Origin of the sequence: Micromonospora echinofusca, assembly GCF_017614955.1 — a bacterium.
Lineage (GTDB): Bacteria > Actinomycetota > Actinomycetes > Mycobacteriales > Micromonosporaceae > Micromonospora > Micromonospora echinofusca_A.
Genome location: NZ_WVUH01000012.1, coordinates 1 through 41,941 on the forward strand (window position 1 = coordinate 1; position 41,941 = coordinate 41,941).

The following is a 41,941-nucleotide window of genomic DNA, read 5'->3' on the forward strand; positions in this document are numbered from 1 at the left end:
GGGGCAGCCGGTGGACGGCCGGCTCCGGGGCGGCCGGCTACGGGCGGCCGGCGCGCAACGCGGTGACCAGGTCGGTGACCAGGTCGGCGGGGTCCTCGATGCCCAGGGACAGCCGGATGAGGTTGTCGGTGACCCCCAGCCGCAGCCGGACCTCCCGGGGTACCGGCCGGTGGGTCATCAGGGCGGGACACTCGATCAGCGACCGGACCCCGCCGAGGCTGACCGCGCTGGCGAAGAGGCCGACCCGGCTCATCAGCTTCTCCGGGTCGTGCAGGTACTCGAAGCTGACCAGCGACCCGGGCCGGGTCATCTGCCGGCGGGCCACCTCGTGGCCGGGGTGCCCGGGCAGCCCGGGGTAGTGGATCCGGCCGACGGTCGGCTCGGCGCGCAGCGCGGCGACCACCGCCTCGGCGTTGTCCACCTGGCGGGCGACCCGCAGCGACATCGTCTTCAGCCCCCGGTGCACCAGGAAGCAGTCCAGCGGGCCGGCCATGTTGCCGGCCGTGGTCCGGTACGCCAGGAAGCTGTCGTGCAGCGCCGGGTCGTGGTAGACCAGCGCGCCGCCGAGGACGTCGAGGTGCCCGGCGACGGACTTGGTGGTGCTGTAGAGGCTGACGTCGGCGCCGAGCGCCAGCGGCTGCTGGAGCACCGGGCCGGCGAGGGTGTTGTCCACCACCACCAGCGCGCCGCGCCGGTGCGCCCGCCGGCACACGTCGGCCAGGTCGACCACCTTCAGCAGCGGGTTGCTCGGCGACTCCACCCACACCATGGCGACGTCGTCACCGTCGTCGCCGAGCACCTGCTCGACCACGGCCGGGTCGGACAGGTCGGCGTAGTCGACCCGGATGTCGTACCGGGTGAGCATCGCGAAGAGGGTGTGCGTGCCGCCGTAGACGTCGTCCGAGCTGAGCAGCCGCTGGCCGGGCCGCAGCACCGACACGGCGGTCATCGCGGCGGCCTGCCCGGAGGCGTACACGGTGGCGAACGGGGCGTCCTCGACGGCGGCCAGGGCCCGCTCCAGGTCCTCCCGGGTGGGGTTCTCCCCCCGGCCGTAGAAGTACCGGGGCGGGTCCTGCATGTCCCGTTCGTAGGTCACCGCCAGGTGCAGCGGGGGGACGACGTCCCCGGTGCCGGGTTCGGGGTCCTGGCCGATCCGCACCAGTCGGGTGTCGAACCTCATGCCGGCCCGCCCTCGGCCACCGCCCGCAGACAGAGGCTGACCGAGGGGAGGCTGATGGTGCCGTCGGCGGTGACGAACCGTTCGGCCTCGGCGCGTACCGCGGCCCAGATCTGCGGGTCGTCGACCGATCCGCAGCGGTCGGTCAGCACCTGGCGCATCCGGGGCGGCAGCACGTCCCGGGTGAAGCTGACGAACTCGTCGACCGAGTCGAGCACGAAGGGCACCACGCACTCCTCCACCGCGACCTCGACGAACCCGGCCGCGCGCAGCTCCTCGGCGACCTGCGCCGGATCGGCCATCGAGAACGGTCCGGGCCCGCCGGGCGGCGGCGGGTCCAGGGCCAGCTGCCGGGAGATCACCGCGAAGCCGAGACTGATCATGGGTACCGACGGCGGTGGCCCCCAGACCGCGGCGGCCAGTACGCCACCCGGGCGCAGCAGTCCGGTGATCCGCCGCAGGGTGGCGATCCGGTCGGCGGCGAACATCAGCGCCCACCGGCTCAGCACCACGTCGAAGGCGCCCAGGGGCAGGGTCGCCGTCTCCACGTCCCCGACGGCGAAGTGCAGGTTGTGCCGGTCGGCGGCGGCGCGCTGGGCGGCGGCGATCATCTCCGGGGCCGGGTCGATGGCGAGCACACTGCCGCCCGATCCGACCGCTCCGGCGGCGGTCCGGGCCGGCTCACCGACCCCGGTGCCGACGTCGAGCACCCGGTGGCCGGCGGAGACGCCGCCCAGCTCGATGAGCCGCCGGGTGACCACCCCGGCGCCCCGCTCGAACTGGGGCGCCCAGCGCTGCCACGGGCCGGCTACCGAGTTCCAGATCGTACGCTGCTCGCCGCGGATCGCGGCGACGTCGATCGAGGCCGAGGACATCGCACTACACCTCGTATTCTCTCGCAGGTCACAGGAACCGGGTGTTCGGTTGCTCCGTGGTCCAGAAGCCGGGCCGCACGGTACGCAGGGCGTCGCAGACGCGCTCCAGGTCGCGTTCGGTGTTGTAGACCGCGAACGAGACCCGGACGGTGCCCACCAGGTCGAGGCTGTCCAGGAAGGTGCTGGAGCAGTGCACCCCGCAGCGGACGGCGATGTTGTGCCGGTCCAGGTGACCACCGACGTCGTAGGGGTGCAGCCCGTCGATGGCGAACGACACGATGCCACTGGGGTCGCGGGCCGGGTCGCCGACGACGCGCAGCCCGTCGATGCCGTCGAACGCGTCCACCGCCGCCCGGACCAGGCTCTCGTCGTGCGCCCGGACCGCGTCCCAGCCCAGGTCGGTCAGGTACCGCAGCGCCGCGGCCAGGCCGAGCCCGCCCGCCACGTCCGGGGTACCGGCCTCCAGTCGGGCCGGGACCGGCACGTAGGTCACCGGCTCGGCGAACGAGACCCCCTTCACCGTGCCGCCACCGACCTGGTAGGGCGCCACCTCGACGAGCAGGTCCCGGCGACCGTAGAGCACCCCGGTGCCCATCGGGCCGTACACCTTGTGCCCGGAGAAGCAGTAGAAGTCGGCGTCCAGGTCCCGCACGTCGACCCGGCGGTGGGCGACGGCCTGCGCGCCGTCGACGACGGTGACCACCCCGTGCCGGTGCGCGGCGGCGATCATCTCGCGTACCGGGTTCACCGTGCCGAGCACGTTGGAGACGTGCGCGAACGCCGCGATCCGGACCCGGGGGCCGAGGGCCGCGGTGAAGTCGGCCAGCCGGACCCGGCCGTCGACGGCGACCGGCACCACCACCAGTTCCGCCCCGGCCTCCTCGGCCAGCCGGCGCCAGGGCAGCAGGTTGCTGTTGTGTTCCATGCCGGTGATGACCACCTGGTCGCCCGGTCCGACCAGCCGCCGTCCCACGGTGGCGGCGAGCAGGTTCGTCGCGTCGGTGGTACCCCGGGTGAAGACGATCTCGTCCGGTCCGGCCGCGCCGAGGAACTCCTGGGCCGCCACCCGGGCCTGCTCGAACGCCTCGGTGGAGGCGAGCCCGAGCCGGTGGTAGCCGCGACCGACGTTGCTGTTGATCGTGGTGTAGTAACCGGTGATCGCGTCCAGTACCGCCTGGGGCTTCTGGGTGGTGGCCGCGTTGTCCAGGTAGACCAGTCCGGTGTCCTCCGGCTCGGCCGCCAGGAGCGGGAAGTCGTCCCGGACCGATGTGGTCAGGTGGCGCGGACGGAGTTCGCTGTGCCGCATCTGAGTCATTCCCGCTCCCGGATCTGGAATGCATCGCTGAATCGGTCGATATAGGTGCGCACGAACGGGAACACCTTCTGTTCGGCGTACGGTCGGTCCGGCGGCGGCAGGTAGCCGGGATCGCCGGGCTGCCGCAGCCGACCGTCCGGGCCACGCAGGTGCGGCCCGAAGAAGAACCAGCAGAACTGGCCGAGGTGCTCCGTGAACAGCACGGGGTGCACCTCGTCGGAGTACATGTGCAGATGGCAGTAGGTGGCCTTGAATTCGCCGCGTGGGCCGAAACTGTTGTGGAACATGACGTGGCCGAAGATGTCGTGCACCACCCGGAACAGGTCGTTGTGGGTCAGCTCGACACCGTCCAGCACGACCCCCGACGGCTCCCGCAACGGGTGGAAACCGGCCTCGGCACCGGGTCGGGGTCCGTGTCCGTTGCGGGTCAGGTACAGCCGTAGCCGCCGGGTCCGGCGCACCTCACGGACCAGTTCGGCCGAGTCGCGGTACGGCTGCCCGGGCCCCCGCCAGGGGACGACCTCGACGCCGGCGTCACACAGCGCCTGGTACTGCGCCCGGTTCTCCTGCTTCAGCCGGTCGTAGCGGGCCCGCAGCGTGTCGTCGTACGCCAGCAGGGGTGCCTGGTGGAAGTAGTCCGCCACCTCACGGCAGTAGTCCTCGTCGAGGTGGACCGCCAGTCCGTCCAGTCGTACCAGGGGCACGTCGCGTCGTCGAGGCGACGGTTGCCGGTCGACGTACTCCTGCGCCACACGGAGCAGGTCCGGCTCGGCCGACATGTCCTCCCTCACCACCTCTCCATGCCGCGCGAGCGTCGTGGCAGCGGCGGGCCGGCCCGCCGTCTCGACGACGCACACGACGCGTCCCGGTACGCGGCCGGCCGTCGGACCACCGGCCCGGCGGGTGCCGGCGGTGGCGCACACCGTCGACGGCCACTCTGGCAAGTTATGCCGGCGATGATCCGCCGGCCAGACTTCCGTTAGCCCGAGGAAAGAGGTCCGTCAACGCCACGACGGGGCGCCCCGGGGCGCGTCGGATTGCTGTCACATCGGCCGACCCGGTGATTGACAACAGCCGTTGACACCGTCGGCGGTGGACGGGCTGCCGGCCGGGATCAGGTTGTCATGCCGCGTGGTGGAACATGCCACCCGGCGCGGTCCACCACCTGCACCAAACGGGCATTTCCGCAGGTCGGGCCAGGTATGCCGAGGTCAGCTCAGGAACGTCACAACCATGACATTGATTACCCCATGGTAACAAAGAGCATTCTTCAGTTTGCTATAGCATCGCTGGCCAGGCATCGATTAACCTTCAGCTTGATCTGCACGTCAGGGTCGTCGATGCGGCGCCAGGGGGACACATGCAGCGTCACGGATCGCGTGATCATCCATCGTCAATGGAAGACCATCCGATGTGGGGGGCACTGCCCTGGCTCCACCGGTGCTACGACCGGATCGCGAGCGTGCCCAGCCGGGGGGACCGCGGGGCGGGGCGCGGCGAGCGGACCAACCTCTCCTGGTCCCGTGCCAAGGACCTGGCCGCCGCGATGCTGGACTACGCCAGGTGGAGCGGGGACGAGGACCGGCTCGACTGCGCCATCGCGCTGCTGCGGTACGCGCGGTCGATCGCGCCCTCCGCCGGCCCACCCCGCCGGATCATCGCCACCCAGCTCGGCCTGGCCCTCTACGTCCGCTTCCAGCGCCGGGGGTCACGCAACGACCTCGACGCCGCGGTCGCCGAGCTGTGCCGGGGGCGTGGCCCGCTCGACGATTCCGAAGTGACCGGCAGTGAGGTCCCGACGTCGGAGGTCCGGCTGTTGACCGAGGCGCTGCGCCACCAGGTCCAGGCCGACGAGCACCCGCTCGACCGGGAGCTGGCGACCACTCCGGTGCAGCACACCGCAGCGTGACCGTCGACGCGCGGGCCACCGGCCACCCGGCCCGACCGGCGCAGCCCCGACGGTCGACCCGAGCAGCGCGGACCGGGCAGTCGCCGCCGCGACGGGTACCGGTCCACCGCCCCGGCCGGCCCCCGTGGCCGGCATGGTCCGGCGCGACCCGCCGGACCCCGGGCAGGACACCGGACTCCACCGGCCGCCAACCCGCGCGACGGCCACGGATTCCACGCGCCGGCCCGGAATCGGTAAAAAATGTTGACGAAAGCATGTCAGTGCTTTGTCATACGGGTCATCCTTTTGGGAGACATTCGGCTACTATCGACAACTAGCGGTTTGACAGCCCCGCCTCGCCAACCACTGAGGTCTTTCACCAGGACTGGCATCCTCATGAAGACAGGCTCCGCAGCTTCCGACGCAGGCGCCACGCCGACCCAGTCGTTCGGAACACGCCTGCGCCTTCTACGCCTCGACCGCGGCCTGCGTCAGCGCGATCTGGCCGGTGACAAGATCTCCGTCAGTTACATCTCGTTCCTCGAATCCGACCGCCGGGCTCCCACCGAGCGGGTCATCCGGCAGCTCTCCGAGCGGTTGGGCTGCCGCCCGGAGGAACTGTGGTCCCCGGCGGACTCCCCCGCACCCGAGTCACCCATCCCCGCCGCCGTGGATCTCCGACTCGCCTGGGTCGCCCTGATGGTGGGCCGGTTCGGTGAGGCGGAGAAGACCTTCGAGCGGGTCCGGATCGAGCACGACACCGACAGCGACGAGGTCCGCGAGGCCGAGCTGGGCCTCGCGCACGTCGCCGAGGCGACCGGCCGGGTGAACGAGGCGGTGGCGGGCTTCGAGGCGTACCTCGCCACGGTGGAGCACGGCGACGGCCCGCACCGGCTCGCCGCCACCATGGGCCTGTCCCGTGGACTGGCCCACCTGGACGACACCGAGCGGGCGATCCGGTTCAGCACCGAGGCGTTGGACTACATCCGCCAGATCGGACTGGACATGTCCGACGTGGGTGTCGAGATCCGGGCGATCATCGCCAGCATCCACTGCGACCGGGGCGAACACGTCCTGGCCCGGCAGGCGATCGCCGAGGCGCTGGACATCGCGCCGCAGATCGCCGACCAGCACCGGCTGGCCGACATCTACTGGCAGGCCGGGGCGACCGCGGTCGCCGAGGGCGATCCCGGCCGGGCGTTGGAACTGCTCAACCGGGGTGCCCAACTCGGCGACGGCCGCGACTACCACCGGACCATGGGCATGCTGCGGGCCCTCTACGGTGGTCTGCTGCTGCGCCAGCCACCGACCGACCCGGCGCTGGCCCACGAGATGCTCACCCAGGCCCTGATCGACCTACGCGCCAGCGGCAGCCTGCTGGAGACCGCGCGGTGCCGCAACGACCTGATCTGCGCGCTGCTGATGCTCGGCCGGCCGGCGGAGGCCGACGAGACGGCACAGCGGTTCCTCGCCGACCCCGCCACGCCGACCCCGGAGCGGATCGCCACGCTGATCCTGCGGGCCACCGCCCAGTCCACCCTGGGCGACCTGGACGGCGCTCTGGTCAGCGGTGAGGAGGCCCGCACGGCACTGGAGGACCTGGTGCCCTCGCCCCAGGTGTCGCGGCTCTGGTCCCAGCTCGCCGAGGCGATGACCCAGGCCGGTGACACCCAGGGGGCGATCCTGGCCTACCGCCGCGCCGTGCAGGGCCTCGGCGTGCCACCCGGCCCGGCGATGATGCCCGGTGGGGACGGTTCCCGCCCGCTCTGACCGGGCCGGCCCGACCGGCCCCACGCAGCGCCGGTACCCGGACCGTCCGCGTCAGGCCACCGCCGGTGCCGGCTCCCGGTCGGTCAGGCGCAGGAAGACCTCGTCGAGGGTGGGCCGGCGCAACGCCACGTCCTCGATCACCACCCCGGCCGCGTCGAGTTCCCGGACCACCAGGGGGAGCGTGAAACCGTCGGCCGAGGTGGTGACCCGGACGGTCCGCTCATCGCTGTCGATCACCGGTTCCGCCCCGGTCAGGGCGGCGAGGACGGCTGCCGCGCCGGCCAGCGCGTCCCGCCGGCTGACCACCACCTCGACCCGGGTACCGATGCTGGCCTTGAGGGCGTCCGGGGTGCCCGAGGCGATCGCCCGGCCGTGGTCCACCACCACCACGTGGTCGGCCAGGTGGTCGGCCTCCTCCAGGTACTGGGTGGTCAACAGCACCGTGGTACCCGCCGACACCAGGTCGACGACGTGACCCCACATCTGCTGCCGGCTACGCGGGTCCAGTCCCACGGTGGGCTCGTCGAGGAAGAGTACCGGCGGCGCGACGATCAGACTCGCCAGCAGGTCCAGCCGGCGGCGCATCCCGCCCGAGTACGTGCCCACCAGCTTGTCGGCGGCGGCCAGCAGGTCGAACCGGGCCAGCAGTTCGTCGGCCCGACGGCGGGCGGCCCGGTCACCGAGATGGTGCAACCGGGCGAACATCCACAGGTTCTCCCGACCGGTCAGCCCCTCGTCCACGGCGGCGTGCTGACCCGCCAGGCCGATGTTGCGGCGTACCTGCTCCGGCTGGTCGACCACGTCGAAGCCGGCCACCCGGACCCGACCGGTGTCCGGGGCGGTGAGGGTGGACAGGACCCGGACCGCGGTGGTCTTGCCCGCCCCGTTGGGCCCCAGGACCGCGCACACCGTACCGGCCTGGACGGTCAGGTCCAGCCCGCGCAGCGCGTGGGTCCGGCCGTAGTGCTTGTGCAGGTCGCTGACCTCCACCGCAGCCCCACCGTCGGGGGCGGGTCCGACTGCGCTCATCGCTCCTCCACGGTCGGGTTCGGCGGCACCGGTACCGGCGCCAACGGCGGACGACCGGGCCGGGCAAACCGGTCGGCGTGAACCGACCATGACCCGGTCCCGGTCGTCGGAGCTGGTCCGTCCATCAGGCGGACGTCGCTCATCCGATCTTCGGCGGCGGCGATCCCCAGGTGACGACGACCATGACGAGGGTGATGACGATGGTGGCCGCCAGGGCGACCTTGCGTACCCGGTCACGGGTACGTGCGGAGAGTTTGGCGTGGTCCAGGGAATACTGTCCGGCGCCGGCCAGCAGGAGCACCAGGCCACCGGCGAGGACCGCCAGCTCCCACTCGAAGCCACCGGGCATGAAGAAGCCGACGCTGAGCTTCAGCGAGGTCGACGTCGCCATGGTGATGACCACCAGCGACGCGCCGATCGCGGTGAAGAAGCCGAGCAGCATCGCCAGACCGGCCCCGATCTCCGCGAACGCGAGCAGCCAGGCCATGAACTGGGCCCCACCACCGAAGCCCTTGTCACCGAGGTAGGTGGCCATCTTGGCGGTGTCCCAGCCGGTCCAGGCACCGGAGAGGTTCTGGATGCCGTGCAGCAGGAACGTGCTGCCGATGGCGAGCCGTACGGCGAGCAGGCCGGCGCCCACCCACGGGTCCTGCGCGACGGCATCCCGTGCCGTCACCGACGACGAACTGGCACTGTCTCTGTTGACATCGCCGCCCCAGTGCCCGGGACGGACCGCATCGGTACTCATGATTCCCAAATTACTGAGGGAATGGCCAGCCTAGGGGAATTCTGTCGGTGCGGGGAAAGCGTCGTTCGGAGGACCCGGAAATTGTCCCGACGGGTGGTTGAAAAGCGCCCGCCGCCGACCGGAACCGGGGCTCCGGTCGGCGGCGGGCAGGTGTGTCCGGGGTGGGTGTGTGCGGGACACACCGGTCGGTCAGGAGCCGGCCGCTGCGGACCGGACCTCCGCGTCGACGTCGGTGAGGCCGTACTCGGCGGCGAGGTCGGCCACGGTGATCGTCCGGCCGGCGTGCCGGGACACCTGCGGGTCCTCCAGCAGCGCCCGTACCGCCCGGCCGGGGAACTCGATCGAGTCGCTGCCCGGGGGCGTCCCGCCACCGAAGGCCGCCATGATCGCCTCGGTGCGGGTGAAACCCGGGGACACCGCCAGCGCGGTCACCCCGTGCGGGCGCAGGTCGTGGGCGGCGTCGTGGGCGAGCCGGCTGACGCTGGTCATGGCCAGGTCGTAGAAGAGGTGGTTGGCGATCACCTCGGCGCCGGGCTGCGCCAGACCGGTGAAGACCAGCAGACCCCTACGCTCGATGAGCAGCGGTGCCGCATGCCAGGCCGCCACCAGGTGCCCCCGGACGCCGTTGTCGAACATGTTGCGCCAGTGCTCCAACGGCAACGTCCAGAACGGGCCGCCCCGGAACGGCAGCGCGTTGCCGTTGAAGGCGTTGGCCACCAGCAGGTCGAGCCCGCCGTGCTCGGCCCGGACCCGTTCGAACAGCGCGGCCACCGCCGCGTCGTCGGTGTGGTCGAGGGGTACCGGGATGCCCCGGCCGCCCCGCTCGTCGACCTGCTCGGCGGTGTCCTCGACCGTGCCCGGCAGCTCGGAGTAGCGCCGGTCACGACTCTCCCGGTCGGTCAGGTAGACGGTCGCGCCGGCCTCGGCCAGGACCAGGGCTATCCCCCGGCCCACGCCCCGGGCGGCACCGGTCACCACGGCGACGGTGGTCATCGTTGACTCCTTCCCGCGTCGCCGCCAGGACGCGACGACGCGTTGCAGATCTGTCGAGAATTGACAATAGAAAGAACAGCACAATGGTCGGGGAAACCGGTGACGACCGGCTGTCGACGGCCGGTGCGGACCGGCCGGGCCGCCCCGGGTCGGACGGTCCGCCCCGGATCAGGCAGCGCGCTCCGGGGTGGCCGGGGCCGCATCGGGGGCGGCACCCCGGGTACGGCGCAGCAGCAGCGCACAGAGGACCGCGACGACCACCGCGATCACCGCGCTGGTCACGGCGGCCGCCTGCACCGCCTGGGCGAACGCGTCCCGGGCGGCGGCGGCCAGCTCGGCCCCGAGACCGCCGGGCAGCTGCTCCGCCGCCGCCAGCGCACCACCGAGGGTCCGGCGGGCCGACTCCCCCACCTCGACCGGCAGTCCGCTCACCGTCGTGCCCGACATCAGGTCCCGGTAGACGGCCACCCCGACGGTGCCGAGCAGCGCGATGCCCAACGCGCCACCGAACTCGGTGCCGGCCTCGGAGACCGACGACGCGGCACCGGCCCGCTCCTCGGGTGCTTCGGAGACGATCAGGTCGGTGGCCACGATGTACACCGGCGCCACCCCGAGGAAGAACACCACCGAACCGGCCACCAGCACCGGCAGCCCCGAGCCGGCGCCGACCTGGGCGAGCAGCAGGAACCCGACGGCGGCCACCGCCATGCCGGCCGCCATCACGTACCCCGGCCGGACGAGGCGGACCAGCGCGGGGGCGACCATCGCGCCGACCACGAAGCCGAGCGACGAGGGCACCGTCCAGAGTCCGGCCCGCAGCGGGGAGAGCCCGAGCACCAGTTGGAGGTACTGGGAGATGAGCAGCAGGGACCCGAACGCGACGAAGAAGGCGACGGTGTTGGCGAGCAGCGCGACGCTGAACCCGGGGATGCGGAACAGCCGCAGGTCGATCAGCGGCTCGGCGATCCGACGCTGCCGGCGGACGAACAGCACACCCACCACCAGGCCGACGGCCACCGCCAGGACGGGCAGCCATCCGGGTCCCTCACTGGCGAACCGCTTGATGCCGTAGATCATGGCGAGGACCGCCACCACGGAGAGCAGGGCGCCCGGCAGGTCGAACCGGCCGGCCTGCGGGTTGCGGTACTCCGGGACCAGCACCGGGGCCAGGGTCAGCACCAGCAGCATGACCGGCACCGCGACCAGGAACACCGACCCCCACCAGAAGTGCTGGAGCAGCACCCCGCCCAGCAGCGGCCCGAGCACCCCGCCGAGGGAGAAACTGACCGTCCAGATGCCGATGGCGGTGGTCCGCTGGGCCGGGTCCTGGAACATGTTGCGGATCAACGAGAGCGTCGACGGCATCAGCGTCGCGCCGGCCACCCCGAGCACCGCCCGGCTGGCGATCAGCGCCTCCGCGCTGGTGGCGAAGGCGGCGACCAGGGAGGCGGCACCGAAGGCGGCGGCGCCGGTCAGCAGCAGCCGGCGTCGGCCGATCCGGTCACCGAGGGTACCCATGGTGAGCAGCGCACCGGCGATCAGGAAGCCGTAGATGTCGACGATCCAGAGCAGTTGCGCGCCGCTGGGGCGCAGGTCCGCGCTGAGCTGCGGTACCGCCAGGTTGAGCACGGTCAGGTCCATGGACACCAGCAGGCACGGCAGGGCCAGTACCGCCAGTCCGGTCCACTCCCGACGGCCCGCTCTGGGCGTGGCGGTGGTCGTCGTCTCCATCACCGTCTCCCTGTCTGCTGATCAGCCGTTGATTCCCCGGACAGCACCGGACGGGGCTTCCCCGCCCTGTCGGACACCACCGGCGGCGGCCGGCGTGCTGCGACAAGATGTAGGAGCCTGGTCGCCCTCAGTCGTGGAAGCGTACTGGGCAGAGCGGGAAAAAGGAGTGGAATGACGCGCGGGGACGGCAGAAAATCGCCGTCCCCGCGCGTCACCGTCCGGCCTCAGCCGCCGGTCGGGGTGAAGCTGACCGGCAGCTCGACCAGACTGCGGAACATCGAACTGCGCTGGTAGGAGATGTCAGAGTCGGCGATCTCCAGCCGCACGTTCTCCATCCGGACCAGCCGGTCCAGGGCGGTACGCAGCTCCAGCCGGGCCAGGATCGCGCCCAGGCAGAACCGCATGCCGGCGCCGAAGGACATCACCTGGGTACCGGTGCGGGTGATGTCGAAGCGGTCCGGGTCGTCGAACTTCGCCGGGTCCCGGTTGGCCGCGCCCATCAGGGCGACCACGAAGTCACCCTTGCGCAGCAGCTTCCCGCCCAGCTCGACGTCCACCATGAGGCGGCGGCTGTTGGACTGCACGGCGGAGTCGTAGCGCAGGCCCTCCTCGACGCAGCCGGACACCAGGCTCGGGTCCCGCTTGAGCAGGTCGAGCTGGTCGGGGTTGCGGATCAGCGCCAGCATCGTGTTGGTGATCTGGTTGGTCACCGTGTCGTGGCCGGCGAAGACCACCGAGATGATGGTGCTGACCATCTCGTTCATGGTGACCGGCGGTTCGCCCTTGGCCAGGCTCTCCTCGCGGGCGTCGAGCATCACGCTGATCAGGTCCGGCCCCCGGTGGCTGCCCCGGCTCTCGATGAGGCCCTGGAGGTAGTCGGCGAACGCCCCCATCGCGATGTTGCCCTTGCGGATCTCCTCGTCGTTGGGGATCAGGTCCAGCGTGGGCCCGATGTCGAGCGACCAGGTGCGGACCCCCTCGTAGCCCTCCCGGGGGATGCCGAGCAGCTCGCAGACGAAGGTCAGCGCGAGCGGGGCGGCGAACTCGTTGACCATCTCCATCTCGCCCCGGCGGAACAGCGGGGCGAGCAGTTCGTCGACCACCTCGTCGATCTTCGGCTGGAGCGCCTTCATCCGCTTCGGGGCGAAGACCGGGGTGATCAGACCACGCAGCCGGGCGTGCTTCGGGTCGTCCTCGAAGAACATGGTGTCGCGCATGATCTGCTTGAGCGCGCCCGGACCGATCATCTCCTCCCACCAGTCCCGCACGCTCGCGCAGCCGAACTTGTGGTCGCTCATCACCAGCCGCACGTCCGCGTAGCGGGTGACGTACCAGGTGTCCTCCGCGCCGAGGTGGACCGGGTCGTTCCGCAGCAGCCAGTGGTAGTAGGGGTAGGGGTCCAGCTGGAAACCGGGTTCGAGCGGGTCCAGGCCGGTACGGGGAATCGGGCTCTCCGTGAGCTGGATCGTCATCGTCACCCTCCCGGTGCGTCGCGCCGCCCGCCAGCCCTCACTATCGAAATATATAGCTGTACGGGTGAGCCCAGTACAGGAGCAAACCCGTGCCGGGTCAAGCCTTTCTGGCGGAACGCCGACAGGTTGCCGGGACGGGGGCGGCAAAGAGTGTCACCCACGGGAAAGAAACATATAGCCATCCGCCAGTGATCCTCTATCGTCCTGCCGAAGCGACCGACTACGGAAAGGGGCCACCGTGTCCGACGCCACCCGCGTCACGCTGCCCACGACGCACCGTTCCCCGTACCCCGAACTGGCCCGCCTGCTCGACGCGGTGATCGACGACGCGGTCGGCGAGCAACGGGTGGTCGGCACCGCGGTGCTCGTCGCCCACCGGGGCGAGGTGGTCTACTCCCGCCACGCCGGCTGGGCCGACCGCGAGGCCGGCGTACCGGTCGCCCCGGGGCACGTCTTCCGGTTGGCGAGCATGACCAAACCGGTCGTCTCGGCCGCCGCGCTGGCCCTGGTCGACCGGGGTGCGCTGACCCTGGACACCCCGGTGCACGAGGTACTGCCGTACTTCCGTCCCCGGCTCGCCGACGGTAGCGAGCCGACGATCACGCTGCGCCAGTTGCTGGCCCACACCTCCGGGCTCTCCTACGGCTTCCTGTCCCCCGACAACGAGCCCTACCGCAGCGCGGGGGTGTCCGACGGCGGTGACGCCAGCGGCATCACCCTGACGGAGAACCTGCGCCGGCTGGCCGGTGTACCGCTGATGTTCGCCCCGGACAGCGAGTGGGGGTACTCCCTGGGCACGGACGTGGCCGGGGCGATGGTCGAGGCGGTCACCGGCGAGCCGCTCGCCGACGCGGTGGCCCGGCTGGTCACCGGCCCGCTGGGGATGACCGACACGGCGTTCGTCGCCACCGATCCGGCCCGGCTGACCGCCGCCTACGCCGACCCGGACCGGCCCGGTCGCCCGGCCCGCCGGATGGCCGCCACCGACCAGGTGCCGATGCCGTTCGGCGGTCCGATCCACTACGCCCCGGCCCGGGCCACCGACCCGACCGCGTTCCCGTCCGGCGGGATGGGCATGGTCGGTACCGCCCCCGACTACCTGGCGTTCCTGGAGGCGGTACGCACCGGCGGGGCACCGGTCCTCTCCCCCGCCTCGGCCGAGGCGATCAGCACCGACGCGGTCCCCGGGCACACCGTGCACGTCGGCCCCGGGATGGGCTTCGGGCTGGGCTTCGCGGTGGTCCGCGACCAGCAGGACGCCGGTTCCGTCCGGCCGACCGGCAGCTACGGCTGGGGTGGGGTGTACGGCACCAACGCCTTCGTCGACCCGCACGCCGACCTGAGCGTCGTCGCGTTGACCAACACCGCGCTGGAGGGACTGTTCGGCGCGTACGTCACCGAGGTCGAGACCGCGGTCTACCGGGGGCTGGACGGCTGACCGCGACCCGCTGCCGGTCGCGCCGACAGCGGAGCGACCGGGGTCACGCCGGGGCGGTCGCGGGTACGGCACAGGCCGCCGCGATCGCCTCGGCGAAGCCGACGGGGTTGTCGTCCATCATCGAGTGCCCCGCGTCGGGTACGGCGAAGGTCGGGATGCCGTGCGCGGTGAAGCCGCCGACGTCCACCCGTGACCGGGCCCCGACGATCAGCGCCCGGGGCAGGTCGAGGGCGTAGAGCTGCTCGCGCAGGCCCGGTTCGCGGACCGTACGCAGGGACCGGGCGCTGCGGTGCAGGGCGTACGGGGCGGCGTTGCGTACCGCCGCAGCGAAGGTACCGGCGGTGGCCCCCTCGGTCAGCGACATCTGCTCCAGCATCTCCACCAGGGCCCGGTGTCCCCGGTCGACGAACTCGTCCTCGGTCAGGTCGGCCACGTACGGGCTGAGCACCCCCCGCCCGGTGGGGTTGATCGCCGGTTCGGCGACCACCAGCCGGCCGACCAGGTCCGGTCGGCGTACCGCCAGCACGATGGCCACCGCGCCGCCCATGCTGCTGGCCACCACGGTGCAGCCGCTCAGGCGCAGGTGGTCGAGCAGGTACGCGACGGTCTCCGCGTGTTCCTCCACGGTGTACCCGAACCGGACCGGGCGGTCGCTGAACCCGGCGCCGAGCAGGTCCACCACGATCCACCGACGGTCGCGCAGCCCCGGTTGCGCGGCGGTCTCCGGGAAGTCCGCCGACCCGGCCGAGGCCAGGCCCGGCAGATACACCCCGACCGGTGCTGTGCCGCCGGCCGGGTCGGCCGCCCCCGGTCCGTCGGTGGTCACCCGGGCCGCCCCCGGTCCGCCCGTGGGGACGGTGGTCACCGTCGGCTGCCCGGGCAGGTCGTGGTAGCGCAGCCAGGCCTGGTGGGCCGGTAGCAGCAGGGAGCGCATGCGGTCGTCCTCTCGGATGCTCGGCGGGGGGTCACACGCCCGGGTGCCCGGCGGACGTCTCCCGGTCCTGCGGGAGGTCCGCCGGGCACCCGACGAGGTCCGGGGCGGTACGGGCGGTCAGCCGCGCTCGGCCTCCACCGCCCAGGCCGGCAGGGCGACCCGGCCCCGCTCGTCGGTGACCACGTCGATCTTCTCCTGCCGGAAGAACTCCCCGGCGTACTCGTTGACCAGGTAGCTGTCCCGGCGCAGGCCGGTGATGGTCCAGCCGGCGGCGCCGAGTTCGTCGCGGATGATCTGCTCGGTGATCCGGTAGACCCCGGGCAGGTCGGTGGGGAGCTGGTCGGAGAAGCAGGCCAGGGTCAGCTTCGCGCCGGGCCGGGATACCCGGTGCAGCGCGGTGAGGTAGCGCGCCCGGTGGTCGGCGTCGAGCACGTCGTACAGGGCGCTGTCGAGCACCGAGTCGAACCGGCCGTCGTACCCGGCGAGGCTGGTCGCGTCGGCGACCGCGAACTCGACCGTCGCCCCCTGGGCGGCGGCCCGCTTGGCGGCCCACTCCACGGCGGTCGGCGCGCCGTCGACACCGGTCACCTGGTAGCCCCGCTCGGCCAGGTAGATGGCGTTGTCACCGAGGCCGCACCCGGCGTCGAGCACCGCACCGGAGAACCGGCCGGCCTGCTCGGCCGCCACCACGATGGGCTGGGCGGCGCTGATGTCCCACGGCACCGCGCCGAAGGTCATGCCCTCCACCGGGGACGACCCGGTGTAGAAGGCCTCGAATCCCGCCAGATAGTCCTCCGACGGTGGGGTAGCGGTCATGACGATCTCCTTGCTGACCGGTTGGCGTCGATGCGAGCGTTTGTACCGCAGGTCAGGGCGGCAAATCGGACACCTGACAGGGAGCCGTCGAACTTTCCCCGACGGCTCCCGGCGCCGGTCAGTTGTACGGCATGGTCGGGAACCAGCCGTACCCGAAGATGGCCGGTACCCGCAGGTCCCAGTAGACGACGGTGAACACCCCGAGGGCGATGGTCAGCGATCCGGTGACCACGGCGGTGCGGCTCGGGCTCTCCGCCAACCAGTGCATTACCCGACCCCGGCTGACCAGCACGACCAGGGCGAAGAGCACGGTGACGATCACGACGTTGCCCAGGGACTGGAGCACGAAGGCACCGGCGCCGTAGAGCGGGTTGCCGGTGTCGGCGGCCCAGTGGAACAGCTTGTTGAACAGCGGGTACGGCCGGCCGATGAGGAACCCGCCGATCAGCGCGCCCAACGTCACGACCCGGGCGACCGGGCGGTGGGCGAAGACGTCCGGCAGGACACCCAGCGCCGCCAGACCGAGGTAGATCAGGGCCAGGCCGATCAGCCCGAAGACCACCGAGGACTGGATGATCCGCACCGGCATGCCGTCGACCGTCCCGGTGGACAGCTGCGGCAGCCGGTCGCCCAGCAGGACCCCGACGAAGCCGTACGCCGCGGAGACCACCACCATGCCGAGGGTCAGCCAGCCCACCGGGCGCAGCAGCATCCGCAGCGGGTCCGGCCGCCGGCCCGCCTGACCGGCCTGGCTCATCGGGCCGACCGAGGCGACCATCGCGATGTTGCAGGCGGTGAAGGTACCGGCCAGCCCGGAGACGAACGCGAAGACCAGCCCGGCGCCGGTACCGGCGATCGCGGTGCCCTTCGCGTCGTGGCCGAGCAGGGCGTTGGCCACGTTGTCGCCGATCACCGAGTCGACGAAGTGGTACGACCACAGGATCGCCAGGGCTGTCCCGGCGAGCACACTGAACAGCACCACCCGGCCGGTACGGGGTGGCCGCTCCGGCTCGACGGAGATCGGCGGGCTCGCGTTGCGCATCGTGCTCATGTCGCACCTACCCTGTCGCGTCGAAATGGCATCGGAGCAGGTCAGCGTCGACTACCTACCGCCGCTGACCCGTCGACAGCGAGTGTGGCAGCATGATCCGGTCGGGAATTATCGCGAATTGCGGTTGCGTCCGGGCTGTTCGTCCCCCGGACGGGCGCCGTACCCGGACGCCGAACGGCTGAGGCGCCGCCGTCGGTGGCAGGGAAGGATGAAAGAATGAATGTCCTCTTCCTCGGCGGCCCGTGGCACAACCAGCGCCACGAGGTGACCCCCGCCCGCCTGGCTTCGGCACTGCGTTCCCTGCCCACCCACTTCACCGTCCCGGTGGCCGCGGAGCACGCGAGGACCACCGACCCGGCCGCGCCCGCGCACAGCCACGTCACCTACACCCGCCGGTACGCGCGGTCGAACGGCGAGCGCCTGCCGGTCTACGTCGCCCCCGGCTACCAGGGGCCACCCCGGGCCTGACCCCGGACCGGGTCGGCCGGGGCGGTACGGACCGCTGCCCGACCGGGGGCGGGAGAGCGGCACGAAACCGTCTCCCGCCCCCGGTCGGGCGCACCGTTCAGTGGCCCCGGCTGATCCACTCGTCGAGGTGCGGGGCCTCCCGGCCGATGGTGGTGCTGTCCCCGTGGCCGGTGTGCACGGTCGTCTCCGGGGGCAGGGTGAGCAGCCGCTCCCGGATCGAGCCGATGATGGTGCCGAAGTCGCTGTACGAGCGACCGGTGGCGCCCGGACCACCGGCGAAGAGCGTGTCACCGGTGAACACCGCGCCCAGCCCGGGGGCGTGGAAGGAACAGGCACCGGGACTGTGCCCCGGCGTGTGCAGCACCGTCAGGGCGGTACCGGCGACCTCGATCCGCTGGCCGTCGGCCAACTCGCCCGCCGGTGGGGTGTCCGGGTGGACCATGTCCCACAGCACCCGGTCGGCGGGGTGCAGCAGCACCGGGGCGCCGGTCGCGGCGGCGAGCTGCGGGGCGACGCGGACGTGGTCGTCGTGGGCGTGGGTGGCGAGGATCGCGGTGACCCGCCGTCCACCCACGGTACGCAGGATCGCGTCCACGTCGTGCGGGGCGTCGACCACCACGCACTCCACGTCGTCGCCGACCACCCAGACGTTGTTGTCCACGTCGAAGGTCTGCCCGTCGAGGGAGAAGGTGCCGGAGGTGACGGTGTGGTCGACCCGGGCCGGCATCAGAACACCACCACCGAGCGGAGCACGTCCCCGTGGTGCATCCTGGTGAACGCCTCCTCGACCTGGTCCAGGGCGATCTCCTCGCTGACGAAGGCGTCCAGGTCGAGCCGCCCCTGGAGGTACAGCTCGGTCAGCAGGGGGAAGTCCCGGCTGGGCAGGCAGTCGCCGTACCAGCTCGACTTCAGGGCCCCGCCGCGCCCGAAGACGTCCAGCAGCGGCAGGTCGACGGTCATCTGCGGGGTCGGTACGCCGACCAGCACGACCGTACCGGCCAGGTCGCGGGCGTAGAACGCCTGCTTCCAGGTCTCCGGTCGACCGACCGCGTCGATCACCACGTCGGCGCCGAACCCGCCGGTGGCCGCCCGGATCGCCTCGACCGGGTCCTCGGCGGAGGCGTTCACGGTGTGCGTGGCGCCGAACTTCCGGGCCCAGTCGAGTTTGCGGGCGTCGGTGTCCACCGCGATGATCGTCGTCGCGCCGGCCAGGGCCGCGCCGGCCACCGCCGCGTCGCCGACCCCGCCGCAGCCGATCACCGCCACCGAGTCGCCCCGGGTGACCTGACCGGTGTTCATCGCCGCGCCGAGCCCGGCCATCACGCCGCAGCCGAGCAGGCCGACGGCGGCCGGCCGGGCCGCCGGGTTGACCTTGGTGCACTGTCCGGCGTGGACCAGGGTCTTCTCGGCGAACGCGCCGATACCCAGGGCCGGTGAGAGCACCGTACCGTCGGTGAGGGTCATCTTCTGGGCGGCGTTGTGGGTGGCGAAGCAGTACCAGGGCCGACCCCGCCGGCAGGCCCGGCAGGTGCCGCAGACCGCCCGCCAGTTGAGGACCACGAAGTCGCCGGGTGCGACGTCGGTGACGCCGTCGCCGACCTGTTCCACGATGCCGGCCGCCTCGTGGCCGAGCAGGAACGGGTACTCGTCGTTGATCCCGCCCTCCCGGTAGTGCAGGTCGGTGTGGCAGACGCCGCAGGCCTGGACGCGGACCACCGCCTCCCCCGGCCCCGGATCGGGTACCACGATGGTGGTCACCTCCACCGGCGCGCCCTTGGCCCGCGACACGACTCCCCGGACTTGCTGGCTCACGGCACTCCTCCTTCTGCGCCCGTCGCCCGCACGGCTGCTGTCTCGCCGTGGCCGGTACGCCGGTCACGCATGGTCCCTGCGGCGAACCTACCTGCCACGGTCCGGTGCGGACCCACCCGACGCCGGACCCGCGCCCGACGCCCTGATCAGACAGACTGGTCCAACCAGTTGACGGGCTGATGTGTGGCCCGTCACACTGCTCGCCATGAACCTGCGTCCCGTCCCCCGCAGCTCGGTCTCCGACCACGTCTTCGGCCAGTTGCGCGACGCCATCGTCAGCGGCACGTATGCCCCCGGCGACCCGTTGCCCAGCGAACGGGAGCTGGGCGCGGTCCTCACCGTCAACCGGCACGCCGTACGCGAGGCGCTGCGCCGGCTCCAGCAGCTCGGCCTGGTCCGGGTCAGTCAGGGCGGCGCCACCCGGGTACTCGACTGGCGGGTGCACGCCGGACTCGACCTGGCCATGTCGCTCACCCAGGTCGACGAGGTGCTGCCGATCGACACCCTGGTCCGCGACGTCCTGGAGATGCGGGCCTGCATCGGCACCGACGCGGCCCGGCTCTGCGCGCTGCGGGCCGACCCGGCCACCCGGGCGGCGGTCACCGGGGCGGTCACCGGGTACGTCGGGGCGGCCCCCGACCTGGACCGGATGGACCAGGCCAACATCGCCCTGTGGCGGCAGATCGTGCAGGGCAGCGGCAACACCGCCTACCTGCTGGCCTTCAACAGCCTGGTCGGTGGCGCGCTGGCGGTCGGCCGGGTGCCGCCGCAGCGCCGTACCGCCGAACTGCTCGACACCGCCGGGCACCGCCGGTTGGCCGCGCTGATCGCCGACGGCGACGGCGACGGCGCCGCCGGGCAGGCCCACACGCTGCTCACCGCCCCCGTCACCGCCGCCACCGAACGGACCCGGACATGATCCCCGCCGTGCTCTACGCCGTCCCCGCGTTCCTGCTGCTGATCACCATCGAAGCACTCTGGTACCGGTACCGGCCGACCGACGACGAACGCGGCTACGAGGTCCGCGACACCGTCACCAGCCTCTCCATGGGCGCCGGCAGCCAGGTCGTCGGCGTGCCGTGGAAGCTGCTGACCGTGCTGGCCTACGCCGGCCTCTACACCGTCGCCCCGGTGCAGCTCTCCCCCACCAGCGTGTGGACCTGGGTGCTGCTGTTCCTCGCCGACGACCTGGCCTACTACTGGTTCCACCGGTCGCACCACGAGGTACGCCTGTTGTGGGCCGGGCACGTGGTGCACCACTCCAGCGTCTTCTTCAACCTCTCCACCGCGCTGCGGCAGAGTTGGACGCCGGTGACCTCGATACCGTTCTGGCTGCCCCTGGCCCTGCTCGGCATCCCACCCTGGATGATCTTCCTCCAGCAGTCGGTCAGCCTGCTGTACCAGTTCTTCCTGCACACCGAGCGGGTCCGTACGCTGCCCCGGCCGGTCGAGTGGTTGTTCAACACCCCGTCGCACCACCGGGTCCACCACGGCGCGAACCCCGAGTACCTCGACCGCAACTACGGCGGCATCCTGATCGTCTGGGACCGGCTCTTCGGCACCTTCGAGCCCGAACGCGCCCCGGTCCGGTACGGCCTGACCAAGAACATCGACACCTACAACCCGCTGCGGGTGGCCACCCACGAGTACCTCTCGATCTGGGCGGACGTCCGCGCCACGGACCGGTGGCGACACCGCCTCGGCTACCTGCTGGGCCGTCCGGGTTGGCAGCCGGTCCGATGACCGTGCTGGTGCTGTTCGCGGTGGTCGCCGCGGTCGAACTGGTCGGCGTCGGCTTCGACCTCACGCTGGTGCAGTGGCTGGCCAAGCCGCTGCTGGCACCACTGCTGCTGCTCTGGTGGTGGCAACGCCGACGTCGGATGGATCCGGTCGCGGTGGGGTTGGTCTTCGCCACCGCCGGGGACGTGGCGCTGCTGATCGACTCGCCGGTGGCGTTCCTGGTGGGGATGGGCTTCTTCCTCGGTACGCAGCTCAGCTTCCTCACCGCGTTCCTGCGGCGTCGGCGTCCCCCGCTGCCGGTGTTCGTCGGGTACCTGGCGCTGTGGGCGCTGCTCAACGTGCTGCTGTGGAGCCGGCTCGGGCCGCTGCGGCTACCCATCCTCGGCTACAGCCTCGCCCTGACCGCGATGGCCGCCGCAGCGGTCGGCATCGGTCGTCGGGTCGCCGTCGGCGGGGCCCTGTTCCTCGTCTCCGACCTGCTGATCGGTCTCGGCGCGGCCGGGCTGACGCTACCGGCCCAGGGGCTGCTGGTGATGTCCACCTACATCGCCGCGCTGCTGCTGATCACCACCGGCTGGGCGGCGACGACGGATGACCCGGTCCCCGGACCGGCGCACGCCCCCTCCGGGCCGGCCGGCGGAGGTCGTTAGCAGGGGCCCCTTCCTATACCGGAAACGATAGGAAGGGGCCCTTCCTTACCGGAGGAGGGTGCGCAGCGGGGCGGCCTTGGCCCGGGCCTCGGCCACCTCGGCGGCCGGGTCGCTGCCCCAGGTGATGCCGCCACCGGCCCAGACGTGCAGCCGGTCGCCGTCGGCTGCGGCGGTGCGGATGGTCAGGCCGAGGTCCAGCCGGCCCGGCCCGACCCAGCCCAGCGCTCCCATCGCCGCGCCCCGACCGACCGGTTCCAGGGCGGCGATGTGCCGTAGCGCGGACAGCTTGGGCGCTCCGGTCACCGAGCCGCCGGGGCAGACCGCGCGGAGCAGGTCGGCCAGGCCGAGCCCGTCGGCCGGGGACGCGGAGACGGTGGACTCCGCCTGCCACAGGTCACACCAGCGGCGTACCGCGTAGAGGTCGTCCACCCGCACCGAACCGGTACGCGCCACCCGGGCCAGGTCGTTGCGTTCCAGGTCGACGATCATGATGTGTTCGGCGCGTTCCTTGGTGGAGGCGAGCAGTTCGGCCCGACCGGCCGGGGTGGCCGGCCGGGTGCCCTTGATCGGTCGGGTGACCAGCCGCCCGTCGACCAGTTCGACCAGCGTCTCCGGGGAGGCGCAGCCGATGGCCCAGCCGGCACCGGCGAGGGTGCCGCCGTACCGGGCGCCGGGTAGTCCGCCGAGCCGGGCCAGCACCGGCAGCGGGTCGCCCCGGTACGGCGCGGCGGCGTGCCCGACCACGTTGACCTGGTAGATGTCGCCCCGGGCGATGGCGGTCCGGGCCGCGTCGACGGCGGCGGCGTGCTGCTGTGCGGTCCAACTCGGCTGCCACGGCCCCCGCCACCACCCGTCGGGTCCCGGAGGAGCCGACGGGTGGTGGCGGGGGCCGTGTCCGTAGACGATCACCGCCACGTCCGGTACACCGGCCGCCGGGCTCGGTGCGCCGGGCGGGGCGTCGACCAGCACCGCCCCGGCGGCGGCGGAGACGAACAGCGCGGCGCCGCAGGGGCCGTCCCCGTGCCGTCGGGGGTCGCCGGGGCGCGCCAGGTCGGTCACCGGCAGGTCGTGGGTGGACAGGAACTGCTCGATCAGCGTGGCCGGGTCACCCGGGTCGCCCAGGCGCCACTCGAACCGGTCCCGTTCCAGGAGGGAGTCGGCACAGGAGCCGGGCGCGGCGGGTACGCTCACCCGGCGTGGGAGCGCTTCCACACCGACCGGACCATGACCCATCATCCGTTCAGTCGATTTCCGGCGTACCGGTCGGGAAGCTGCTCGATGGAGCGCACTTCGGCTTGGTACTGTGCGTCACTGGTCATGTGAACCATGACACAGTGCCCCCACAGTCCGGAGAACCCGATGTGCCAGCACCTACCCACCTGCCCCTCCGCCGACGCGACCGACCGCGAGGCCGCCCGCGTCATCGCATGCTTCCCTGAGCAGGGCTGGAGCCTGCTCTGTAACGGTGTCATCGTCTTCGAGGACACCGGCGAGCTGCTACCCGACGGCAGCAGCATCGCACCGCACCGGGGCCCCGCCCGGCACGCACTCGTAGCCTGATCGTCGCTGTCAGTAGCACCTTCCCGGTGCCGAGCACAGGCTAGTACCCCACCTCGGGGCCGCCGCCCACCGGTCGGCGCGGCCCCACCTGCCGGGGCGGCACGTCCCGCCCCGGCACGGTCCGACGGCTCAGTCCTCGAACGCCTCGGGGGACGGGCAGGAGCAGACCAGGTTCCGGTCGCCGTACGCGCCGTCGACCCGACGGACCGGCGCCCAGTACTTCCCGGCCGGCGCCACGCCCGGCGGGTAGGCCGCCACCGACCGCGGGTACGGGTGCGACCAGGAGTCCGCGCTGACCATGGCCGCCGTGTGCGGCGCGTTGGACAGCGGGTTGTCCCCCGCCGGCCACTCCCCGGAGCCGACCCGGTCGATCTCGCCCCGGATCGCGATCATCGCCTCGCAGAACCGGTCCAGTTCGGCCAGGTCCTCACTCTCGGTCGGCTCCACCATCAACGTGCCGGCCACCGGGAAACTCATCGTCGGCGCGTGGAACCCGTAGTCGATCAGGCGCTTCGCCACGTCGTCCACGCTCACCCCGGTCGCCTTGGTCAACGGCCGCAGGTCGAGGATGCACTCGTGCGCCACCAGGCCCTTGTTGCCGGCGTAGAGCACCGGGTAGTGGCCCCGCAGCCGGGCCGCCACGTAGTTGGCCGCCAGCACGGCCACCCCGGTCGCCCGGGTCAGCCCCTCGGCGCCCATCATCCGCAGGTACGCCCACGGGATCGGCAGGATGCCCGCCGACCCGTACCGGGCCGCCGAGATCGCCGGCCGGTCACCCGAGGCGGCCAGCGGGTCACCCGGCAGGAACGGCGCCAGGTGGGCGCGGACCGCCACCGGCCCGACCCCGGGGCCACCACCACCGTGCGGGATGCAGAACGTCTTGTGCAGGTTCAGGTGCGACACGTCGGCACCGAACCGGCCCGGCTTGGCGAACCCGACCAGCGCGTTCAGGTTCGCCCCGTCGACGTACACCTGCCCGCCCGCGTCGTGCACCTTCGCGCAGAGCGAGGCGATCCCGGTCTCGTACACCCCGTGCGTCGACGGGTAGGTGACCATGATCGCGGCCAGCGCGTCCCGGTGCTTTTCGATCTTGGCGTCCAGGTCGACCAGGTCGACGTTGCCGTCGGCGTCACAGCCGACCACCACCACCCGCATCCCCGCCATCACCGCGCTGGCCGCGTTCGTACCGTGCGCCGACGACGGGATCAGGCAGACGTCCCGGTGCGCCTCGCCGCGACTACGGTGGTACGCCCGGATCGCCAGCAGCCCGGCCAGCTCCCCCTGCGAACCGGCGTTGGGCTGCACGCTCACCGCGTCGTACCCGGTCACCTCGGCCAGCCACCGCTCCAGGGAGGCGATCAGCTCCCGGTAACCGGCGGTCTGCCCGTCCGGGGCGAGCGGGTGGATGTGCGCGAACTCCGGCCAGCTCACCGGCTCCATCTCGGTGGTGGCGTTGAGTTTCATCGTGCACGACCCCAACGGGATCATGCCCCGGTCCAGCGCGTAGTCGGCGTCGGACAACCGGCGCAGGTAGCGCAGCATCGACGTCTCGGAGTGGTGGCTGCGGAACACCGGGTGGGTGAGGAAGTCGCCGCTGCGGGCCAGATCGGCGGGCAACGCCGGGTCGACCGCACCGGTGAACTCCGGTACGCCGAAAGCCGCCCACACCGCCGTCAGGTGCCCGGCGGTGGTGGTCTCGTCACAGGACACCCCGACCCGGTCCGCGTCCACCAGGCGCAGGTTCACCCCACGCTGCTCGGCCGCCGCGACCACCTCGACCGCCCGACCCGGCACCGTCGCGGTGACCGTGTCGAAGAACGGCACGTCGGCGACCCGCACCCCGCCGGCGCGCAGCCCGGCCGCGAGCCGCGCCGCCATCGTGTGGGTACGCCGGGCGATCGCCCGCAGGCCGTCCGGGCCGTGGTAGACCGCGTACATGCTGGCCATCACCGCGAGCAGCACCTGGGCGGTGCAGATGTTGCTGGTCGCCCGTTCCCGACGGATGTGCTGCTCCCGGGTCTGCAACGCCAACCGGTACGCCGGGTTGCCGTCGACGTCCCGGGAGACCCCCACCAGCCGGCCGGGCAGCATCCGCTCCAGACCGGAACGGACCGCCAGATAGCCGGCGTGCGGGCCGCCGAAGCCCATCGGCACCCCGAACCGCTGGGTGGTACCGGCCGCGATGTCGGCGCCGATCTCCCCCGGCGGACGCAGCAGGGTCAACGCCAGCAGGTCGGCCGCGACGGTGACCAGGGCACCGGCGGCGTGCGCCGCGTCGACCAGCGCCCCGTGGTCACGGACCGCCCCGGACGCCCCCGGGTACTGCACGTGCAGGCCGAAGAACTCCCCGGGCAGCGCCTCCCGGTCCAGGTCCACCACCCGCACCTCGATGCCGAGCGGTTCGGCCCGCCCGGTGAGCACCGCGATCGTCTGCGGCAGGGTGTCGGCGTCGACGACGTACACCGGGCTCTTGGTCTTCGACGCCCGCCGGGCCAGGGTCATCGCCTCGGCTGCGGCGGTGCCCTCGTCGAGCATCGACGCGTTGGCCGTGGCCAGCCCGGTCAGGTCGGTCACCATGGTCTGGAAGTTCAGCAGCGCCTCCAGCCGGCCCTGGCTGATCTCCGGCTGGTACGGCGTGTACGCCGTGTACCAGGCCGGGTTCTCCAGCACGTTACGCCGGATCACCGCCGGGGTGTGCGTACCGTGGTAGCCCAGACCGATCATGGAAACCGCGACGGTGTTCCGCGCGGCGAGCGCCCGCAGCTCCCGGATCGTCTCCTCCTCGCTGGCTGCGGGGGGCAGGTCGAGGGTGCCGTGCCAGCGGATCACCTCGGGAATGGCCGCGTCCATCAGCTCGTCGATCGAGCTGTAGCCGACGGTGTCCAGCATCTGCCGCTCACTGTCGGCATCCGGGCCGATGTGGCGGGCGGCGAAGTCATCAACGGTCATTGGGCGGCTCCCCGGAGCGAGGTCGACAGGTCGGCCTCCCCCTCTGTCGCCGCCCCGCGCGGGGGTGCTCCACAGTGCCCTGCCCACGCGGTCCTTCTGCCTGAGAGGTTCCGGGGAGGATTTGCCCCTTCGGCGCCGCCCGCGCCGCCGCGGACGGTCTCTCCCGCGTGGGTGATACCGGCACCCCCAACGCTACCAGCGTGCCGGATAACCGCAGCCCGGGTACCCCGACCGCCGTCGTACGGACCGTCCGTGCTCAGACCGCCACGGTGGCAGCACCGACGGCCACCGAACCGGCCGGGACGGCCCCACCGCCCGGTCCTGCCGCAGCGCCGACGGTGAGCCGTCGGGCCAGTTCGGGCAGGACCTCCCCGAGTGGCGCGTCGACGGTGAAGGCCGCGTACCCGTCACCCCGGGTGGCCCCCTGGTTGACGATCACCACCGGCACCCCGGTCTTCGCGGCCCGGAGCACGAACCGTCGCCCGGACATGACCGTCAACGACGAACCGAGCACCAGCAGCAGCCGGGCCTGCTCGACCCGGGCGAAACAGTCCGCGACCCGGGGCGCGGGCACCGTCTCGCCGAAGAAGACCACGTCGGGCTTGAGCATCCCGCCGGAGCAGATCCCGCAGTCCACCACCCGGAACCCGGCCACGTCCGCGTCGGCGAGATCCACGTCACCATCCGGGTTCACCGCCGTGGCCCGGGCGTCGAAATCCGGGTTGGCCTGCCGCAACCGCAGGTCCAACTCCTCCCGGGAGGTCAGGTTGCCGCAGGTCAGACAGACCACCCGGTCCAGCGAACCGTGCAGCTCCACCACCGAGGGACTCCCGGCGGCCTGGTGCAGGCCGTCGACGTTCTGCGTCACCACACCGTCCACCAGCCCCCGGTGCTGCAACCCGGCAACGGCCCGGTGGCCGGCGTTCGGCGTGGCCCGGGCGATCGTCCGCCAACCCAGGTGGCTACGTGCCCAGTAGCGGCGCCGGGCCAGTGGGTCGCGGGTGAAGGTCTGGTACGTCATCGGGGTGTGCCGCCGCGCGGCACCGCTGGGCCCCCGGTAGTCCGGGATGCCCGAGTCGGTGGAGAGCCCGGCGCCGCTGAGCACCACCACTCCACCGCCGGCGACCAGCCCGGTCAGGTCGTCGATCCGTTCCGTCACCCGTCAAGACTGCCTCAACGGGGCACCCGGCGCCCAGCCGTGTGCCCGACGCCCCCACCGGCGACCGACGTCAAACCGGGCCCGCCGCACGGCGCCCGTGAGCGGCGTCGAGCGCTGCCCGCGGCGGGCGTCCGTGACCGGCGTCAACCCGCCCGGCGGCGGGCCCGACGGGCGGCCAGCTCGTCCTCGACGGCGCCACCACCGATCGCCGGCACCTCGGCCGGCGCCGCCGGCTCCGCCGGCAGATGCGACAGCGAGCCCTCGATCTCCTTGAACGCGCCACCGATGGCGATGCCGAACACCCCCTGGCCGCCCTGCAACAGGTCGACCACCTCCTCCGGGGACCGGCACTCGTACACCGTGGTGCCGTCCGAGATCAGCGTGATCCCGGCCAGGTCACCCACCCCCCGCGACCGCAACGCCTCGATCGCCTTACGGATGTTCTGGAGGGACACCCCCGCGTCGAGCAGCCGCTTGACGACCTTCAGCACCACCAGGTCGCGGAACGAGTAGAGTCGCTGCGTCCCGGAACCCGACGCATCACGGACACTCGGGACGACCAGCCCGGTCCGTGCCCAGTAGTCCAACTGGCGGTAACTGATCCCGACCGCGCTGCACGCGGTGACGCCGCGATATCCGACCGTGTCGTCGTCGGTGACGGTCCCGGTGTGGCGGTGCTCCAACCTACCCGGATCAGGGTCCAACGGCTCGTTCATCCGGACAACCTCCCCGCCCGTGCGGTTACACGCCGATTGCGGCGACGTGCACCCCTCGATACCGCAACCCTAACCCCGGGGTGGGCAGCAAGCTGGGAGGAAGCCTCGCGACACGCCGCAGCACCACCCGGACATCCACCGAACGTCACGGACGGTAACCATCGTGCGGGACCTCCCACCGACGGGACGAACGGGTCAGCCGGCGAAGTCCTCCGGCCGGACCTGCTCCAGGAACTCCCGGAACTTCTCCACCTCGTCCTCCTGCTCGTCAGGAATGACGATGCCCGCCTCGGTCAGCACCTGCTCGGCACAACGGATCGGCGCACCCACCCGCAACGCCAACGCGATCGAGTCACTCGGCCGGGCGGAGATCCGCAAACCGTCGCCGATCAGCAGATCCGCGTAGAACACGTTCTCCTTCAACTCGGTGATCTCCACCGCCCGCAGCGGCGCCTCCAGCGCCGCCAGGATGTCCCGCAACAGGTCGTGGGTCAGTGGCCGTGCCGGCTTGACACCCTGCTGTTCATAGGCGATCGCCGTGGCTTCCACCGCACCGATCCAGATCGGCAGGTAGCGGTCGCCCTCGACCTCCCGCAACAGGACGATCGGCTGATTGCTCGGCAGCTCCACCCGAACCCCGACCACGCTCAGCTCGCGCACCGCCGCCTCCGTGTCGTTGTCTTCTCCGCCGCACCGCACCCTTCCCTGCACGGTACACGGGCCGCGAGACAGTCGTCCCGCACGCGTCGGCCCGCTGGCCGTACCGGAAAGGGTCTCCCCCGGAAAGCGTACGGCACACCTCCGGGGGAACGATCTCCCCGCCGGAGCCGACCGCCTCAGCGACCCAACGCCGACCGCAGACCCACCCGGATCAGCGCCGCGTGCAACTGCTGCGACAACGCGGCCAACTCCCGGCCGGTCTCCGCCGCCCGGGCCCGCGCCGCCGGGTCGTTCTGCCGGGCCAACGGGGCGATCAGCTGGGCGAAGAGCCCCACCTCCCGGTCCGCCGCCGTCCGGTAGCCCCGCAGGTGCCTCGGCTCCAACCCGTACGCCGCCAACCCGGCCACCGCCTGCGCGATGATCAACGCATCGCCGTCGTACCAGCCGGGCGGACTGGACACCAGGATGCCCAGCCGCTCCAACTCGCCCAACGTCGACTCGTTGATCCCGCTCCGCGCCACCAGCTCGGCGCGACCCAGCCGGACCTCCGCAGACTCGGCCGACGACTCGGCCGGGACCCGACCCGGCACCTCACCGCCCGGACCCACCGCCACCAACGCCGGCCGCTGCCGGCCCGGCGCACCACCGGTCGCATCGAGCTCGGCAAGCTGATCCCGGATCACCCGCAACGGAAGATAGTGGTCACGCTGCGCGGTCAACACGAACCGCAGGCGTGCCACATCCTCCCAGCTGTACTTCCGGTACCCGGCCGGCGTCCGCTGCGGTTCCACCAGCCCTTCGGCCTCCAGGAACCGCAACTTCGAGATGGTGGTGTCCGGGAACTCCACCCGCAGCTGCGCCAGTACCTCGCCGATACTCATCAGCGGCTGGGCCCGGGCGGCCACGGGCGGCGTCGCCGCCGCAGGCTCGTTCACCCCCGGCCGGCCTCCTCCTCGGGGCGCGGACCGGCGATGAAGACCACTCGGAACTTGCCGATCTGGACCTCGTCACCGTTGCTCAGCGTCGCCGCCTCGACCCGCTCCCGGTTGACATACGTACCGTTCAGGCTGCCCACGTCCCGCACCGTGAACGTCCCACCGTCACGGTGGAACTCGGCGTGCCGTCGGGACACCGTCACGTCGTCGAGGAAGATGTCACTGTCGGGGTGCCGGCCACTGGTGGTCACGTCGTGGTCGAGCAGGAACCGGGCGCCGGCGTTCGGACCCCGCCGCACCACCAGCAGTGCCATACCCGGCGGCAACGAACCGGACATCCGGCTCGGCACCACATCGGCATCCGGTCCTTCCAGTACCTCTTCGAGCGAACCGAGATTGAGCGTCGATGTGACGTCGAGCGGGGGGAACTCGTCGTCTGGCCGCGTCATTGGACCACCTCACGGATCTGTTCGGTCGGCGTCGGGTAGTGGCGGGTCTGGCCGCCGGGCGTTCTCACCCCCGGCGGCTGGCTCCCCGTGCCCTCACGGGCATTCCCGAAACGCGCGACTAATTGTTCTCGGTCGACTGGGCGAGCCTAGCCAGCGCCGAAATGGAGGGCAACCGGACGCGCGGAAAGAATCCGGCTTCCGGAATCCGCGCTCAGCTTTCGGTGAGACCCCGGTAGGCGTCCGCAGTCAGCAGGGCGTCCACCGCAGCCGGGTCGGCCGGCGTCAGCTCCAGCAGCCAACCCGCCCCGTACGGATCGGTGTTGATGCTCTCCGGGGCATCGGCAAGCTGCTCGTTGCGCGCCGTCACCGTACCGCTCAACGGCGCGTAGATCTCCGAGACGCTCTTGGTCGACTCGACCTCGCCCATCGAATCCCCGGCCGCCACCTCGGCGCCGACCTCGGGCAACTGGACGTAGACGATGTCGCCCAGGGCGTCCTGCGCGAAATGGGTGATGCCCACGCGCACGTTTCCACTGCCGTCAACCGCCACCCACTCGTGCTCGGCGGTGTATCGCAGGTCCTCAGGAATCACCAGTCGCGTCCTTCGTCATCGCACTGACCGTCCGTACGCCGATCCTCCACCGGCGCGGCCCGCACGGTCAGGAGACCGGTCGGGCGTGTTTCAACTCGGTCAGAGCGTGCACCGCCGAAACCTCAGCCGTCTCACGCTCCTCGACGATCACGTTACCGCCGTCGCCGTTGACCGACGCCACCACCCCGCCAGGTATGTTCAGCGCGGTCCGCATGGTCGCCGGATCACCGATCACGGTGATCGTGAACGGACCGGTCAGCCGACGCCCGTCGACGACGATCCCGCTCTCGTCCCGGGGCGGGTCGAGGAAGTACGTCGACGCGATGATCCGCACCGTGGCGCGGTCCCCACCGGAGATCTGCATCGCCTCGGCACCGGCACCGCGCAGCTCCTGGACCGCGTCGAGCAGGGTGGCCGCTCCCACCGCCCGGTTACCGCCGGTGAACCGCACCTCCAGTCCCGGACCGGTGGCCGGCAACGTACCGGCCAGGATGCCCATCTCGTCAGCCCGACGGGTGGCCTCCTCCAGGGCCGCCTTGCGCCCCTCGGCACCGGAGTTGAGCTGACGCTGGCTCTCCTCCAACGCACGGATGTCCTGCCGCAGCCGTTCCTCCTGCGACTCGAGGTCGGACAGGATCCGGACCAGGTCCTCCTGCCGGGTCGCGGCCAGCGTCGGATCGGTCGACGTGGTCTTCAGCTGCACCACCAACGTGAAGCCGAGCAACGCCAGCAGGACCGCGATCATCACGGTGGCCGAACTGACCCGACGCGGCGGCGGGGCCGCCGACGCCGTGCCCGACCCACCGGTCGGCGACGCCGGCTCGGGATCACCAGCCGGCTCCACTCCCCCGGTCGCCACAGCCGGACCGGCCCCGGCCACCGTCGCCGCACCGGCCGGCTCCGGCCCGACCGGACCACCCGGCCGGTCGGCATCGGGGACCGCCGGTTCCGCGTCGACCGGCGCCGGCCCCGCCGGGTGCACGACGGGATAGGCGGACAGGTCGACGGTGTCCCCCGGATCGTCCTGCGGCGGGGCCGGTACCCCGGCACCACCGGGCCCCTCGGGCGCACCCGTCGGGTCCGCCGGGTGCGGCCAGCCGGCACCCGCCTCGGTCTGCTTGTCAGTCATCGCCCGCCAACCTACGCCCGGAACAGGTGCCGACGGATCGCGGCCACGTTGCCGAAGATCCGCACACCGAGGACGACCACCACACCGGTGGAGAGCTGACCGCCCACCCCGAGCTGGTCGCCGAGGTAGACGATGAGCCCGGCCACCAGCACGTTCGAGATGAACGACACGACGAACTGCTTGTCGTCGAAGATCCGGTCCAGCTTCGCCCGTACCCCACCGAAGACCGCGTCCAGCGCGGCGACGACGGCGATCGGCAGGTACGGCTGGAGTGCGGCGGGCACCGTGGGGTCGAGGTAGACCCCGAGCACGACACCCGCGAGCAACGCGAGCACGGCGATCATCGGTTACCTCCAGAGGGACGGGTCGTGTCCGGCGTACCGGTCGGCGACGCGGCGGGGGCACTGCCACCGGGGGCGCCGCTGCCCGGGGCCGAGATGGTCGGGGGGACCACCGGCCGGGCGTAGCGTAGCTGCGGCCCGCCGGCAGCCGGCAGGGTGAGATCGTCGACGCCCCGCACCGCGAACGACAGGCCGTGCTCGGCCGAGACGTTGCGCATCAACCGGGCGGCGAGGCTGTCGTTGAACCGGTCCTCCAGCTCCTCCGGCCCGATCGCCGACACCTCGTACGGGCCGGTCACCGGGCGGTAGTCCACCAGGATCGCCCCGCCGGCGGCCCGGATGGTGGAGGTCGCGGTCAGCCGCTGGCCGTTGATCGCGACCGCCTCGGCACCGGCGCTCCACAGCCCGTTCGCGATCTTCTGGAGGTCGCTGTCGAGGACCCGGCCCAGGTTCGTACCACCCTGGCCGGTGACCGCGTCGGCCTTGGACGGGGCGTCGGCCACCCGCACCACGACGCCGTCCCCCCGGACCCGGGCCAGCCCGGTGACCGCCTCCAGATCCCGTAGCCGGGCCGCGTCGCTGCCGCTCAACGCGGCATCCCGCTGCCGGGCCACCTCGCCGCGCAGCGCGTCGGCCCGACGGGCCAACTCGCTGGTCTCGCCCTCCCGCTGCTTGATCTGCTCGACCAGGCCGGCCCGGGCCCGGCTGCGCTCCGGCTCCTCGGCGATTGTCTGCCGGTACGCGACGGCGAAGAGGAAACCGAGCACGAGCAGGGTGGCCACGGTCACCGACCGGATCGCGCCCCGCTGCCAGCCGGTCGGCCCGCCGACCCGGGCGCGCCGGGCCGCCGCCGCGGCGTAGCCGGGATCGAGTGGGTTGCGGAACAGTTCGGTGAGGAAGTCGGGGGTGTAGGTCCGCCCCGGACGCGGCCCGCCACCCGGGGCGTCGGCGGGGCGGGGCAGGCGCCCCTCCGGGCCGTCGATGGGCCCGGTCATGCCGCCGCCCGGCGCGCGGCCCGGACGAGCTGACCGGCCTGGATCACGTAGAACGCCCCGGCGACCCAGTAGAGAACCAGGCCCCACCAGGCCAGCCCCCAGCCGGTGGCCCCGGCGACCGTCGAGGCGGCCGGCACCGCCTTGGCCAGCAGCAGCAGCGGGAAGGCGGCCAGCAGGACGAAGGTGGCGGTCTTGCCCACGTAGTGCACCGGTGGTGGACCGTAGCCGTGCCGGCGGAGCACCAGCAGCGAGCCGAGCAGCAGCAACTCCCGGCCGAGCAGTGCGGCGGTGAACTGCCAGGGCACCACGTCCCGGGCGGTGAACGCGACCAGGGTGGCGAGGATGTAGAGCCGGTCGGCGAGCGGGTCGAGCAGTTCCCCGAGCCGGCTCACCTGGCGGAGGCGGCGGGCGATCCAGCCGTCGACCCAGTCGCTGGTGCCGCCGACCGCGAGCACCACGATCGCCGCGACGTCGGCCCGGGAGACCAGGAAGAGATAGAGGAAGAGGGGTACGCCCAGCAGCCGCGCGAAGCTGATCAGGTTGGGCAGGGTGAGGACCCGGTCGGCCCCGGAGGCGACGGCGGTGGCCCCGCCGGGCACGGTCTGGGTCGCCCGCGTCGACCGACGCGACACGGAACCTCCCTCCGCGTACGCGTCACGGCCCGACCGGCCCTGGGGGCCGCGGACCTGGGACAGGTCGTACGCGCTGCCGACCGGCTGTCGCCGGATCATCGTCCACTCCGGTCCCGGAGGACCGCCACCTGTACGCGACCGGTACCGCTGCCGCTGGGCTGTCGGCGGGCGGTCGCGTGGCCACTATATCCGGGCCCGGCCGGGTCCCTGCTGGTGCCGTTGCCCCGACGATCATCGGCGCCGACCGTCACCGCCCCTATGGCATCCTAGGAGGCTAGACTCTCCGGTGGGCGCCACGTCCCGCACCACCCGGCAACCGGCCGGCCGGAATCAGTCGCTGAGGACGGGCCGCCCGAAGAGCGCCGCGAAGCCGGCCGGCAGCCGGGTGAGCACGTCGTTCAGCTCACCCCCGGAGACCGCCTCCGCCACCGTGCTCAGTACCGCACCGGCGTCCCACTCGGCGGTCCGCTCGGTCGCCCCCACGCCGCTGGCCACCTGCGCCAGGAACTCCCGCACCCCGTAGCCCCGCGCGCCACCGGGACGGGCGGTCAGCCAGGCGCCGGCGGGCAACGGCAGCTGGGCGGCGAGATCCTCCGCCTCGTCGGGCCCCAGCCGCTGCGCCAGCACCCCCAGCACCTGCTGGATGACCCGCTCCGTCCCGGCCCGGTCGGGGTACTCGCCCCGTTCCCGTACCCGGGCCACGAACTCGTCGTACCGCATGGCCTGGTCCCCTCCGCTCACCCGCGCCGGCCGGCAGCCGACGGCTCCGCGCGGTTACCCCGGTCCGGGGTGAAGATGCCCCCACGGGCCGCCCGGTCAGGCGGTACGCGCGTCGGACGGGCTGTCGGCCGCGGTGGAGAGCTGGGCGGCCTGGCTGAACGCCAGCAGGGAGAGCAGCAGCTCGTGCTGGGCCCGGGCGGGCATCTGCTCCAGGACCGTCTGGACCGCCTGGTGCCGGCACCGCTTCAGCTCGGCCAGCAGGGTGCGGGCCGCGGTGGTGAGCATCAGGTGGACCTCCCGCCGGTCCCGGGGGTCGGCAACCCGGCGCAGCAACCCGGTGGCCTCCAGCCGGTCACAGAGCCGGCTGGCCGAGGAGGGGACCACGTTGAGCAGCTCGGCGAGACCGTTGACGTTGGTACCCGGTCGGGCACTGATCAGCGACAGCACCCGGAGCTGGGTGGGTGACACCGAGGACGCGTGCCGCGCGCCCGCCGTGTCGAGCACACCGATCAGCGCCTCGGCGGCGGCTTCGATCGCCGCGGCCAGATTCGGAGGTCGCTCCATCCGGTGTCCTCTGTGGTCGTTCAGTTCGTGCGCCCGCCGCCGGCACCGCCGGTCGACCGTCCACCGTCCCCGGTGGATCGGCTGGTCTCCGGGCTACCGCCCCTGCCGCCGCCACCGAACCAGTCGAGGCAGACCACCACCGCATCGTCACGCAGATCGACGCGGTCATGGTAGGCATGCAGCTCGCGTATCACCGTACCAACCGCCTCGGTGGCGGGCTGAAGGCATGCGGCCCGCATCGCCCGGGCCATGGCCCGCCGACCGTACGGCTCCCGGCCGCCCGGTTCGGCCGAGTACACCCCGTCGCTGACCACGAAGAGCCGGTCCCCCGGTTGCAGCAGCAGCTCCTGCACCTCGTACCGGGTCTCGGCGAACATGCCCAGCGGCAGCTGCTGCTCCAACCGCAGTGGCCGGACCGAGGTCCCCCGGACCAGCACGGCCCGGGGCGATCCCGCGTCGACCGCGCCGAGCCGGCCGGTGCGCACGTCCAGCTCCAGCAGCAGGGTCGCCACGTGCCGGCGGCCCCGGTACTGGGAGTAGATGGTGTCGGAGGCCAACTCGGCCTGCTCGACGAGCCCACCACCGGAGCGTCGGGCGTTGCGCATCGCGTTGACCGCCACCGAGGTCAGCAGGGACGCGCCCAGCCCGGTGCCGTCGCCGTTGAGGACGGTCACGCAGAGGTCGTCGCCGTTGATCGCCCAGTCGAAGTGGTCGCCGCCCACGGTGTACGCCGGTTCGAGCTGCCCGGCGAGCCGGTACGCCTCGTGCGCGGCGCTACGCCCGGGGAGCAGGTCCCACTGCATCTCGGCGGCCATGCTCAGCCGTTCCCGGCGACGGGTCCGCCGGTACCGGTCGGTGTCCCGGTCCGCCGCCCGCAGCGCGGTGGCCAGGTCGCCGGCGAGTTCCTGGGCCCGGCGCACCACCTCGGGGGACGGGGCGGTGGCGAAGTCGACCACCAGGACCCCGAGGCGTTCACCCCAGGCGGTCAGGGGGAGGTAGAGCAGGCAGCTATCGTCATCGCCGTGGGCCAGCACCTCCCGCTGGGCGCCGTAGCAGCGGTGGGCCGCGTCGACCGGGGTGTCGTCGTCCGGTCCCGCCGGCTGGCGTACCGGCCATAGTCCGGTGCTGCGGTAGTCGGCGAGCAGCACCTCCGCTCCCCGCGCGTCGAGCAGGACGCGTACCGTCCGGTCCGCGGCCTCCACCAGCATGTCCGGCGGGGCCTCCCGGAGCGCGCGCGCGAGCACGCCGGCGGCGTCCGACATCAGCTTCCTCCACTGCAATATTTGCTGTAGGGCAAGCATCATACGGTCGTCGGGAACGTGCCCGGCAGAGCGGTCGCCGTAACGGGAACCCCGGTCGTCGGGCCACCCGACGGGAAGGTCGCCGGACCGGGTCGGCACGCCGGCCGGCGACGGGGTGGGCGCGGCGGCGGCGCGCGGTCCGGCCCGGGTCCGCCCGGTGCCCCCACCCGGCGTGACCAGCGCCGATGGGCGGCGGGTCGGCCCGGCGTCGGCGACAGCGTACCCAGCACCGGTCGCACTGCGATACCGCCCCGCGACCCTGCGCAGCATGGTGATACTGGGCCGAACCGACGAGGCGGAGGTGCGGACGTGGACACGACGAACGCGGCGATCGTGGTCGGGGTCGACGGCTCCGAACCGGCCCTGCGGGCGGTGCGGCTGGCCGCCGCCGAGGCCGCCCGCCAGCACCGCCCCCTGCGGGTGGTGCACGCCTTCGTGTGGCCGCTGCTGCGGGTACCGGTGGGGCCGCCCCCGGGCGGCCCGCCCGGGTCCGGACTGCGGCACCAGGCCGAACGGGTGGTCGCCGAGTCGGTGGCGGCAGCCGAAGCGGCGGCCCCCGGGATCACGGTCACCAGCGAGATCGTCGACGGGGAGGCCGCCGCCGTGCTGCTCGGCCAGAGCCCACGGGCCACCCTGATCGTGATCGGTGACCGGGGGTTGGGCGGCTTCGGCTCGATGCTGCTCGGCTCGGTGGCGGTACAGGTCAGCGCGTACGCCGCCTGCCCCGTGCTGGTGGCCCGGGGGGCCGCCCGGTCGGACGGCCCGGTGGTGGTCGGGGTGGACGGCTCGCCCCGGTCCCGCGCGGCGGTGGCCTTCGCCGCCGACCAGGCCGCGTGGCGCGGCGCGGAGCTGGTGGCCCTGCACGCGTGGCGGTACCCGGCCTCCGAGGGACCCGGCGACATGCAGCCCCTGGTCTACGACGAACGTGAGGTCGACGACGAGGAGCGCCGTATCCTGGCCGAGTCGACCGCCGGGCTCGCCGAACGGTACCCGGAGGTGACCGTGACCCGACGCGTCGTCCGGGCCCGCCCGGCACGCGCCCTGGTGGAGGAGTCCCGCCGGGCGCAACTGGTCGTCGTCGGGGCGCGCGGTCTCGGCGGATTCGCCGCACTGGTCCTCGGCTCGGTCAGTCACACGGTGCTGCACCACAGCGACTGCCCGGTCGCGGTGCTCCGCCACGACAGGTGAGCCCGTCCCGGTGCTCCGCCAGGACAGGTGAGCCCGTCCCGGTGCTCCGCCACGACCTGGGCCCGCAGGCATGACCCGCACCGGGACGGGTAGACCCGGCAGGTACGCCACGACCCAACGCTGCGGGTACGCCAACCGCACCGCAGAGAGGGAGGCAGGTCATGCCAGGACCACGGCCGGGCAGTCGCGCGTACGACACCCAGCGCGCACACCTGCGGAAACTCGTCGAGAACTCCGGACGGGCCGCCGACGACGAAGCCAACGCGGTCGCCAACCGGCTGCTCCAGGAGAACTCCGAACAGCGCGGCGTGCTGCGCGGTGAACGGGGTCTCGGCCCCAAGGGGGAACGCGCGCCCGGCGAACGGCGCTGACCGGTGCGACGCGACGACCTGGTCGACGGCGCGCTGGCCGGCGCGGTGGGCAGCACCGTCCTCAACGCGCTGACCTTCGTGGACATGACGGTCCGCGCCCGGCCGGCGAGCGGTACCCCGGAGGAGACGGTCCGCCGGCTGGCCGACGCCACCCACGTGGACCTGGGGCCCGAGGACCGGGCGGCGAACCGCCGCTCGGGCCTCGGGCCGTTGCTGGGCTACCTGATCGGGGTGGGCGCGGGCGCGGTCTTCGCGGTGCTCGCCCGGGACCGGCGGGTACCGTTGCCGCTGGCCGTCGGCGCGCTCGGCGCCGGTGTGATGGTCGCCTCCAGCGGGTCGATGACGGTGCTCGGGGTGACCGATCCCCGGCGCTGGAGCCGCACCGACTGGCTGTCGGACATCGTGCCGCACCTGGCGTACGGGTACGCAGCCGCCGCCACCTGGCGACGGCTGCGTACCCGTGGTTGAGGGTGCTCAGCCGGACTCGTGCTCCTCGGCGTCCTCGGCCACCGGCTGGGCCGCCGGGCCGTACGGCGACACCTGACCCCGGGGCACCGGGCGCCCCCGCTCCGGCCGGGACGAGCGCGGGTGCCCGGACTCGCCGGGGCCCTTGCTGTCCTGCACCAGCGGGTTCTTCCCGTTGCGCCGCATCTCCATCTGCTGCACGTTCGTCATCGCCGTCTCCTTCCGGTTCGGGCCGCGCGCGTGCCTCGCGCACGCCTGCCGGTTACCCGTCCCCGCCGGGCCCATACCGGGCCGGCCCGGTCGGCGGGGCTAACCGGTCCCGGGCGGGGTATGACGACCAGATGGGCGACGACCGGCAACTGGTACGCACCCTGCTGGAGCGGCGGGGCCGCACGTACGCCGAGGAGGCCGGCATCCCGCTGGCCGACCGGCCCGCACCGCTGTACCAGCTCCTCGTGCTGGCCACCCTGCTCAGCACCCGGATCCGGGCACAGGTCGCGGTGGCCGCCGCCCGGGAACTCTTCCGGGCCGGCTTCCGCACCCCGCAGCGGATGGAGGCGGCCCGCTGGCAGGACCGGGTGGACGCGCTGGGACGTGGCCACTACCGCCGGTACGACGAACGGACCGCCACCATGCTCGGTACCGGCGCCCGGCTCTGTCTGGACCGGTGGCGGGGCGACCTGCGGCGGATGCACGCCGAGGTGGACGGCGATCCGGGCGGCCTGCGCCGGTCGCTGACCGCGTTCCCGGGCATCGGGCCGACCGGCGCGGACATCTTCCTGCGGGAGGCGCAGCAGGTCTGGCCCGACCTGCGCCCCTTCACCGACCGGCGGATGCTGGCCGGGGCCCACCGGCTGGGTCTGCCGGCCGAACCGGCGGCACTGGCCCGGCTGGTGCCCGGCCCCGACTTCGCCCGGTTCGCCTCGGCGCTGGTCCGGGTGGCCCTCGGTGAGGAGTCCGCCGGGGAGCTGAGCCGACTGGCCGCGAGCCGCTGACGACGCCAGGTCCGGCCGTCGCCTGGTCGCGCGCCGCCGACGAGGCGGACCGGTCAGCTGACCGGTTTGCCGCCGCCGCCGGGACGGGTGAGGTACCAGACGGCGAGCGCGGCACCGGCGGCGAGCAGCAGGACGGCGTTGGTGACCCGGCGCCCGTCGGCCGGTGCGCTGCCACCGGTGCCGAACCAGAGCACCGCCAGACCGGCCAGCACCGCCAGCACCGTGCGCAGACCTCGGTTACTCACGTCCGCCACGCTATCGACCGGGCCGGGGCGGAGGGTCCGGTCGGCGCAGGTTCCCCCGTCCGGGTCTCACCCGGCGTCTGCGGACCCGCCGTCCGGGTGGGCGGCGGTCACCCGCAGCCGGACCTGTCGGATCGCGTGTCCCTCCACCCGGACCACCTCGGCGCTGAACCCGGGCAACTGCACCCGCTCCCCCGGCCCGGTCGGCAGGTGTCCCAGCCGGGCCAGCAGCAGACCGGCGACGGTGGTGTACTCCCGGGGCAGCGGGAAGCCCAGTTCCACGCCGACGTCCGCGAGGTCGTGCAGCGGGAATCCGCCGGGCACCAGCAGCGACCCGTCGTCGTCCCGGGCCACCTGCCGGACGTCCCGGTCGGTCTCGTCGTACAACTCACCGACCACCTCCTCCAGCAGGTCCTCCATGGTGACCAGCCCGGCGGTGGTACCCCGCTCGTCCACCACCAGCGCCAACTGCTCGTGCCGCTGGCGCAGCTCCCGGATGGCCTCGGCCACCCGGAGCGTCTCCGGCAGGAACACCGCCGGACGGGCCCGGTCGGCGACCGCCCGACCGTCCGCCCCGACCAGGTCCCGGATGTGCACCAGCCCGAGAACGTCGTCCAGCCCGGCCGGTCCGGTCACCGGCGCCCGGGAGCGTCCGGTACCGGCCAGCCGCCGGACTGCCTCGTCCGTGGCGAGCCGACCGGGCAGGGTGGTCACCTCGTACCGGGGAACCAGGATCTCCCGGAGGGTACGGTCGGCGATCTCGAACGCCCCGCTGACGATCTCCCGCTGCTGGGGCGAGAGGTTGCGCTGGGTGGTGAGCAGTTCCCGCAGTTCGTCCTCGCTGGCCTCCTCCCGGGAGGCGTGCGGGTTGCCGCCGACCAGCCGGACCACCGCGTCGGTGGCCACGCTGAGCAGCCACACCGCCGGGCGGGCCAACCGGGCCAGCAGTTCGAGCGGACGTACGGCGAGCAGTCCCCACCGTTCGGCCCGCTGCATGGCCAGCCGCTTCGGTGCCAGCTCGCCGAGGACCAGGGTGATGAAGGTGAGGACCACGGTCACCCCGACGACCGCCGCCGGCTCGGCGGCCGTGCCCAGGAAACCGAGCGGGCCGACCAGCGGCTCGGCCAGGGACACCGCCGCCGCGGCCGAGGCCAGGAAACCGGCCAGGGTGATGCCGAGCTGGATGGTGGCCAGGAAGCGGTTCGGGTCCCGGGCCAGCCGGGCCAGCGCCCGCCCGGTCGGTGACCGCTGTGCCAACCGGCGCAACTGCCCCTCCCGCAGGGAGACCAGCGCCATCTCGGTACCGGACAGGGCGGCGTTGACCGCGACGAGGAACAGCACCAGCGCGATCCGCGCCCCGTAGCCGTCCACGCCCGTCCTCCTCCGCCACCTCCCTCCCGACACTTAACCAGGCCGGGGTGGCGCCGTGGCCGGATGGCCGTAAAGTCGCGCCGTGACCGAAATCCGGACCGCGATCGACTTCCGCCACCCGCCGGGTCGGGTGTGGCAGGCGCTGACCGACCGACGGTTGCTCGCCCAGTGGTTCGTCGAGGTGGAACCACTGGCCGACGGGACCCGCCCGCCCACCGACGGCCGGCCGGTCGGCCGGGGAGAGGCGGCCGGGCCCGCAGCGGCAGCCGATGACACTCTGCTGCTCCGTACCGGCGACCTGCCCGGTTTCACCGGACCCGCGCAGGTCCGGGTGATCGGCTGTCGGGAACCCCGGTCCCTGGTGCTGCGCTGGACCGAGCCGGACCGCAGCGGCCTGCTGGAGTGCACGCTGGACGCCACCACCGACGGCTGTCGGCTCGCGCTGCGGGAGACCCTGGAGGCCGGCGACTGGACCCCGGCGTACCGACGGCACCGCCAGGAGAGCTACCAGCAGGTGCTGACCAACCGGCTGCCGGCGGTACTGGACTGGCTGGCGTTCCGCGAGGTCGACCTCGCACCACCGACCGCCGGCGGCGCCACCCCGGTCACCCCGCCCGGCCCGGCGGCCCCACCGTGGCGCCGACCCGCAGTCGTCGCGGTGGCCGTCGGGGTACTGGTGGCCGGGCGGGGTGACCGGGGT

General features: G+C 72.7%; 45 protein-coding genes and 1 riboswitch. Of the genes, 13 read left to right on the forward strand and 32 right to left on the reverse strand.

The features are described from left to right. Positions 1 to 37: 37 nt before the first annotated feature. Genes GSF22_RS03135 through GSF22_RS03150 form a run of 4 tightly spaced genes read right to left on the reverse strand, consistent with a single transcriptional unit; the run spans position 38 to position 4,158 of the window. Complete coding sequence (locus GSF22_RS03135; protein WP_208811190.1) at positions 38 to 1,180, reverse strand: trans-sulfuration enzyme family protein; 1,143 nt, start codon at positions 1,178 to 1,180, stop codon at positions 38 to 40. Then, positions 1,177 to 2,052, reverse strand: a complete 876-nt coding sequence (locus tag GSF22_RS03140) for a class I SAM-dependent methyltransferase (protein WP_208811191.1) — start codon at positions 2,050 to 2,052, stop codon at positions 1,177 to 1,179. The genes GSF22_RS03135 and GSF22_RS03140 overlap by 4 nt, the downstream gene beginning before the upstream one ends. Positions 2,053 to 2,080: 28 nt before the next feature. Then, positions 2,081 to 3,367, reverse strand: a complete 1,287-nt coding sequence (locus GSF22_RS03145) for an aminotransferase class V-fold PLP-dependent enzyme (RefSeq protein ID WP_208811192.1) — start codon at positions 3,365 to 3,367, stop codon at positions 2,081 to 2,083. Beyond that, the gene (locus GSF22_RS03150) at positions 3,364 to 4,158 is read right to left on the reverse strand and encodes a hypothetical protein (RefSeq protein ID WP_307803687.1); all 795 of its coding nucleotides are present in this window, start codon (positions 4,156 to 4,158) and stop codon (positions 3,364 to 3,366) included. Before GSF22_RS03150 ends, GSF22_RS03145 begins: the two co-directional genes overlap by 4 nt. A 605-nt stretch (positions 4,159 to 4,763) precedes the next feature. Between GSF22_RS03150 and GSF22_RS03155 the strand changes: the two genes are divergently transcribed. Both GSF22_RS03155 and GSF22_RS03160 read left to right on the forward strand, forming a co-directional pair. Next, complete coding sequence (locus tag GSF22_RS03155) at positions 4,764 to 5,276, forward strand: hypothetical protein (protein WP_208811193.1); 513 nt, start codon at positions 4,764 to 4,766, stop codon at positions 5,274 to 5,276. A gap of 375 nt (positions 5,277 to 5,651) precedes the next feature. After that, entirely contained in the window at positions 5,652 to 7,025 is a 1,374-nt protein-coding gene (locus GSF22_RS03160) for a helix-turn-helix domain-containing protein (protein ID WP_208811194.1), read from the forward strand. 51 nt (positions 7,026 to 7,076) lie between these two features. Here the strand turns inward: GSF22_RS03160 and GSF22_RS03165 are convergent, their stop codons facing one another. The 5 genes from GSF22_RS03165 to GSF22_RS03185 all read right to left on the reverse strand — a co-directional run bounded on the left by GSF22_RS03165 (position 7,077) and on the right by GSF22_RS03185 (position 12,998). Beyond that, positions 7,077 to 8,054, reverse strand: a complete 978-nt coding sequence (locus GSF22_RS03165; protein WP_208811195.1) for an ATP-binding cassette domain-containing protein — start codon at positions 8,052 to 8,054, stop codon at positions 7,077 to 7,079. Positions 8,055 to 8,193: 139 nt separating this feature from the next. Further along, the gene (locus GSF22_RS03170) at positions 8,194 to 8,802 is read right to left on the reverse strand and encodes a DoxX family protein (protein WP_208811196.1); all 609 of its coding nucleotides are present in this window, start codon (positions 8,800 to 8,802) and stop codon (positions 8,194 to 8,196) included. A gap of 189 nt (positions 8,803 to 8,991) precedes the next feature. Then, on the reverse strand, positions 8,992 to 9,795 hold the full coding sequence (locus tag GSF22_RS03175; protein WP_208811197.1) for an SDR family oxidoreductase: 804 nt from the start codon (positions 9,793 to 9,795) through the stop codon (positions 8,992 to 8,994). A 168-nt stretch (positions 9,796 to 9,963) separates the two neighbouring features. Further along, on the reverse strand, positions 9,964 to 11,526 hold the full coding sequence (locus GSF22_RS03180) for an MFS transporter (protein WP_208811198.1): 1,563 nt from the start codon (positions 11,524 to 11,526) through the stop codon (positions 9,964 to 9,966). 224 nt (positions 11,527 to 11,750) lie between these two features. After that, positions 11,751 to 12,998, reverse strand: coding sequence for a cytochrome P450 (locus GSF22_RS03185; protein ID WP_208811199.1), 1,248 nt, complete (start codon positions 12,996 to 12,998; stop codon positions 11,751 to 11,753). A gap of 238 nt (positions 12,999 to 13,236) precedes the next feature. Here GSF22_RS03185 and GSF22_RS03190 point away from each other — a divergent pair, with 238 nt between their 5' ends. After that, positions 13,237 to 14,436, forward strand: coding sequence for a serine hydrolase domain-containing protein (locus GSF22_RS03190; protein WP_208811200.1), 1,200 nt, complete (start codon positions 13,237 to 13,239; stop codon positions 14,434 to 14,436). A 43-nt stretch (positions 14,437 to 14,479) separates the two neighbouring features. Here GSF22_RS03190 and GSF22_RS03195 read toward each other — a convergent pair whose 3' ends face one another. The 3 genes from GSF22_RS03195 to GSF22_RS03205 all read right to left on the reverse strand — a co-directional run bounded on the left by GSF22_RS03195 (position 14,480) and on the right by GSF22_RS03205 (position 17,237). Further along, complete coding sequence (locus GSF22_RS03195) at positions 14,480 to 15,370, reverse strand: alpha/beta fold hydrolase (protein ID WP_208811201.1); 891 nt, start codon at positions 15,368 to 15,370, stop codon at positions 14,480 to 14,482. Between the two features lie 117 nt (positions 15,371 to 15,487). Continuing rightward, on the reverse strand, positions 15,488 to 16,186 hold the full coding sequence (locus tag GSF22_RS03200; protein WP_208811202.1) for a class I SAM-dependent methyltransferase: 699 nt from the start codon (positions 16,184 to 16,186) through the stop codon (positions 15,488 to 15,490). A gap of 118 nt (positions 16,187 to 16,304) precedes the next feature. After that, positions 16,305 to 17,237, reverse strand: a complete 933-nt coding sequence (locus tag GSF22_RS03205; protein WP_244365948.1) for a hypothetical protein — start codon at positions 17,235 to 17,237, stop codon at positions 16,305 to 16,307. A gap of 216 nt (positions 17,238 to 17,453) precedes the next feature. Here GSF22_RS03205 and GSF22_RS03210 point away from each other — a divergent pair, with 216 nt between their 5' ends. Further along, positions 17,454 to 17,705: a hypothetical protein gene (locus GSF22_RS03210; protein ID WP_208811203.1), complete on the forward strand. Its 252-nt coding sequence runs from the start codon at positions 17,454 to 17,456 to the stop codon at positions 17,703 to 17,705. Between the two features lie 97 nt (positions 17,706 to 17,802). Here GSF22_RS03210 and GSF22_RS03215 read toward each other — a convergent pair whose 3' ends face one another. Both GSF22_RS03215 and GSF22_RS03220 read right to left on the reverse strand, forming a co-directional pair. Next, positions 17,803 to 18,432, reverse strand: a complete 630-nt coding sequence (locus GSF22_RS03215; RefSeq protein WP_208811204.1) for an MBL fold metallo-hydrolase — start codon at positions 18,430 to 18,432, stop codon at positions 17,803 to 17,805. After that, the gene (locus tag GSF22_RS03220) at positions 18,432 to 19,517 is read right to left on the reverse strand and encodes an S-(hydroxymethyl)mycothiol dehydrogenase (RefSeq protein WP_208811205.1); all 1,086 of its coding nucleotides are present in this window, start codon (positions 19,515 to 19,517) and stop codon (positions 18,432 to 18,434) included. Before GSF22_RS03220 ends, GSF22_RS03215 begins: the two co-directional genes overlap by 1 nt. A 205-nt stretch (positions 19,518 to 19,722) precedes the next feature. Here GSF22_RS03220 and GSF22_RS03225 point away from each other — a divergent pair, with 205 nt between their 5' ends. Genes GSF22_RS03225 through GSF22_RS03235 form a run of 3 tightly spaced genes read left to right on the forward strand, consistent with a single transcriptional unit; the run spans position 19,723 to position 21,907 of the window. After that, a complete protein-coding gene (locus tag GSF22_RS03225; RefSeq protein WP_208811206.1) occupies positions 19,723 to 20,436 on the forward strand; it encodes a FadR/GntR family transcriptional regulator in 714 nt (237 codons plus the stop codon). Beyond that, positions 20,433 to 21,260, forward strand: coding sequence for a sterol desaturase family protein (locus GSF22_RS03230; protein ID WP_208811207.1), 828 nt, complete (start codon positions 20,433 to 20,435; stop codon positions 21,258 to 21,260). Before GSF22_RS03225 ends, GSF22_RS03230 begins: the two co-directional genes overlap by 4 nt. Beyond that, positions 21,257 to 21,907 (forward strand): lysoplasmalogenase, encoded by a 651-nt coding sequence (locus tag GSF22_RS03235; protein WP_208811208.1) that lies wholly within the window; start codon positions 21,257 to 21,259, stop codon positions 21,905 to 21,907. Before GSF22_RS03230 ends, GSF22_RS03235 begins: the two co-directional genes overlap by 4 nt. A 45-nt stretch (positions 21,908 to 21,952) precedes the next feature. Here the strand turns inward: GSF22_RS03235 and GSF22_RS03240 are convergent, their stop codons facing one another. Further along, positions 21,953 to 23,143, reverse strand: coding sequence for a chorismate-binding protein (locus GSF22_RS03240; RefSeq protein ID WP_208811209.1), 1,191 nt, complete (start codon positions 23,141 to 23,143; stop codon positions 21,953 to 21,955). Between the two features lie 123 nt (positions 23,144 to 23,266). Between GSF22_RS03240 and GSF22_RS03245 the strand changes: the two genes are divergently transcribed. Then, positions 23,267 to 23,467 (forward strand): DUF5999 family protein, encoded by a 201-nt coding sequence (locus GSF22_RS03245; RefSeq protein ID WP_091659995.1) that lies wholly within the window; start codon positions 23,267 to 23,269, stop codon positions 23,465 to 23,467. Positions 23,468 to 23,596: 129 nt separating this feature from the next. On the opposite strand, the gene gcvP is transcribed toward GSF22_RS03245, so the two are convergent. The 14 genes from gcvP to GSF22_RS03315 form a co-directional block, all read right to left on the reverse strand. Then, the gene (gene gcvP / locus GSF22_RS03250; protein ID WP_208811210.1) at positions 23,597 to 26,416 is read right to left on the reverse strand and encodes an aminomethyl-transferring glycine dehydrogenase; all 2,820 of its coding nucleotides are present in this window, start codon (positions 26,414 to 26,416) and stop codon (positions 23,597 to 23,599) included. 78 nt (positions 26,417 to 26,494) lie between these two features. Beyond that, positions 26,495 to 26,592, reverse strand: a riboswitch (glycine riboswitch). 80 nt (positions 26,593 to 26,672) lie between these two features. Next, positions 26,673 to 27,575 (reverse strand): NAD-dependent protein deacetylase, encoded by a 903-nt coding sequence (locus GSF22_RS03255; protein WP_208811211.1) that lies wholly within the window; start codon positions 27,573 to 27,575, stop codon positions 26,673 to 26,675. A 143-nt stretch (positions 27,576 to 27,718) separates the two neighbouring features. Continuing rightward, the gene (locus tag GSF22_RS03260) at positions 27,719 to 28,291 is read right to left on the reverse strand and encodes a MerR family transcriptional regulator (RefSeq protein ID WP_208811212.1); all 573 of its coding nucleotides are present in this window, start codon (positions 28,289 to 28,291) and stop codon (positions 27,719 to 27,721) included. A gap of 195 nt (positions 28,292 to 28,486) precedes the next feature. After that, on the reverse strand, positions 28,487 to 28,951 hold the full coding sequence (locus GSF22_RS03265; protein ID WP_208811213.1) for a bifunctional nuclease family protein: 465 nt from the start codon (positions 28,949 to 28,951) through the stop codon (positions 28,487 to 28,489). A gap of 176 nt (positions 28,952 to 29,127) precedes the next feature. Beyond that, positions 29,128 to 29,832 (reverse strand): transcriptional regulator FtsR, encoded by a 705-nt coding sequence (gene ftsR, locus GSF22_RS03270; RefSeq protein WP_208811231.1) that lies wholly within the window; start codon positions 29,830 to 29,832, stop codon positions 29,128 to 29,130. A gap of 50 nt (positions 29,833 to 29,882) precedes the next feature. Then, positions 29,883 to 30,335, reverse strand: coding sequence for an oxoglutarate dehydrogenase inhibitor Odhl (gene odhI / locus GSF22_RS03275; protein ID WP_208811214.1), 453 nt, complete (start codon positions 30,333 to 30,335; stop codon positions 29,883 to 29,885). 211 nt (positions 30,336 to 30,546) lie between these two features. After that, positions 30,547 to 30,927, reverse strand: a complete 381-nt coding sequence (gene gcvH, locus GSF22_RS03280) for a glycine cleavage system protein GcvH (RefSeq protein ID WP_208811215.1) — start codon at positions 30,925 to 30,927, stop codon at positions 30,547 to 30,549. A gap of 67 nt (positions 30,928 to 30,994) precedes the next feature. Beyond that, positions 30,995 to 32,056, reverse strand: coding sequence for a DUF881 domain-containing protein (locus GSF22_RS03285; RefSeq protein ID WP_208811216.1), 1,062 nt, complete (start codon positions 32,054 to 32,056; stop codon positions 30,995 to 30,997). An 11-nt stretch (positions 32,057 to 32,067) separates the two neighbouring features. After that, complete coding sequence (locus tag GSF22_RS03290; RefSeq protein ID WP_007071104.1) at positions 32,068 to 32,400, reverse strand: small basic family protein; 333 nt, start codon at positions 32,398 to 32,400, stop codon at positions 32,068 to 32,070. After that, positions 32,397 to 33,392: a DUF881 domain-containing protein gene (locus GSF22_RS03295; RefSeq protein WP_208811217.1), complete on the reverse strand. Its 996-nt coding sequence runs from the start codon at positions 33,390 to 33,392 to the stop codon at positions 32,397 to 32,399. The genes GSF22_RS03290 and GSF22_RS03295 overlap by 4 nt, the downstream gene beginning before the upstream one ends. After that, positions 33,389 to 34,024, reverse strand: coding sequence for a CDP-alcohol phosphatidyltransferase family protein (locus GSF22_RS03300; RefSeq protein ID WP_439957733.1), 636 nt, complete (start codon positions 34,022 to 34,024; stop codon positions 33,389 to 33,391). Before GSF22_RS03300 ends, GSF22_RS03295 begins: the two co-directional genes overlap by 4 nt. 330 nt (positions 34,025 to 34,354) lie before the next feature. After that, positions 34,355 to 34,744, reverse strand: coding sequence for a DUF2267 domain-containing protein (locus GSF22_RS03305; RefSeq protein ID WP_208811219.1), 390 nt, complete (start codon positions 34,742 to 34,744; stop codon positions 34,355 to 34,357). A 96-nt stretch (positions 34,745 to 34,840) separates the two neighbouring features. After that, positions 34,841 to 35,308: a MarR family winged helix-turn-helix transcriptional regulator gene (locus GSF22_RS03310; RefSeq protein WP_208811220.1), complete on the reverse strand. Its 468-nt coding sequence runs from the start codon at positions 35,306 to 35,308 to the stop codon at positions 34,841 to 34,843. A gap of 20 nt (positions 35,309 to 35,328) precedes the next feature. Further along, positions 35,329 to 36,570, reverse strand: coding sequence for a PP2C family protein-serine/threonine phosphatase (locus GSF22_RS03315; RefSeq protein ID WP_208811221.1), 1,242 nt, complete (start codon positions 36,568 to 36,570; stop codon positions 35,329 to 35,331). A gap of 348 nt (positions 36,571 to 36,918) precedes the next feature. Here GSF22_RS03315 and GSF22_RS03320 point away from each other — a divergent pair, with 348 nt between their 5' ends. From GSF22_RS03320 to GSF22_RS03330, 3 genes are all read left to right on the forward strand, one after another. Next, positions 36,919 to 37,797 (forward strand): universal stress protein, encoded by an 879-nt coding sequence (locus tag GSF22_RS03320; protein WP_208811222.1) that lies wholly within the window; start codon positions 36,919 to 36,921, stop codon positions 37,795 to 37,797. A gap of 161 nt (positions 37,798 to 37,958) precedes the next feature. Beyond that, positions 37,959 to 38,168, forward strand: a complete 210-nt coding sequence (locus tag GSF22_RS03325; RefSeq protein WP_208811223.1) for a phosphatidylethanolamine-binding protein — start codon at positions 37,959 to 37,961, stop codon at positions 38,166 to 38,168. Positions 38,169 to 38,171: 3 nt separating this feature from the next. Continuing rightward, a complete protein-coding gene (locus tag GSF22_RS03330; protein WP_208811224.1) occupies positions 38,172 to 38,636 on the forward strand; it encodes a hypothetical protein in 465 nt (154 codons plus the stop codon). Positions 38,637 to 38,642: 6 nt separating this feature from the next. On the opposite strand, the gene GSF22_RS03335 is transcribed toward GSF22_RS03330, so the two are convergent. Next, a complete protein-coding gene (locus GSF22_RS03335) occupies positions 38,643 to 38,843 on the reverse strand; it encodes a hypothetical protein (RefSeq protein WP_208811225.1) in 201 nt (66 codons plus the stop codon). 131 nt (positions 38,844 to 38,974) lie between these two features. Here GSF22_RS03335 and GSF22_RS03340 point away from each other — a divergent pair, with 131 nt between their 5' ends. Continuing rightward, positions 38,975 to 39,628: a hypothetical protein gene (locus GSF22_RS03340; RefSeq protein WP_208811226.1), complete on the forward strand. Its 654-nt coding sequence runs from the start codon at positions 38,975 to 38,977 to the stop codon at positions 39,626 to 39,628. A gap of 53 nt (positions 39,629 to 39,681) precedes the next feature. Here GSF22_RS03340 and GSF22_RS03345 read toward each other — a convergent pair whose 3' ends face one another. Together GSF22_RS03345 and GSF22_RS03350 are read right to left on the reverse strand one after the other, a co-directional pair. Then, positions 39,682 to 39,873 carry a hypothetical protein gene (locus tag GSF22_RS03345; RefSeq protein WP_439957734.1) on the reverse strand — a complete coding sequence of 64 codons (192 nt, stop codon included), beginning with the start codon at positions 39,871 to 39,873 and terminating at the stop codon, positions 39,682 to 39,684. Between the two features lie 66 nt (positions 39,874 to 39,939). Next, entirely contained in the window at positions 39,940 to 41,241 is a 1,302-nt protein-coding gene (locus tag GSF22_RS03350; RefSeq protein ID WP_208811227.1) for a hemolysin family protein, read from the reverse strand. Positions 41,242 to 41,323: 82 nt separating this feature from the next. Here GSF22_RS03350 and GSF22_RS03355 point away from each other — a divergent pair. Continuing rightward, positions 41,324 to 41,941: SRPBCC family protein (locus GSF22_RS03355; protein ID WP_208811228.1), on the forward strand; the 618-nt coding region annotated here is incomplete at its 3' end.

Coding starts and splice junctions, on each gene's coding strand:
- GSF22_RS03305 (WP_208811219.1), bottom strand. CDS start 34,744: ATGCGGTACGACGAGTTCGTGGCCCGGGTACGGGAACGGGGCGAGTAC.
- GSF22_RS03310 (WP_208811220.1), bottom strand. CDS start 35,308: ATGGAGCGACCTCCGAATCTGGCCGCGGCGATCGAAGCCGCCGCCGAG.
- GSF22_RS03325 (WP_208811223.1), top strand. CDS start 37,959: ATGCCAGGACCACGGCCGGGCAGTCGCGCGTACGACACCCAGCGCGCA.
- GSF22_RS03315 (WP_208811221.1), bottom strand. CDS start 36,570: ATGTCGGACGCCGCCGGCGTGCTCGCGCGCGCGCTCCGGGAGGCCCCG.
- GSF22_RS03155 (WP_208811193.1), top strand. CDS start 4,764: ATGGAAGACCATCCGATGTGGGGGGCACTGCCCTGGCTCCACCGGTGC.
- GSF22_RS03340 (WP_208811226.1), top strand. CDS start 38,975: ATGGGCGACGACCGGCAACTGGTACGCACCCTGCTGGAGCGGCGGGGC.
- GSF22_RS03145 (WP_208811192.1), bottom strand. CDS start 3,367: ATGACTCAGATGCGGCACAGCGAACTCCGTCCGCGCCACCTGACCACA.
- GSF22_RS03140 (WP_208811191.1), bottom strand. CDS start 2,052: ATGTCCTCGGCCTCGATCGACGTCGCCGCGATCCGCGGCGAGCAGCGT.
- GSF22_RS03215 (WP_208811204.1), bottom strand. CDS start 18,432: ATGCCGGCCCGGGTCGACCACACCGTCACCTCCGGCACCTTCTCCCTC.
- odhI (WP_208811214.1), bottom strand. CDS start 30,335: ATGACGCGGCCAGACGACGAGTTCCCCCCGCTCGACGTCACATCGACG.
- GSF22_RS03285 (WP_208811216.1), bottom strand. CDS start 32,056: ATGACTGACAAGCAGACCGAGGCGGGTGCCGGCTGGCCGCACCCGGCG.
- GSF22_RS03240 (WP_208811209.1), bottom strand. CDS start 23,143: ATGATGGGTCATGGTCCGGTCGGTGTGGAAGCGCTCCCACGCCGGGTG.
- GSF22_RS03260 (WP_208811212.1), bottom strand. CDS start 28,291: ATGAACGAGCCGTTGGACCCTGATCCGGGTAGGTTGGAGCACCGCCAC.
- GSF22_RS03235 (WP_208811208.1), top strand. CDS start 21,257: ATGACCGTGCTGGTGCTGTTCGCGGTGGTCGCCGCGGTCGAACTGGTC.
- GSF22_RS03165 (WP_208811195.1), bottom strand. CDS start 8,054: ATGAGCGCAGTCGGACCCGCCCCCGACGGTGGGGCTGCGGTGGAGGTC.
- GSF22_RS03245 (WP_091659995.1), top strand. CDS start 23,267: ATGTGCCAGCACCTACCCACCTGCCCCTCCGCCGACGCGACCGACCGC.
- GSF22_RS03210 (WP_208811203.1), top strand. CDS start 17,454: ATGAATGTCCTCTTCCTCGGCGGCCCGTGGCACAACCAGCGCCACGAG.
- GSF22_RS03185 (WP_208811199.1), bottom strand. CDS start 12,998: ATGACGATCCAGCTCACGGAGAGCCCGATTCCCCGTACCGGCCTGGAC.
- GSF22_RS03295 (WP_208811217.1), bottom strand. CDS start 33,392: ATGACCGGGCCCATCGACGGCCCGGAGGGGCGCCTGCCCCGCCCCGCC.
- GSF22_RS03230 (WP_208811207.1), top strand. CDS start 20,433: ATGATCCCCGCCGTGCTCTACGCCGTCCCCGCGTTCCTGCTGCTGATC.
- GSF22_RS03205 (WP_244365948.1), bottom strand. CDS start 17,237: ATGAGCACGATGCGCAACGCGAGCCCGCCGATCTCCGTCGAGCCGGAG.
- GSF22_RS03135 (WP_208811190.1), bottom strand. CDS start 1,180: ATGAGGTTCGACACCCGACTGGTGCGGATCGGCCAGGACCCCGAACCC.
- GSF22_RS03200 (WP_208811202.1), bottom strand. CDS start 16,186: ATGACCGCTACCCCACCGTCGGAGGACTATCTGGCGGGATTCGAGGCC.
- GSF22_RS03335 (WP_208811225.1), bottom strand. CDS start 38,843: ATGACGAACGTGCAGCAGATGGAGATGCGGCGCAACGGGAAGAACCCG.
- GSF22_RS03160 (WP_208811194.1), top strand. CDS start 5,652: ATGAAGACAGGCTCCGCAGCTTCCGACGCAGGCGCCACGCCGACCCAG.
- gcvP (WP_208811210.1), bottom strand. CDS start 26,416: ATGACCGTTGATGACTTCGCCGCCCGCCACATCGGCCCGGATGCCGAC.
- GSF22_RS03175 (WP_208811197.1), bottom strand. CDS start 9,795: ATGACCACCGTCGCCGTGGTGACCGGTGCCGCCCGGGGCGTGGGCCGG.
- GSF22_RS03170 (WP_208811196.1), bottom strand. CDS start 8,802: ATGAGTACCGATGCGGTCCGTCCCGGGCACTGGGGCGGCGATGTCAAC.
- ftsR (WP_208811231.1), bottom strand. CDS start 29,832: ATGAGTATCGGCGAGGTACTGGCGCAGCTGCGGGTGGAGTTCCCGGAC.
- GSF22_RS03225 (WP_208811206.1), top strand. CDS start 19,723: ATGAACCTGCGTCCCGTCCCCCGCAGCTCGGTCTCCGACCACGTCTTC.
- GSF22_RS03195 (WP_208811201.1), bottom strand. CDS start 15,370: ATGCGCTCCCTGCTGCTACCGGCCCACCAGGCCTGGCTGCGCTACCAC.
- GSF22_RS03180 (WP_208811198.1), bottom strand. CDS start 11,526: ATGGAGACGACGACCACCGCCACGCCCAGAGCGGGCCGTCGGGAGTGG.
- GSF22_RS03290 (WP_007071104.1), bottom strand. CDS start 32,400: ATGATCGCCGTGCTCGCGTTGCTCGCGGGTGTCGTGCTCGGGGTCTAC.